The following is a 56,118-nucleotide window of genomic DNA, read 5'->3' on the forward strand; positions in this document are numbered from 1 at the left end:
GAACATCAGCGCGCCGGTGTAGCCGATCAGCTTCCAGCCGGTGACGTGCAGGCCGGTCCAGTACAACCAGGTCAGCGGCTGGTCCAGCAGGGGAAGGTCCATCAGCGTTCTTCCACGGCCGTACGGCGGCTGCGCGTGATCAGCCACGCCACGCCGCGCAGGTCGCGCAGGCCGACCAGCGCCCGCTGCAGGTTGTTGTACTTGGACACCCCGGCGGTACGCGCACGGTGGTTGACCGGCACGCACTGCGTGGTCCAGCCGGCACGCTGCATCAGCGCGGGCAGATAGCGGTGCATGTGGTCGAAGTAAGGCAGGTCCAGGAAGGCCTCGCGCTCGAACAGCTTGATGCCGCAGCCGGTATCGGGCGTGGCGTCGTGCAGCGCGCGCGCGCGGATCGCGTTGGCCCAGCGGCTCGCCCAGCGTTTGCTGCCGCTGTCCTTGCGGTTGACCCTCCAGCCTGCGAACAGCTTGACCTGGGCATCGGCCGTCGCGCGGGCGTCGAGCAGCTTCGGAATATCGGCAGGATCATTCTGGCCGTCGCCGTCCAGCGTGGCGATCCACGCGCCGCGGGCCTGCTTGACGCCGGTCCGCACCGCCGTGCTCTGCCCGCTCTGGGTGAGGTGGTGCAGCACGCGCAGCTCCGGCGTGGTGGCCTTCAGGGCCTGCAGCACCGCCAGCGTGTCGTCCTGCGAATGGTCATCCACGTAGACGATCTCGAACGCCACGCGGCCGCGCAGCGCTGCGGTGATTTCAGCGACCAGCGGGGCGACGTTGTCGCGTTCGTTGAATACCGGGACGACGACGGAAAGCTCGGGATGACTCATCGGGAACTCGGCCAAGGGGAAGTAAAACAGCGCGCATTCTCCGCTTCCGAGGTTATCCGAAGATGAACCCGGCTGCCCAGCATGGCCGCCTTCAGCCGCGTTCGCCGAAATAATCCCGGCACCACGCCACCACAGGCGGCAGCCCCTGTTCGATCGGCAGGGACGGCGAATAGCCGAACGCCTCATGGGCACGTCGGGTATCGGCCATCGTGCGCACCATGTCGCCGGCCTGCATCGGCTTGTAGACCTTGCGTGCAGGGCGCGCGGCGGCTTGCTCGATTACCTCGATGAACCGCTCCAGTTCCACCGGGGTGTGGTTGCCCAGGTTGAACACGCGGTGCGGCACCGGCTCGGTGCTGGAATGCGCGAGCGCGCCAAGGATGCCCGCCACGATGTCGGAAACATGTGTGAAATCGCGCTGCATCCGGCCTTCGTTGAACACCTCGATCGGCCGCCCGGCCAGCACCGCGCGGGCGAACAGCAGCGGCGCCATGTCCGGCCGCCCCCAAGGGCCGTATACGGTGAAGAAGCGCAGTCCGGTGGCGCGCAGGCCGTACAGGTGCGCATAGCTGTAGGCCATCAATTCGTTGGCGACCTTGGTGGCCGCGTACAGCGAGCGCGGCTGGTCCACGCGCTGGTCTTCGGAGAACGGCGGCGTTGCCGAATCGCCATACACCGAACTGCTGCTGGCATACACCAGATGCTGCACGCGGTGGTGGCGGCAGGCCTCCAGGATGTTGACGAAGCCACTGAGGTTGCTGTCGACGTAGGCCTGCGGATTTTCCAGCGAATAACGCACACCGGCCTGCGCGGCCAGGTGGATCACCGCCTGCGGCCTGACCTCTTCGAACAACGCGGCCAGGCCGTTGCGGTCGGTCAGATCCAGCGTGCGCAGGTCCAGCTGCGGGCACAGCGCCGCTACGCGGTCGCGCTTCAGCTGGGGATCGTAGTACTCATTGAAGTTGTCCAGCCCGACCACCGCTTGGCCGGCCTGCAGCAGGGCCTGCGCGGTGTAGGCCCCGATGAATCCCGCAGCGCCGGTAAGCAGGATCGTCATGCTGTCGCGCAGCCGCGCTGGGCCCGCAACCGTTCAAGCACGCCATCCAGCGTGTCCAGATCGGTGTAGTGGATGACCAGCTTGCCCTTGCCGCCGCGCCCGTGGTTGATCGCCACCTTGGCACCGAGCGATTCGCTCAGCTCGGTTTCCAGCGAGGCGATATCCGCCTGTGGCGCGCTGCGCGGCGCCGGCTGCGGGCGGTTGCCCGGCACTTTGCCGGCGGCGAACGCCTGCGCACGGCGCTCCACTTCACGTACCGACCAGCCTTCATCGGCTGCTTCCTGGGCCAGCTTGCCGGCCAGTTCCGGGGCCAGCGTCAGCAACGCGCGGGCGTGTCCCATTTCCAGCCGGCGTGATTCCAGCAGCACGCGGATCGCGATCGGCAGTTCCAGCAGGCGCAGCAGGTTGGACACCGACGCACGCGAACGGCCGACGGCCTCGGCCGCTTCGGCGTGGGTCAGGGTGAACTCGCTGATCAGCCGATGCAGGGCTTCGGCTTCTTCCAGCGGGTTGAGGTCTTCGCGCTGGATGTTCTCGATCAGCGCCATCGCGATGACGGTGCGGTCTTCCAGCTCGCGCACCACCACCGGCACTTCGTCCAGCCCGGCCAGCTGCGAGGCACGCCAGCGGCGTTCGCCGGCGACGATTTCGTAGTTGCCGCCCGGCAGCTGGCGCGCCAGGATCGGCTGGATCACGCCCTGAGAACGGATGGAATCAGCCAGTTCGGCGAGCTTGGCCTGGTCCATCTCGCGCCGCGGCTGGTACTTGCCCGGCTGCAGCTGGCCGATCGGCAGCCTGCGCAGCACTTCACCAGGCAGCGGTTCGATCACCGCCGTGGCCTGCACCTGGCTCACCGAAGCCTTCGGTCCCAGCAGGGCATCCAGGCCGCGGCCGAGGCCACGCTTCTTGCCTGCGGCGGGCTTGGTGGTCATCAGGCAGTCTCCACGGCCTTGGCGGCCTTGTTGCGATCGTTGTTGCGACGGATGATCTCCCCGGCCAGGCCGAGGTAGGCCACGCCACCGCGCGAGCCACGGTCGTAGCCGACGATGCTCTGGCCATGGCTGGGCGCTTCGGCCAGGCGCACGTTGCGCGGCACGATGGTGCGGAACACCAGGTCGCCGAAGTGTTCGGTGAGCTCGCCGGACACCGCGTTGGCCAGGTTGTTGCGCACATCAAACATGGTGCGCAGCACGCCTTCGATTTCCAGGGCCGGATTGAGGTTGCCGCGCAGCGCTTCGATGGTTTCCACCAGCGCGCTCAGGCCCTCCAGGGCGTAGTACTCGCACTGCATCGGCACCAGCACCGAATCGGCGGCGGCCAGGGCATTCAAGGTCAGCAGCGAAAGCGCCGGCGGACAGTCGATCAGGATGTAATCGTACTCATCGCGGATCGGTGCCAGCGCGCGCTTCAGGCGCTGTTCGCGCTCGCCCTGGCCCATCAGCTGGATCTCGGCGGCGGTCAGGTCGATGTTGCCGGGCAGCAGGTCATAGCCTTCGGCCGACTTCACCCGCACTTCCGCCGCGGTGCTTTCGCCCAGCAGCAGGTCATAGGTGGACGAGGCCAGCTCGCGCTTTTCCACGCCGCTGCCCATCGTCGCGTTGCCCTGCGAATCCAGGTCCACCAGCAGGACGCGCTTGGGGGCGTGGGCCAGGGCGGCGGACAGGTTGACGGCGGTCGTGGTCTTGCCGACGCCACCCTTCTGGTTGGCGATGGCGATGATGCGGGCCATGCGGGTGAGCCTCGTCGACGGTTGCTGGGGCTGGTCATTATGCGTACAACCGGCCCCGGGCGGAAATCGGGATGCGCCAGGACCTTGGCGGACAAGGACCGGCGCAGCCACTCAAGGACCGGTAATGGTCACCAGGTGGCGCTCTCCGGACAGGCCCGGAACCTGCAGCGGCACTACCTCGCGCACGCTCCAGCCCTTCGGCAGTGCGGCGATTTCATCGTGCGGGTGGATGCCTTTCATTGCCAGCAGCACCCCGCCCGGGCGCAGCAGGTGGCCACCCACGCGCACGATACCTTCCAGCGTATCCATCGCACGCGCGGTGATCTGGTCGTACTGGCCGGGCTCGTCCAGCGCTTCGGCACGCGACTCGGCGACCCGCGCATTGCCCAGCTGCAGTTGGCGCATGGCTTCGCGCATGAAGCGCGCCTTCTTGCCGTTGCTTTCCACCAGAGTGACCTGCAGGCCCGGGCAGGCGATGGCCAGCGGAATGCCGGGCAGCCCCGGACCGGTGCCGAGGTCGGCCAGGGTGCCTTCGGTGACGTGCGGCTGCATCGCCAGCGAATCCAGCAGGTGGCGGGTGACCATCTCCTGCGGATCGCGCACGGCGGTGAGGTTGTAGGTCTGGTTCCAGCGATGCAGCAGGGCCAGGTAACGCAGCAGCGGCGGTGCCAGCTCGGCAGCCAGGCCCATGTCGGCCAGGCCACGCTGCAGCGTGTCGGCGACGGCAGGCGGAAGATTGTGTTCGCTCATGCCGTGATTATCGCCGGTTTATTGCCGTTGAGTTGATCGGGCCGGCCTTGGTAGCGCCGAGCCATGCTCGGCGGACACTGTCCGACGCCGCGCTTCGCGCTCGCCGAGCATGGCTCGGCGCTACCTTCAGACGGCATGCCAGGCCAGCGCGGCGCGGAAATCGGCGCGCGCCTGCCACTCATGCAGGTGCCAGCGCGCGGCCGGGCCGAGCGCCGCATCGCACCAGTGCAGCTGCAGGCTGCCGTCGCGGGCGGGGGCGAACTGCAGGCGGTGCAGGCCGAAGGAGATGCCTTGCCCGTCCGCCTTCAGCATGGCCTCCTTGGCACACCAGACACGGAAGAACCAGTGTTCGCGATCAGCCTCGGACAGGCTTTCCAGCCATTCGATTTCCGCCGGGTGGAAAAAGCGGCGAACGATTTCCAGCAGGCGCGGCCGTGGACGCAGCAGTTCCAGGTCCACCCCCAGCCGTACGCCTTCGCCCAGCGCCACCAGCAGCAGCTCGCCGCTGTGGCTCCAGCCAGTGCCGTAGCCGGACAACGCAGCAGACAGCTCCGGGCGGCCACGCGGGTCACGGACCAGGGGCAGCGCCAGCGGATCGCCTCCCAACGCCTCGGCCAGCACCTGGCGCGCCTGCGGTTCGCCGCGGTGTCCCGGCACGTGGGGGCGGCGCCAGACCGTCACCGGCCCGAACTGCCACGGGCCATCAAAGGGCGACTGCAGGCTCACGTCGCGTGCCTGTCAGCACGGCTGCACAAGCGGTTCACGGCCGGGCGCGTCAACTGAAGGCCCTTGGGACGTGGAGGTGTGGCGATGGGCATCATCATCTGGTTGATCGTAGGCGGCATCGTGGGCTGGCTGGCCAGCATCATCATGAGGCGCGATGGCCAGCAGGGCATCATCCTCAACGTGGTGGTCGGCATCGTCGGCGCGCTCATTGCCGGCTTTCTGTTCGGTGGTGGGATCAACGACGCGATCACGCTGCGCACCTTCCTGTTCTCGCTGATCGGCGCGGTGATCCTGTTGGCGATCGTCAACCTGTTCACCCGCAAGAGCATACGCTGACGCCGCCGTGGTGCCGGCCGCTGGCCGGCGGATGCATCAGCACGGGGCCCGGCAAAATGCCGGGCCTCGTTGTTTCAGGCCAGCTGCACCCAGGCCGGTGCGTGGTCGCTGGGGCGCTCCCAGGTCCGCGGCTCGCGATCGATGCCCGATGCCACCGCTGACGCCTTCAGCGCCTCCGATACGAGGGTGAGGTCGATGCGCAGGCCCAGGTTGCGGCGGAAACCGGCGGCGCGGTAATCCCACCAGCTGAACACTCCGGCCTCGTCACTGTGCAGGCGGAACGCATCGTGCAGTCCCAGCTGCAGCAGTTTGTTCAGCGCGCCGCGTTCGGCGGTGGAGGTCAGGATGTGGTTTTCGTTCCAGACCAGCGGGTCGTTGACGTCACGCTCGTCGGGGGCGATGTTGAAATCCCCCATCACGATCAGCTTCGGGTAGCGCTGCAGCTCATCGGCGATCCAGGCATGCACTGCTTCCAGCCAGCGCAGTTTGTAGGCGTATTTGTCGGTGCCCACGTCCTGGCCGTTGACCACGTACAGGTTGATCACCCGCAGCTCGCCGAAGGTGCCGGCGATGACGCGCTTCTGCTCGTCCTCGAAGCCGGGGATGCCGATCTGCACGTCCTGCGCCGGCTCGCGCGACAGCAGTGCCACGCCGTTGTAGGTCTTCTGACCAGCGAACACGCTGCGGTAACCGGCGGCGATCAGCGCCGAATCCGGGAACTTGTGGTCTTCCAGCTTGGTTTCCTGGATGCCGACGATGTCCGGGCCGAAGTCCTTGAGCCACTGCTCCAGGTGCGGCAGGCGGACGTTGAGGGAATTGACGTTCCACGAGGCGATTTTCATGGCGGGGATTGTAGCCCGCCCAGGCCCGGGGCCCGGTAGCGCCGAGCCGTGGTGGGTGAGGACCGTTGGTCGTCACGCTGTTCGCTTGGTGGGTGAGGACCGTTGGTCGTCACGCTGTTCGCTTGGTGGGTGAGGACCGTTGGTCGTCACGCTGTTCGCTTGGTGGGTGACGACCGTTGGTCGTCACGCTGTTCGCTTGGTGGGTGAGGACCGTTGGTCGTCACGCTTCTGGATCCCGCCGAACATGGCTCGGCGCTACCGGCTCAGGCCGGCGCGACGTCCCAGCCGAACAGATCCAGCGCCTTCTGGAATGCGGCGTCGACCGGTGCGCGCACGTCCACCGTGCCGCCGTCCGGATGCGGGAAGCGCAGGCGCTCGGCATGCAACAGCATGCGGTGCACGCCCTGCATGCGGAAGATGCGGTTGTGCCGCCCATCGCCGTGGCTGGTGTCACCGATCATGTGGTGCGACAGGTGCTTGAGGTGGCGGCGGATCTGGCGGAAGCGCCCGGTCTGCGGCTGGCAGCGCAGCAGCGCATAGCGCGAGGTGCTGAACTCACCACTCGGCACCGCCAGCTCGCCGGTCGCCAGACGCTGGAAATCCGTCACCGCCGGCTTCTTCACCGGCTTGCCGGGACCGCCGTCGAGGTCATGGTCGACCTGCCAGCTTTGCTCTGCCGGCCACCCACGGCACACGGTCAGGTAATCCTTCTGCACTTCCCCACCCATCAGCGACTTGCCCAGCGCGCTGGCGGTTTCGCGGTCGAAGGCCAGCAGCAGGCAACCGCTGGTGGCACGGTCCAGCCGGTGCACCAGGAAGATCTGCCGGCCCAGCTGCTCGCGCAGCCGATCAGCCAGGAAGTCATCCTCGCCGCGCGCCAGCTTGCTGTCGTGGACCATCAACCCGGCGGGCTTGTTGACCACTGCCAGCCGCTCGTCCTGGTGCAGCAGCTGCAGCGGCGGCAGTGGCGTGACTGCGGCCGCTTCGTCAGGGATCGCCTCGTCGACCACCGACCCGCCCGCGGTCATCGCCACCACGCCCGTGCCAACGCCAATGCACCCAGGGCGCCGGACACCCCGCTCCAGATCGGCATGTCGCCGAAGTACAGGCCCGGCGGCTGCAGCACGTACAGCAGCGCGGCGATCGCCAGCAGGCCGACACCGGTGATTGCGCCCACGGCGCGCTTCTGCAGCCGTTGCAGGCTGGCATCCAGTGCGGCCAGGTCGCGCGAGCGCATCGACAGCTCGTGCCGTCCTTCCACCTGCTGGCTCAGCCAGGCATGTACCAGCCGCGGCATGTCCGGCGCATGGGTCATGATTTCCGGCACCCGTTTGCCGATCTCGCGCAGCACCCGGCGCGGGCTGTAGCGCGCGCGCAGGATCTTCGCCAGCACCGGCTTGGCCACCGCCCAGATATCGATCTGCGGATCCAGCTGGCGGCCCACCCCTTCGATGTTGAGCAGGGTCTTCTGCAGCAGGATCAGCTGCGGCTGCAGGGTCAGCTGGTAACGCTGCGCCACGCGGAACAGCTTCATCAGCACTTCGGCCAGCGAGATCTGCGACAGCGGACGGGTGAAGTACGGTTCGCAGACCGAACGCACCGCCGATTCCAGCTCGTCGATGCGCACGTGGTCGGGCATCCACCGGGCCTGCACGTGCAGTTCGGCGATGCGCCGGTAATCGCGGTTGAAGATGGCCATGAAGTTCTCGGCGAGGTAGTACTGGTCCTCCTGCGAGAGCTGGCCCATGATGCCGAAATCCAACGCGATGAAGCGCGGGTTGGCGCGGCGCTGCGGGTCGATATCGACCCAGATGTTGCCGGCATGCGCATCGGCGTGGAAAAAGTTGTCACGGAACACCTGGGTGTAGAACACCCGCACGCCCTTGGCCGCCAGCGCGACGCGGTCGATGCCGGCGCGGTCCAGCGCTTCGATGTCGTCCGAGGGAATGCCCCAGACGCGCTCCAGGGTCAGTGCGCGTTCGGCCGTGTGGCTCCAGATCACCTCGGGCACGTACAGGTCGTCGGAGTTCTCCCAGAACCGGCGCAGCACGCTCGCATTGGCGCCTTCGCGCTGCAGGTCCAGTTCGGCCGAGAGCGTGTTTTCGATCTCGGCCACCACCTCGCGCGGGCGGATCTTGTCGGCGCGCGGATGGGTGCGCTCGACCAGCGTCGCCAGCGAATTGAGCAGGGCGATGTCGGCGACGATCTGCTTCTCGATGTCCGGGCGCAGCACCTTGACCACCACTTGGCGCCCATCGCCGAGCGTGGCGGCGTGCACCTGCGCGATCGATGCCGAGGCCAGCGGCTCGGTATCGAAACTGGCGAATGCCGCAGTGACCGGCATGCCCAGCGCCTGTTCGACGATGCGCCGTGCAGTATCGCCGTCGAACGGCTTGACCCGATCCTGCAGCAGGGTCAGTTCGACGGCTACATCCGGCGGCACCAGGTCGCGGCGGGTGGAAAGGATCTGTCCGAACTTGACGAAGATCGGGCCGAGGTCCTGCAGCGCCAGGCGCAGCCGCGCACCGCGGGACTGCGCGGCGATGTCCGCCGATGCACGTGGCACGAAGGGTTTGGCCAGCCGCAGCCAGCGCTCGGCCGGGGTGCCCTGCAGCAGGTCGTCCAGCCGGTAGCGCAGGATGATGCGGCCGATGCGGCTGGCCCGCAGCAGCGCCTTCATGCGGCCCCCCGCAGGCGCTGCACGCGCGCGGCGAGGCGCTCCAGGTCGTCACGCAGCACGTCCACGTCGTCATGGAAGGCATCCAGTTCGCCGCGCGGCACCACGTCGCGCGATTCCTCGGTAACGAACTCCGCGGCCGTATGCGCGAGGTCGGACGCGCCGCGGCGCGCGTGCTGCAGGGCGCTGCGCAGGGTGTTGGCCACCTGTACGCCCAGCACCTCGCCGAACACGCGCACGAAGGGCAGTTGCCAGTCCGGATCGAATCCCTTCGCCAGTTGCTGCAGGCGGCGCGCCAGTTCGGCATCGCCGGCCACCCGCACGCGCCCGGCCGTGTTGGCCTGGGCGCTGCGTGATTTCGCCAGCAGCGGCAGCTGTGCCAACACCCCGGACAGGCTGCTGCGCACCGCCAGGTCGGCTTCGCGATGGTCCACCGGACCCACTTCCAGTGCCTCGCCGTGCACGCTGATGCGCATCGCCAGGGCGGGCGCTTCCAGGGTCAGGTCGATATGGCGGCCATCCAGTGCGGTCAGCGCCTGGCGGGTATCAGGGTCCAGCGCAAGCGCGCGGTTGAGCGCGGCTTGCAGGGCGCGGCCGGCAACCGGCTTGAGCGACTTGAGCAGGGAAAGAGGCATGGCGGGCATTCTACCTGCCTGATGCGGCAGTGACCGCCACCGGCCCGGTAGTGACGGCCGCTGGCGGTCTGCCGCGGCCGTGGTGGGTGACCACCGTGGGTGGTCACGCTGTTGCCGCTGCGCTCGCCGAGCATGGCGCGGCGCTACCACCATTGCGGCCGCGGGGGGCCCGCAGAAACAACAAAGCCGGGCGATGCCCGGCTTTGTCTTTCAAGCAACCCGACCGAAGGTCAGGTTCGCTTGCGGAACATCGAGATGATGGCCAGCACCAGGAAGACCACGAACAGGATCCAGGCGATGTTGCTGGCGGCACCGGCGATACCGGAGAACCCAAGCACGGCGGCAATCAGGGCGATGACGAAAAAGATGACGGCGTAATGCAGCATGGCGATCCTCGCGGTTAACGTGCCGGGGTGGCGTTGGGGACCATACTCACGTGCCAGCGGTGTTCATCTGGTGACGGAAATCTCGCCGATTGATGAAGCTTTCAGCCGCGTGAGCCCTTCGTCAATGCTCACCACGGGCACATAACCGAAGTCGCGGCGCGCCGGTTCCATGCTGTACCAGTGCGCGGTGCACAGCTGTTCGGCAAGGAAACGGGTGAGCGGCGGCTCACCCGGCAGGCGCAGCAGCGGCCACAGTTTTTCGGCCACCGCACCGATGCGATACGCGGTCTTGAAGCTCACCGACTTCGTCACCGGGGGCGCGCCTACCGCAGCCAGCAGCTTGTTGAGCAGCTCGCGCATCGGCAGCGGTTCGCCGTTGGAAATGAAGTACGCCTTGCCCGCACACGCCGCACCGGGAGCCAGTGCATCCAGCGCCAGGAAATGCGCCAGTGCGGCGTTGTCGATGAAGGTGGTATCGACCAGGTTGCTGCCATCGCCGACCAGGCGCAGGCGTCCAGCGCGCGAACGCTGCGCCAGCCGCGGCACCAGCTGCAGATCGCCCGGCCCCCAGATCAACCGGGGGCGCAGCGCCACGGTGGCCAGCGCGGCATCGTTGGCCGCCAGCACGCGTTGTTCGGCAATCGCCTTGGTCGCGGCATACGGCGCCTGGAAGTCTTCGCCATACGGCACCTGGTCCGCACCCAGCCCTTCCACCGGATGCGTAGCGCGATGGGTCACGCTGGGGGTAGAGGTGTAGACCAGCTTCGACACCCCCTGCGCACGGCATGCGGCGATCACGTTGTCGGTGCCGACGACATTGGCCCGGTGGTAGCTGTCATAGCTGCCCCAGGCCCCTGCCTTGGCCGCGTTGTGCAGCACCGCGTCCATGCCCGTCACCGCGTGCAGCACCGCCTGCGCATCAGCCAGATCACCCTGGATCTGGCCCACGCCCATGGCCTGCAGCGCCGGGTAATGACCCCGATTGAAGCTGAGTACCTGGTGCCCGCGTTCGGCAAGCCCAGCGCACAGCGCCTGGCCGAGGAATCCACCGCCACCGGTGACAAGGATCTTCATGCGTGTTTTTCCCGTTGCGAAGCGGCCCAGATCGCCAGCTTCTCGCGGCCGATCTTGGCGTTGTGGCGGATGTCCACCGGGAACCCCGGATGGACCAGGAACTCCTGCAGGCGTGCCTCGGGCAGGCGCACGGCCGCCTTGGTGCGCAGCGCTTCATGCAGGGCCGCGGAATCGGAATGCCCGCGCAGCAGCTCCACGCACAGCACCGGCACCTGCGCACCCGGCGCACCCACGCCGACCAGCGCGGTGCGCGCCACGCCGGCCACGGTGTTGAACACCGGCTCGACCTGTTCGGTGTACAGCGGCCCGTGCGCGGTTTCCACGCGCTGGGTCTTGCGCCCACAGAACCACAGCTGGCCCTGTGCATCGAAGTAGCCGACATCGCCCATGCGGTGCACCACGCGGGTGCTCCCATCGGCCAGCGTCTCGCTGATCTTGGCCGCCGCAGTTGCCTGCGGACGGTTGAAATAGCTGTCAGTTGAGGTAGGCCCGGCGACGGTGATCTCGCCCACTTCGCCCACCGCCAGCTCACGCACCTGCGACCAGTCCGGCAGCGGGGCGTCGTCGATGGCGATGATGCGCACCTGGTTCGGTGCCACCACCCCGCCCACGCAGGTGCCGGCACCGCCTTCGGTGGCGGCGCGGGTGTTTTCCAGCGCGCGCCCCTCGATCACCGCGACCGGCAGGCATTCGGTGGCGCCATATGGCGTCCAGAACTGGGCATCGGGCGGCAACAGCCGGCGGATCCTGGCGACCACGTCCGGCGGCACCGGCGCCCCCGCCGAGGTCACCCGCTTGACCCCCGGCAGCGGCTGGCCATGGTCGGCCAGCACCCGCATCAATGCCGGCGAGCCGAACAACTGGGTGACGCCGTGGCGCTTGATCGCATCGTGCAGGCGGCGCGGATCGGCCTTGGCCGGGCGCGTGGGATCCATGTCCGGTATCACCGAGGTCAGTCCCAGTGCCGGGTCGAACAGGGCGAACGGCGGGAAGGTCGGCAGGTCCACCCCGCCCGGTTCCATGCCGAAGGCCGCGCGCAGCAGCTCGACCTGGCCGACGAAATGGCGGTGGCGGTAGACAACGCCCTTGGGCACGCCGGTGGAGCCGCTGGTGAACAGGATCGCCGCGGTGTCTTCGCCATCGGTGGCGGCCAGCATCGGCGGCGTACCGGCGCCGGCCCGCTCCAGCGCGGCCAGCGTGGTGCCACCCCAGCCCAGCCGGCGGCCCACGGTCACCAGCAGCGTGGCCGACGGCGCCCAGCGCAGCGCCAGCCGGGCCACGTGGGCCAGCGGAATGCCGATGAAGGCCTGCGGCTGCGCCTCGTCCAGGCACTGCTTCAACGCGCGCTTGTCGATGCCCGGATCCACCAGCACCGGCACCGCGCCCAGCTTGAACAGCGCGAACATCAGCAGGAAGAACTCCGGCGAAGGACGCACCATCACCACCGCCCGTACGCCGCGGCCGATGCCGTAGGCGGACAGACCGGCGGCCATCGCATCGCTGCGCGCATCCAGTTGACGGTAGTCCAGGGTCACATCATAGGCCGCCATGCCATTGCCCGGCCCGCGCCGTCCGGGACAGCGGATGGCGATCTGGTCGGGTCGTTCGCGCGCCAGTTCGGGCAACCGCGCGGCAATATTGCTGTATCGGTTCATCCGTTCATTGTCGCCGGATACGGAATTTCTTGCGCGCTGGCCCGCATCGTGGAAAATCCGCACTCTCTTTTCATCTCGCCAATGGCCGCCCGAGGCGCCCTGCCCATGCAACACCCCTGCATGACCTGCGGCGCCTGCTGCACCCAGTACCGCGTGGCGTTCCACTGGATGGAATCGGACGAAGTCACCCCCGGCGGCGTGCCGCACCGACTTACCGAAGTGCTGGACCCGCATCGCCTGTGCATGCAGGGCACCCATTCGGCGCCGGTGCGTTGCGTGGCGCTCGACGCCCAGATCGGCGTGTATTCGCGGTGCACGATCCATCCAAACCGGCCCAGCGTGTGCCGCGAGGTGGACGCTTCATGGGAATACGGCAAGCCGAGCGCGCAGTGCGAGAAAGCCCGCCTCGCCTACGGCCTGGACCCGCTGACCCCGGCCGACTGGCGCTGGCGCGACGCGGCCGGCAACGATGACGACCACCCGGACGACAACGGCTCGCCGCAGGCCCCGATCGCGGCCTGAGCGGGAGGGGGTTGGCGGGGGCGTTAAAGCCGCATCGATGCGACCCGCGAATCCCCTCCCGCCCTGCCCTGACAGTCCGGGCGCTTCACGCGCGTGACGACCACGGTCGCCACTCACAGAAGCTGTGCTTACAGGGGGTTGCGCTCCAGGAACGCGCGGATCTGCGGCACCAGTACCTCGTGCTTGTCTTCCAGCACGTAGTGGCCGGCATCCTCGAACGCGTGCACTTCCGCCTGCGGCAGCGCCGCCTGGAAGCCCTCCAGGAAGTGATGGTCGAAGACGAAGTCGCGCAGGCCCCAGCCGATGAAGGCGGGCCGGTCGGCGAAGGACGGCAGCACCTGGCCGGAGCGCTCCAGCAGCGGCCACGCCTTGTCGGCCGGCGACAGCGGGATGTCCTGCATGAAGCGGATCGTGCTGATGCGGTTGGCATAGCTGTCGTACGGCGACACGTAGGCGCGGCGCACCTCGGCCGGCATCTTCCGCTCCACACCCAGCCACGACGCACCGGAGGAGAACGCATTGAAGGTGCGGATGATCCACTCGCCGATCTTCCAGTGCCGCCCCAGTGCGATCTGCCACGGCATTTTCTTCGCCGCCGGCATCGGGAACGCCGCGGTATTCAGCACCACCAGCCGCTTGACATGGGCGTGGTGGGACAGCGCCCAGCCGAAGCCGATCATGCCGCCCCAATCGTGCACGGCCAGGGTCACCGGACCGGTGATGCCCAGGTGCGCCAGCAGCGCGTCCAGGTCATCCACGCGCGACTGCAGGGTGTATTCGTAGCGGTCATCGGCCGGCTTGTCCGACAGGCCCATGCCGATGTGGTCCGGCACGATGCAGCGGTAGCGGTCGGACAGGCCGGCCACCAGCGTGCGCCAGTAGTAGCTCCACGACGGATTGCCGTGGACCATCACCACCACCTCGCCATCGCGCGGGCCTTCGTCGAGGTAGTTCATCGACAGGCCCGGACGGACCTCGAACCGATGGGGAGTGGACGGGTAGCCGGGAAGATCGCGCATGCGGTGCACCTGTAAAAAGGGCCGGTAGTACCGGCCCTTGGGGAGACATTACCGGGCCTGGGTCACCAGACCACTTCAGCCATCGAGCAGTTCAGCCCCGAGCCGATGCCGAGCAGTGCGATGCGATCGCCCTTTTTCAGCTTGCCCAGCTGCTTGAGCTTGCTCAGCACGATCGGCACCGAGGCCGGGCCGATGTTGCCGTGCTCGCCGAAGATGGTCATCACCTTCTTCGGATCGATGCCGAAGTTCTTGATGAACGCGGCGGTGTGCGGCTGGCTGACCTGGTGGATGACGAACTGGTCCAGTTCCTCCACCGCCCAGCCCAGCGCGATCTTCGCCGCGGCGAAGGTCTTCTGGGCCAGCTTGATGCCTTCGATCAGCAGCAGGCGGGTATCGGTGACCATGCGGTCCAGGTTGCCCAGGCACAGCTGGTTCCATTCGGTGGCCGACCGGGTGACGCCGCCCTTGTAGCGCGGGGCATCGGGTACCAGTTCCGAACGGGCCATCACCATCGCCGCCGCGCCCGACCCGGTGGTCAGCGCCGCCAGCTCGTTGCGGAAATCTTCGGCGGTAACGCCCGGGGCAGTCATCCGCTCCAGGGTCTTCTCGTACACCAGGTTCGCCGTCTCGCCATCGACGACCAGCGCGTAGTTCAGCTCGCCACGCTCGATCATCCGCGCGGCGATGTCCATGCCATTGATGAAGGCAAGGCAGGCGTTGGCCACGTCGAAGGTCACGCATTCCTCGCCCACGCCCAGGTTGCCGGACACGATGCTGGCGGTGGACGGCTCCAGGTAGTCGCGGCTGACCGAGGTGTTGATCACCAGGCCGACGTCGGCCGGGCCGATGTTGGCGTCTTCCAGCGCCTTGCGGGCGGCCATGGTGGCCGCATCCGAGGCCAGCGTGCCTTCATCCCACAGGCGGCGCGCATGGATCCCGGCAACGTCACCCAGCACGTCGGTACGGATACCGAGGCGGTCCAGGGTGGGCTGCAGGCGTTCGTTGATTTCCTTGGTCGTTAGCGTGTGGGGCGCGTCGACATGCGCCAGGCCGGCGATCGAGACATTCTTGAAGAGCATCGAGTTAGCGCCAAGGCTCAGGCAAAGGGGGCGTCATTCTATAACCCTCTTGGCCTGACCGCACCTTTACCGATTCAGCCTTGGCCGTATGGTGCGTTTCAGCGCGGCGGGCACTGGAAGGCGGCAAAGCGCTGGCTGCCATCGGCGGGCGGTGCGGCGGCCTGCACGGCGTTGGCGCCGGCGCTGGGCGCCTCGTTGCGGGCCAGGGTTTCCAGCTCTTCCTGCACGCGCAGCGGGTTGCGGTTGTAGAAGCCGACCTTGCTCTTCACGGTCACCACCACCTCGCCCTTGGCCTGGCAACCGGCCGGCACCGCGCCAGGGGCCAGCACGCGCACGGTCTTGCCGGACGACTCGATCGGCACCCACGTGCAGGCGGTGGTGGCGAGCAGCAGGGTGGAGATCAGCAGGATGCGCATGGCGGAGTACCGGATGAGGTTTCCGCGATTGTGCCTGAACAGGCTGAACGGGAGGTAGCGCGGTCAGGCATCCGTCACCGATTCTGAAGCGTCCTCGCTCCCTGTGAGAGCGCCCTTGGGCGTCTGTCGGTCCACTGCGCTGCGCGTGGCGCGCAGCAGGATGCCGCTGCATTGATAGGCTGGCATTTCTCCACCGCCACAGTCATCGACCACGTTGCCATACCAGCGTTCCAGATCTTCCACCACGCTGCTGTGGCGGGCGGGCAGCTTCAACGGAGTTGTCCAAGCCAATGCGACGGGGACCGAGATCGCAACACAGTCCGCCAACAAGGCAGCTGCGGCGAGGTGCCACAAGGTAGAACCACGTGCTGCGCGCTTCATCAGATCCTTGCTCCGTCATACCGACGACGCGCCGGCATCAGGATTCCAGCATCCACTGCGCCAGCAGAGTGAGCGCGTGATCATGGATGCCGCCCGCAACGTGGAAATCCGACATGAGGCAGGGAGACCTCCTCGCCCACCAGCGCCGGCCTGGTAACGACGCGCCATGCTCGCCGAGCGCAGCGGCGCGGCAGCGGCGTGAGGACCGCCGATTGCGACCCAGCAACGGCCGAAGACTGACGGCCAGCACCCGTCACTACCGGGCTTGAACGCGAAAGGGCCGCGGATTTCGCCGCGGCCCCGATTCACTTCGTGTCGATCCCGGTTACTTGGTGATGTCCACGTTCTTGGTATCGCGCAGGAACAGGCCACCGATGACCACCGTCATCACTGCGATGGCGATCGGGTACCACAGGCCGTAGTAGAGGTTGCCGGTGCCGGCCACCAGCGCGAAGGAGATCGCCGGCAGGAAGCCACCGAACCAGCCGTTGCCGATGTGGTACGGCAGCGACATCGAGGTGTAGCGGATGCGGGTCGGGAACAGTTCCACAAGGTAGGCGGCGATCGGGCCGTAGACCATGGTCACGTACAGCACCAGGATCCACAGCATGAAGATCGTGCCGGGGATGTTGATGCGCGCGTTGTCCGCCTTGGCCGGATAGCCTGCGTCCACCAGCGCGGCCTTCAGCTCGGTACCGAAGGCATCGGCCTTGGCCTTGCCGTCGTCCTTGGTCAAGCCAGCCGCTTCATACGAAGCCACCTTGGACGCGCCGACATTCACCACCGCCAGCGAACCGGCCGGTGCCGGCTGCACGTCATACGGCACACCAGCCTTGGTCAGCGCGGCGGTCGCCACGTCGCAGGAGCTGGTGAACTTGCGCAGGCCCACCGGATCGAACTGGAACGAACAGGTGTTCGGATCGGCCACGACCAGTGCCGGCGAATTGGTGCGTGCTTCTTCGATGGCCGGGTTGGCGAAGTGGGTCAGGCCCTTGAACACCGGGATGTAGGTGACCGCGGCCAGCAGGCAGCCGGCCAGGATGATCCACTTGCGACCGATACGATCGGACAGCCAGCCGAAGAAGATGAAGAACGGCACGCCCAGCGCCAGCGCCGCGGCGATCAGCAGGTAGGAAGTGGTGGCATCGACCTTCAGCATGCTGCTGAGGAAGAACAGCGCGTAGAACTGGCCGCCGTACCACACCACCGCCTGGCCGGCCGCTGCACCCAGCAGGACCAGCAGCATCAACTTCAGGTTGCCGTCCTTCAGGCTGTCACGGAACGGGGTCTTGGAGCCCTTGCCTTCGGCCTTCATCTGCTGGAACAGCGGGGATTCGCTCAGCTGCAGGCGGATCCACACCGAGATGCCCAGCAGCACGATCGACACCAGGAACGGGATGCGCCAGCCCCACGCTTCGAAGGCTTCGTTGCCCAGGAAGTAGCGGCAGGCCAGGATGATCAGCAGCGACATGAACAGACCCAGCGTGGCCGTGCACTGGATGAAGCTGGTGTACAGGCCGCGCTTGTTGGCCGGTGCATGCTCGGCCACGTAGGTGGCCGCGCCGCCGTACTCACCGCCCATCGCCAGGCCCTGGGCCAGGCGCAGGATGATCAGGATCACCGGTGCGGCAACGCCGATCGAGGCGTAGTTGGGCAGCACGCCGACCAGGAAGGTCGAGATGCCCATGATCAGGATCGTGACCAGGAAGGTGTACTTGCGGCCGATGCGGTCGCCGAGGCTGCCGAAGAAAGCCGCGCCGAACGGACGCACGAAGAAGCCGGCCGCGAACGCCAGCAGGGCGAAGATCATGCCCGTGGTTTCATTGACCCCGCTGAAGAACTGCTTGGCGATGATGGCGGCGAGTGAGCCGTACAGGAAGAAGTCGTACCACTCGAACACCGTGCCAAGGCTCGATGCGAAAATGACTTTCTTGTGGCCGTGCGTCAGTGACGCAGGTGCGGGTGCAGGTGTTGTTGACATGGGAAGCTTCCCCTCCGAAGCATGGTGACGGTGGGTGCCGACCTGGGTCGGCACTCAGTTAAAAGCTGTACTTGGTGGTGAACTGCACGCGGTTGATGTCGCCCTTGCGACCGTCTTCGATTTCGCGCACGCCGTACATGTATTCCGCACCGATATCGACCTTCGGCATCGGCGTATAGAACACGTTGCCACGGATGCTCTGCACGCTCTTGGTGACCAGCGGGCCCAGCGTTCCGTCGTTGTCGTAGTCACTGCGCGCGTAGATCAGGTTGGTGCGCAGCTTCGGGGTGAACGCATGCCGCCAGCCCACGTAACCGGCCAGCACGCCGGTGGTCGCCAGCTCATCGCGCGCGATGTCATAGGCGGTATCGGCGGTGATGCCCAGGCCGATGTAGCGCGAAATGCCTTCGCCTCCGGTGAGCTGGTAGTGCAGCGTGTCCGAGTCGGCCATCACCCATTTGCCGCCCAGCGTCAGGCCGCCGGCGATCTTGTCCGCGTCCGCGCCGGTGGTCTGGTTGTCGACCTTCAGCTGGCGGACCAGGCCGGCCACGCCGAAGGTGCCCCAGTCGCCCTTCCAGCCATAACGCACGGTCAGGTCGGGCAGGCTGCCGCGATCGGAGTTGGCGCTGGCATTAGTCCACGCACCGGTCACCGGATTGCGCACGCCGGTCAGCGTGGTGGTTTCCGGGTTTTCCAGCGCAACGCTCAGGCCGCCGGTGGTGTAGCGGATCTGTGCCTGGCGCACGAACACCACGCCATCGGTGGGACCGACGAAGTCGGCGGCTTCGGGAATGGAGGCCGCGTCCATGAAGTTGGTCCAGGTCTGGCCGGCCGTCCACTTGTTCCAGTACATGTAAGCGTGCCGCAGGGTCACGCCGTAGGTATTGGTGGCGGTCTGGTTGCCGAGCGAATTGCCGAAGAAATCCATCTCGAAGAACGCACCGGCCTTGTTGCCGTTCTCGCTGACGTTGTCGATGCCCAGGTTGAAGCGCGAGAACTTGGCGTGGGCGTTGAAGTCCACGTCCGAACGCTCACCGCTGCCGCCCGCGCCGGCCACCGGGGTCTGGCCCGGCAGGTACAGCGCGCGGCCGGTGGCGTCGTCGGCCAGCTGGCCATCGCCAGTCTGGGTGGCCAGGAAATCAGCCTTGATGAAGCCGCCGATCTTGACCGTGGTGCCCGGCGCGGCGCCGGGGGTGATGGTGGTGACCTGGATCGGCTGCTTGCCTGCCGGTACGGCCGGCTTCTGCTCGGCCTGCACCGTCCTCACTTCGGTGACCGCCTGCTGGGTCTGGCTGATCTGGCTCTGCTGCTGTTGCTGCGAAGAAAGCAGCAGCTGAACCTGACGCTCCAGCTCGCCCACGCGTGCTTCCAGGGCCTTCTCTCTCGCGGTTTCGGCCAAGGCCATGCCCGGTGCCGCCAGTGCGACCAGCATGCAGGCAGCCAACGGCTTGCGCAGCATCTTCAACGTACGGTGATTCATGTTGCCCTCTCTCCCAAGTGGCAAATCGAAAGACGCGCGTGGGGCACGGTCGAAGCCGAGGGTGCGACCGGTTGACGCACGGCGGCTATTGGCCATTAGTCGTACCTGCTGCAGCGGGCGGGGCCGTATTCACCGCGCGCAGCCTCTGCGCCTGTCGGCTTGCGACCATGGTCTAAGCACGGCGGTGTCGCGGGCGGGGGCGGATCGGGCAAACTGGGTGGCAACGGTTGCGCCGCATGCTGCAACCGCACATCAAAGTCCACGTGCAAGTGAGGGCGCCATGGCTGATCTCTATCCCGTCGACCCGCAGTTCGCCAAGAACGCGCGGATCGACAAAACCACCTACCAGCAGCAGTACCAGGCCTCGATCGCCGATCCCGATGCGTTCTGGGGCGAAGCGGCGCAGCGGCTGCAGTGGTTCAAGCAACCCAGCATCATCAAGAACGTCAGCTACGACCTGGCCGACTTCCACATCAAGTGGTTTGAAGACGGTGAGCTCAATGCCAGCGTGAACTGCCTGGACCGCCAGCTGGAAACGCGTGGCGACAAGACCGCCCTGCTGTTCGAACCGGACAGCCCGGACGCGCCGGCCCAGCACGTCACCTATCGCGCGCTGTACGAGCGCACCTGCCGGCTCGGCAATGCGCTGCGCAGCCTCGGCGTGCAGAAGGGCGACCGCGTCACCATCTATCTGCCGATGATTGTCGATGCGGCCGTGGCCATGCTGGCCTGTGCGCGCATTGGTGCGATCCACTCGGTGGTGTTCGGCGGGTTCGCGCCGAACTCGATTGCCGATCGCGTCAGCGACTGCGCCAGCAAACTGATCATCACCGCCGATGAAGGCCTGCGCGGTGGCAAGAAGATCCCGTTGAAGGCCAATGTCGATGCCGCACTCAAGCTGCCCGGCACCAACACGGTGGAAACCGTACTGGTGGTCCGCCATACCGGCGGCGCGGTGGACATGCAGGCCCCGCGCGACCGCTGGTTCCACGATGTGGTGGACAGCCAGCCGGCCGAGTGCGAGCCGGAACGCATGAACGCCGAGGATCCGCTGTTCATCCTCTACACCTCCGGTTCCACCGGCAAGCCGAAGGGCGTGCTGCATACCACCGGTGGTTATCTGTTGTATGCGGCCTACACCCATGAAGCGGTGTTCGACCTGCGCGAAGACGATATCTACTGGTGCACCGCCGATGTCGGCTGGGTCACCGGCCACAGTTACATCGTCTACGGACCACTCGCCAATGGCGCCACCTCGCTGATGTTCGAAGGCGTGCCGAACTTCCCCACCACCTCGCGCTTCTGGGAAGTGATCGACAAACACAAAGTCAGCCTCTTCTACACCGCGCCGACTGCCATCCGCGCGTTGATGCGCGAAGGCGAAGATCCGGTCAAGCGCACCTCGCGCGCGTCATTGCGCCTGCTCGGCAGCGTCGGCGAGCCGATCAATCCGGAGGCCTGGCGCTGGTACTACGAGGTGGTCGGCGACAGCCGCTGCCCGATCGTCGATACCTGGTGGCAGACCGAAACCGGCGGCATCCTGATCTCCCCGCTTCCCGGTGCGGTGGACCTGAAGCCGGGCTCGGCCAGCCTGCCCTTCTTCGGCGTGCAGCCGGCCCTGGTCAATGCCGATGGCGAGATCAAGGACGGCGCCACGGAAGGCAACCTGATCATCCGCGATTCGTGGCCGGGCCAGATGCGCACCGTGTATGGCGACGACCAGCGCTTCATCGATACCTACTTCCGCACCTATCCGGGCGCCTACTTCACCGGCGATGGCTGCCGTCGCGACGAGGACGGCTATTACTGGATCACCGGCCGCGTCGACGATGTCATCAACGTGTCCGGCCACCGCATCGGCACCGCTGAAGTGGAAAGCGCGCTGGTATCGCATCCGAAGGTGGCCGAAGCCGCCGTCGTCGGCTTCCCGCACGAGGTGAAGGGCCAGGGCATCTACGCCTATGTCACGCTGATCGCCGACGAGGCGCCCAGCGACGAACTGCACAAGGAACTGGTGGCATGGGTGCGCAAGGAAATCGGCCCGATCGCCACGCCGGACCACCTGCAGTGGGCCCCCGGCCTGCCGAAGACACGTTCGGGCAAGATCATGCGCCGCATCCTGCGCAAGATCGCCGAGAACGCGCCGGACCAGCTGGGCGACACCTCGACCCTGGCCGATCCGTCGGTGGTGGCCTCGCTGGTGGACGAACGCAAGGTCAAGTAATGCGCCACGCCGCGGACCGGGAGGAGGGCCCGGTCCGCCCATTGGATGCAGCAGCCTTCGCGTGGCGAAGAGCGCTGTGTCCGTCCCCTGCCCCTCCTGTTTTGCGTAAGCTGATCCCATGCCCACCCTCCTGATTGCCGACGACCATCCGCTGTTCCGCGAGGCCTTGCGAGGCGCCGTGAAGCGCGTCATCCCCGGCGTGCAGCTGTTCGAAGCCGACAGCGTGGAAGCGCTGTACGCGCTGGCCGACCAGCACAACGATGCCGACCTGGTCCTGATGGATCTCAACATGCCCGGTGCCCAGGGATTCAATGCACTGGTGCACATGCGATCGCTGCACCCGCACCTGCCGGTGGTGGTGGTGTCCGCGCGCGAGGAACCCAAGGTGATGCGCCGTGCGCTTGATCATGGCGCGTTCGGCTTCATCCCCAAATCGGCTGATTCGGACACCATCGGCCATGCGCTGGGAATGATCCTGGACGGCGAAACGTGGGCACCGCCGGAGGCGCACAACGAGCCACCCACCGGCCGCGAAGAGCGCGAGGTCGGCCAACGCCTGCGCGAGCTCACCCCGCAGCAGTTCCGCGTACTGCAGATGCTGGGCGCGGGGCGCTTGAACAAGCAGATCGCCTACGACCTGAATGTGTCCGAGGCCACCATCAAGGCGCACGTCACCGCCATCCTGCGAAAGCTGGGCGTGACCAACCGCACCCAGGCCGTGCTGATGGCCGGCAAGCTGGCCATCGACGACGAGCAGATCGTGTTGCCGCCGGAAGAGGATTGAGCCGTCTCCGGTAGCGCCGAGTCATGTCCCGGCGGCGCTGCACGACGCGCGTTATAGCCACAGCTATGAAAACCAGCTTCACCTGCGCAATCGCAGGGTGACGCCACAGACCGGGACCCCGGTGCTAAGCTTCGCGTCCCCTTGGGGAGTAGCCGGTTTCCTGCTGCAGGAAACGCCCGTATCAACATGCTCGGCCAGTGCGCCGTGGTGCGGGCAACCATCTTGGTTGGCGAGACCAGCGGTCCGCGTGCGCAACGACAGGTTGGGCGCGAACGCGGGCCGTGCGTCCGTCTTCGCCCGACCTGTCGTGAACTTCATGTCCCCTCTTTCGATCCTCCTGATCGGCTTTGCCATGTCCACCGATGCCTTCGCCGCGGCAATCGGCAAGGGCGCCGCGATGCGCAGGCCGGTGTTCCGCGATGCGCTGCGTGCCGGCCTCATCTTTGGCGCCATCGAAGCGGTCACCCCGGTGATCGGCTGGATGCTCGGGCGCGCGGCACTGGAGTACGTGGAGGCCTTCGACCACTGGATCGCCTTCGGCCTGCTGATCGCCCTGGGGCTGCACATGATCGTCAACGGCCTGCGTCCGCAGCACGATGATGCCGACGAAGACCCGCAACGCCACCACGGCTTCTGGCAGCTGGCGGTCACCGGTTTGGCCACCAGCATCGATGCCATGGCCGTGGGCGTCGGACTGGCTTTCATGGAGGTACACATCGGCGTGGTGGCGGCGGTCATCGGCCTGTGCACCCTGACCATGGTCACCGCCGGCATCATGCTCGGCCGCGTGCTCGGCAACATGGTTGGCAAGCGCGCGGAGATCATCGGTGGCGTGATCCTGATGATCATCGGCGCCACCATCCTGTACGAGCACCTCAGCGGCGCCGCGTGACCGGCACCCCGCGGCTCACCCTTCCCACCAGCGGCCTGGCCGGCGTGGGGTGCCCACCAAGGGGAGGTTGCGGGTACGCCGGTGACGGATGGTCACCACCGATTCCACGGTGGGCCGGCAGCCGTCCGCCAGCGGGCGGATATCGCGCTCGGCGACAGGCAATTCCCGCTGCGCGGGCCTGCGATCCGACCTGGGCCCGGTCACGGAAACGGACATTACTGCGATGCAGCCATGCACGTATCTTCGGGAACTCGTTCAGCACCCTCCAGCGCTGCTGGTGGACCGTGTCATCAGGATGGCGATCGCGCGGGGGGAGACTCAGTTGTCCGAACGTGCGTAAGCGGCGAGGAACGCACGCAGCGAAGCCGGCTTGATCGGCTTGGTCAGCACACGATAGCCGCGGTCGCGTGCCATCCGCTTGAGCTCATCACGGCCATCAGCCGTGAGCAGGGCACCGGGCAGGTCGCTGCCAGCCGCCTCGCGCAGCGCGACCAGCGTGTCCAGGCCGTCCAGACGATCATGCAGGTGGTAATCGACCAGCATCACATCGGGGTGCGCGGTGATTTTCTCCAGCGCCTGGTCCACGGTGCTGGCGGTGATCACCTGTACCTGCCAGCGCCCGAGCAAGGCGCGCATGCCATCCAGGATCTCCTCATCGTTGTCCACGCACAGCACGCGCATGCCGGCCAGTGAATCCGGACGCGAAGCCGGCGCCGCTGCGGCCATCAGTTCCTGCTCGCTGGCGCCCGGGGTCGCCGCTACCCGTGGCAGGGTGATGGAGAACATCGACCCGCTACCGACCCGGCTGCGCGCATTCAATCGATGGTCGAGCAGGCGTGAGATGCGCTGGCAGATGGACAGGCCCAGCCCCAGCCCCTGTTCACCCCAGTCGAAGGGCTGCTGGTAGCGATGGAACTCATCGAATATCTGCTGCATGTGGTGTTCGGGAATGCCAGGGCCGGTATCCCACACCTGCAGTTCCACTTCGTCGCCACGCAGGCGCACGGCCAGCACGATGCGGCCCTGCCGGGTGTAACGCAGCGCATTGGCCAGGAAGTTCTGCATCACCCGCCGCAACAACCGGCGGTCACTGCGGACCCAGGCTTGGCGCGCGAACAGGTCCAGGCGCAATCCGCGGCCCGCGGCAACCGGCGAGTACTGGGCCGCCAACTCGCGCATCAGGGCACTGGCATCGAACTCGCCGATCACCGGATTCAGGCCGCCGGCGTCCAGTCGCGAAACGTCCAGCAGGCCATCGAGCAGTTCCTCTGCGGCACGCAGCGAGGCGTCCACGCGCTCGGCCAGATGGCGCTGCTCTTCGTTGTTGTGGTGGCTTTCGCGCAGCGCCGAGGCGAACAGCCGCGCCGCATTCAGTGGCTGCAGCACGTCGTGGCTGATCGCCGCCAGGAAGCGGGTCTTGGACTGTTGCGCCGCCTCGGCAGCATTGGAGCGCTCGGCCACCCGCTGCTCCAGTGTCTCGTTGGCTTCAAGCAGCGCTTTTTCAGCGTGTTTGTAGTCGGTGATGTCGTTGTAGCTGGTGACGTAGCCGCCGCCGGGCAACGCCTGTCCCCGCATCTCGATCACCTTGCCATCGCTGCGCGTACGTTCGAACACGTGCGGCGAGCCGGCACGCATGTAGCGGATGCGGCGGCTGATCTGGCGTTCGATATCGCCCTCGCCCAGCTCACCGCGTTCGGCGTTGTAGCGGATCAGGTCGGCCACCGGGCGGCCCACGTACAGCATGCCGTCCGGATAGCCGAACATGTCCTGGTAGCGCCGGTTCCATGCGGTCAGGCGCATGTCCGGGTCGACCACGCTGACGCCGGCACTGATGTTTTCCAGCGTGGTGGACAGGATCTCCCGATTGAAGCGCAGCTCCTGGCCGGCTTCGTCCAGTACCGCCACCACCTCGCCCAGGTCCATGCCCGAACCGCGCAGCAGGCTGGTCAGCAGCAGGCGGGCCGACGCGGCGCCGATGGAGGCGGCAAGCAGGCGTTCGGTGAACTGCACCCAGGGCCGATCCGCCGGCACCTGGGTCTGCAGTTCGCGCCCCAGCGACTGCGCCTGTTCGAAGAACGAACGGCGCGCATGGCGCTCGCCCACCACCCGCGATGCCAGCGCCAGCAGGTCGCCTACGTGCACGTGGCCCGGCCAGCCACTGGCCACCGAGGGCCGCTGCGCATACGGATCCAGGAACGGTGCCGCGCGCAGGCGCTCGTCCACGCTGGGCCGCCAGCGTGCCGACACCAGCATCATCGTCGCCGCGTTCACCAGCAGCGACCAGAACGTGCCGTGGGTCAACGGATCCCACCCGTTCATGCCGAACAACTGCTGCGGCCGCAGCCATGCCACGCCGAACGGCCCTTCGCTCAACCACGCAGCATCCACCAGGCCGGACTGGGTCAGCGCGGGCAACAGCAGGGTGTAGATCCAGGTGGCGAAGCCCAGCACGATACCGGTTTCCACGCCGCGGCGGCTGGCCCCGCGCCAGTACAACCCCCCGATCAGCCCGGGCGCGAACTGCGCCACCGCCGCGAACGCCATCAGGCCATAGGACGCCAGCGAGTTGTCGTTGCCGCTGCTGCGGTAGTACGTGTAGGCGATCAGCGCCAGGAACAGGATCGCCAGGCGGCGGATCCACAACACCCGCGATGCCACGTCCGCCGCCTCGCCGGTGCCCCCGCTGCGTCGCAGCAGCACCGGCATGACCAGGTCGTTGCTGATCATCGTGGCCAGGGCGATCGACGATACGATGACCATGCCGGTCGCCGCCGAGAACCCCCCGACATAGGCCACCAGCGCCAGCGCGTTGCGGCCCTCGTGCAGGGGCAGGGCCAGTACCATCGCATCGTCGGCCACCGTGCCGCCGGTGCCGAACAGGCTGACACCGGCCGTGGCGATGGGGATCACCATCGCCGAAATCACCACCAGGTAGCCGCCGAACATCCAGCGCGCGCGGTGCACGTCACGCACATCGCCACACTCCACCACCGCCACGTGGAACTGCCGCGGCAGGCATACGATGGCCAGGAAGCTGAGCAGGGTCTGCGATATGAACCCCACCGGGGGCAGCGAAGTGAACAGCGTATGCGCCGACTGCACCACCGCATCGGTGCGCTCGCTCAGCCACAGGTAGGCGAACACGCCCACGGCCACCATCGCCAGCAGCTTGATCACCGATTCCAGCGCGATGGCCAGCATCATGCCGTGGTGGTGCTCGGTGGCATCCACCTGGCGGGTACCGAACAAGGTGGCGAACAAGGCCATCAGCAGCGCCACGTACAACGCAGGATCACTGAAGTAGCCGGTCGGCCCGCTGTCGCCGGTCAGTACCTGCAGGCTCATCGCAACGGCTTTGTACTGCAGCGCCAGGTAGGGCACCACGCCGATCAGCGCGATGATCGCCACCAGCGCCGCCAGCCGCCGCGAGCGACCGAAGCGCGATGAGATGAAGTCGGCGATGGAGACCACATTCTGGCTGCGCGCCACCAGCGCCAGGCGTTCGATGATGCGCCAGCCGAACAGCATCATCAGCAGTGGGCCGATGTAGATCGACAGATAGCCCACCCCGCTGCGCACCGCCGTCCCGACCGCACCGTAGAAGGTCCACGAGGAGCAGTACACCGCCAGCGCCAGGCTGTAGACCACCGGGCGCAGCCAGGGCCGGTCCGGATACAGCGGGCGTCGGTCACCCCACCACGCCACGCCGAACAGCAGCGCAGCATAGGCGACGGACACCAGCAGCAGGATCCAGCTGGAAACCAAAGGCGGTCTTCCGGGGCGGCAGTGCCGACAGTGTAGTGGGTTGGGTGGCGGTCAGCCTGTGCGCAGGCGAGCGCTCGATGAAGGCCGTCGCCGTGGCAGGAGTGCACGCTATCGGGCTGCAGCGCCTGCCGTTGTGCCTTGATGCCCGGATCGCCATGAATTCGACCGCCCCTGTCCAGTCAACCTTTCCCGTGCTTGTTTCCACGCACCGCGGCACCGATCCCGATCATTCGGCGATCCGCGACGTCGCGGGCCCGCCGGCGACCCCCGGCCGGGTAGCGAATGCGCCGCTGCAGCACACGACCGCGACACCGGCAGCGGAGGTGCGCCTGCTCGTCGAGCGCGCGCTGGCAGCGGCCACGTGGGAATGGGTGCAGGAGCGCACGGCTGATGAAACTACCCGGCTGGTGGACACGATCAGCGCCGATCTGGCCCGGGACAGCGCCAGGCAGGGCATCGTGCTGTCATCGGTGCGCATCGTGGAAGGCTGGGACCAGGGCGTGCACGGACTGTTCGTGTGTGCGTGGAGCGCCACGACCGCCCCGCCTGTGTTCCAACCGCAGCCAGGCAGCAACGCCATCGGCTGGGATCCGAACAACCCGCTGGATATCCCGCAATACCGTCAGCCCACCTTCGATGCCATGGATGCACCGGTGCGCCGCCTGCTGCTGACGTTCATCGCGCGCTGAGGGGGGGCCACCCTTCTCCCGCCGGCCCCGCTCATTGTTCCGCCGGCACACCCATTTCCTGCAGCAGTGCAGGGGCCGGATAGACCTTGGCCAGCAGCCAGCGCAGGTAACGCATGTCCACGTGGACGGCGCGCTTGAAGCGCGGATCGAACCACCAGCTGGCGCTGACCGACTCCCAGTTGCTGTCGAAGTTGAGGCCGATCAGTTCGCCCTTGGCATTGAGCACGGGGGAGCCTGAGTTGCCGCCGGTGGTATCCAGGTTGGTCAGGAAGTTGACCGTCTGGGTCTTCAGCGCCGGATCGGCGGTGCTGCCGAAGTCGCCCTTGGCGATGGCGTCCAGCAGCGGGCGCGGTGCATCGAACGGATACGCATTGGTGTTTTTCTCCACGATGCCGGCCACGGTGGTCACCGGATCGAAGTGCACGCCATCGCGCGGGCTCAGCGCTTCCACCTTGCCGAAGCTGATGCGCAGGCTGCGGTTGGCGTCGGGGTAGACCGCCCGGCCCTGCTGGGCACGCCAAGCGAACAATGCCTGCATGTAGGCCGGCCGCAGGCGCAGGCCCTCGCCCTCGCGGGTCTTGCGCTCGCCTTCCACGCGCAGCTGCGCCTGTACCAGCGGGCCGGCCAGGGCCAGCAGGGGATCCGGCGCCAGCGCCTTGCCCTCACGCGCTGCGGCAAAGCGCGACAGCCGCTGTGCTTCATCGCCGAGCGTGGTGCGTGCATACAGGCTATCGAGCGCGCTGCCCAGCGACTGCGGCGTGCGCCCGAAGGCGGCATCGAACTCCGCCAGGCGCTGCGCATCCGGCAACTGCTGGTAGCGGCCCAGCAGCGCACCCAGCAAGGCTTTTTCGACGCCCGGTGCATAACGCCGCTGGGCCTGCTTCAACACCCCTTCGATCAGTGCCTGGTCGCGCTGCTGGAAGCCGCTTTCACGCTGGGCATCCGGCTTGGCCGATTCCAGCCGCAGGCGCTCCAGCAGCAGTGCCGAGCGCAGCAGCTGGGTCTGGCTGGCGATCTGGTCCAGCAGCAGGTCGCGCTCACCTAGCGAGGCGCCCTGTGACAGCGTGGCCAGCAGGGCCTGGATATCATCGCGATAGCGGGTATCGGCATTGGCCAGCATCGCCTGCTCGTCACTGGCACGCTGGGCCTTCGCGTCGCTGCGCAGCAGCCCCTCCAGTTCACCGGCGGCGCGCTTGCGGTTGTTCTTCAGCGACTGCAGCTGCGAGGCATAGCGGGTGCGTGCCTGCGCATCGCCCTGGGTCGCCGCCTCGATGGTGTCGATCATCTGCTGGAAAAGCGCGACGCGGCGCGGCAGCACGCTGTCGATCTGGCTGGCGAACTCGTTGGCAGTGCGATGCCGATAGGTGATTCCCGGGTAACCGGCCAGCATCGCGAAGTCGCCCGCCTTCGGGCCCTCCAACGACATCTGCAGGTGCGCCGGCGCCTGGTAGGGCACGTTGTCGGGGCTGTACGCGGCAGGCTTGCCATCCTTGCCGACGTAGGCGCGCAACAGGGTGAAATCACCGGTGTGGCGCGGCCACATGAAATTGTCGATCTCGTCGCCATAGTTGCCGATCGCCCGCGGCGGTGCGTAGACCAGCCGCACGTCGCTGAGTTCCAGCTGGGAAATACGGTAGAAATCGGTGCCGTAGTACATGTCGGCCACCGAGCAGCGCACGCTGCCGTCGCGTTCGCAGTCGGCCACGATCTGCTTGCTGGCGCTGTCCACGGCATCGAAATAGGCACGCCCGGTCTTGCCCTTGGCCTGCGCCAGCACCTGATCGGTGACCTTGTCGAATCCCACCGTGACCAGTACGCGGAAATCCGGATTGGACGGCCGCTCATCGCCCCGGCCCTTGGCAATGAAGCCCTCGTCGATCAGGTTGTGCTCGGGGGTGCTGTTGTACTGGATCACGCCCATGGCCACGTGATGGTTGGTCAGCAGCAGCCCTTTGGGAGAGACGAACGAGGCGGTGCCGCCCCCTGCGCGCACAACGGCGCTGAGCGGCGGCGCGGTGACATTGGCGAGATCACGCGGATCGCCCTTGAAACCGGCCGCTTTCAGCGGCTTGGCCAGCGCTGGCAGCTGGGTGGGCATCCACATGCCTTCGTCGGCATGTGCGCCTGCCGCCATGGACAGGCCCAGGGCCAGGGAGACGGAAAGGGTTGTGCGGGAGAACATGCGGGCATCCGGCGGATCAGGTCAGCCCGTGACCTTAGCCTCTGCGTGCCCCACACGACAACCGCCGGACCTTGGGCAGGTCCTGGCCGGCAGCCGGGCCAGCGTGCGCAGGCCGCTGACCTCGATGACACCAGCGTCCTCGGGACGCTCCGCGACGCTATTTTTCGCGGCGCCAGTTCAACGAGCCCCGGTTCTCCACCGTGCTCGATTCCACCTCGATATCGAAGCCGCGACTGAGCAGGTATTTCAGTGTCAGCACCGACCCGCTGCCCACCAGTGAAACGCCGTAACCAACATACAACTTCGGCGAAATGAACTTGCCCACGCCCAGCACCGATCCCCCGAGCGCGCGCGACTGGCTGACGCCCGCGTCATCCAGCCCCAGTTTCGCGCCCAGCTGCGAGGCAAGCAGCCCGCTGCCGGCCGACAGAGCCGCCGATGCGGCGTTGACCTGCTGGGTCTGGTCGCTGGTGGCCCCGGTCAGGCTGCGGCCGAGCACCAGGTAACCGAGCGCCTCGGATTGGGACATGGACGGATCCGACCACACCTGCGCACGCGGCTGCATCGCACGACCGGTGACGTCGATGCCGGCGGTCACATCGCCGATGCGACGTTCCGCGCGCAGGTTGATGCGTGGATCGGACACCGGGTTGTAGTTCCAGCTCAGCTGGCCGCGCGTGATGGTCAGGTCCTGGCCGTAGGCCTTGTAGCGGCCACTCACTTCCAGCCCGCCGTTGGCGGTCATTTCGCGACCCGGCTTGGCCCATACCTGCATCTTGCCGGTCAACGCGCCCTTCAGGCCGAAACCAGCCATCTTGACGTTGTCGCCAAGGCTGACCGTCAGGTCCATGTCCAGCGGCGAGCTGGCCGTTTCTTCCGGATCCACCGGATCAAGCACCACCACGTCCGAGGATACCGAGGTACCGCGGTCGAGGCGTTCCAGGTCGATGTCGGCCTCCGGCACCAGCACCTCGCCCTTCAGCTGCATGGTGGTGCCGGCCAGGGTGAAATCCAGGTCCGGATTGGCCACCACGCGCAGTTCGCTTGTGTTGGACAACAGGACGTTCTCACCGTGGATATGCAGCTGCAGCGGCTGTGCATCGCCGAACCATGACAGGCCACCGTCCACATACAGCGTGCCCTTGCCGGAATTGGCCTGCGCGGTGATCTTCGCCGAGCCATCCGGTTGGGCGGTGAAGTCACCCTTGCCCTGTTCGAAGGTCAGGCCCAGGGCCGGGAATTCGCCCTTGAAGTCGCTCAGCGTGGCCTCGCCGCCCAGCAGCGGCTGGCTGCGGGTTCCACGCAGGCTCACGTGGCCTTCGATCAGGCCGGTCGGCCGCACGATATCCGGTGAGAACAGTTCCAGCCAGTACAGCCGCGCCATGTTGAGGTACAGCTCACCATTCAACGGAGCGCTGGCATCCCAGCCGGTCTGCACCTTGGCGTTGACGAAGCCGTTGCCCTGGAAGCCCATGCCGAGGAAGCCGTCGATACGTGCAGGCGTCATGTCCAGCGTGATCGAGAACTGGTCGTACTTCAGCAGTTCGCCGCGGGCGTTGTCGCCCAGGCGCACGCCACCTTCGGCCGAACGCACCTCCACGTTGCCTTCCCAGGCATTGCCGCGCGGTCGGATCTGCGCGTCCATCGTCACCTCCCCGCGCAGGAAGATGCGACGCCCGGAGGTCGGCGGCAGCCACGGCTGCACCAGGGTCAGCGGCAGCGCGTCGCCGCGCACCACCAGCCCTTCGCGCGGCCAGTTGGCATGCACGCACAGCGCACCCCCGGTGGCCGGGGCCAGGCAGGTTTCGGTCAGGCTGTAGTTGCTGCCGTTGATCGCGAAATCCGACGCGCTGCGCAGCACCCAGGGATCACCCTTCTGCGGTTCAAGCCGCAGCGATTCAAGCTTGCCGCGCCACTGCTGGCCCTGCTGGCGGACACTGCCCTGCAGGTCCACCGCGCCCATGTCGTTGCGGCCCTGCGCGGTCAACCGCAGGTTGCTGACGCTGCCCTGCGCGTCCACCTTCAGGCTTTCCAGCAGCATCCCGGCGTTGACGTTGCGGCCCTGCAGCGCCAGCGTGCCACTGTCGCCGCTCCATGGCAGGCGACCCTTCAGGCTGATCGCTTCGGCCGCGTAATCGTCCCAGCGCAGGTTGCTGCCCACAAGGTCGGCGGTGATGTCCGGCGCGTCGCGCCGCCCCTTGACCTGCACCGTGCCCTGCAGGCCGCCATCGGCACCCGGCAGCAGGTCACTGAGCTGCAGCGGTTCAAAGCGCGCATCGATGTCCAGCCGGTCGCCGACCTTGCCCGAGGCGGTGACACGACTCGCACCGACGGCCAACTTCAGCTGGCCTTCGCCCTGCTCGCCCTGCATCGCGAACTTGCCCTGCGCATCCACCGCGCGCTGCCGCAATCTGCCCTTCAGGGAGGGCAGATCGACCGTCGCTTCGATGACGCCGGCGGTCCCCGGCGGTGCATTGGCCGGCACCGGCAGCTGGCGGCCGGTGCTGGCAAGATTGCCGGACAAGCGCCCGTCCCAGCCCGGCATGAAGTAGCCCGGATCGAACGCGTCGAGTGTCGCCTTGGCATCCCATTGCAGCTGCGGCGCCCAGGCCACGTTGCCTTCCACCTCGAGCGTGCCGCCGGGTGTGCGAGCCTGCAGCTGCTCGATGCGTGCTGCGTTTTCGTTGCCACGCACATCGAACTGCAGCGCCGCCTTCTGGCCGTCGCGCTCGATGTCGGCCGTGCCGATCGCTGCCCACGCCTGCAGCGTACCGGCCAGCCCCAAGCGGGCTTCGCGCAACGTCACCGGCACCGCCGCACCGCCGGCGGTGTTGGGATCAGCAGCCGGGGTATACGTCAGGTCATTGGCGACGATGGAAAAATCGAGTTTCTGGTTGTCCTGCTCGCGGAAGTCGGCACTGCCCTTCAACCGCACCTGTCCGCCGAACGCCTTGACCACCAGCGGCGATACCTTCAGCACCTGGTCTTCCAGCTGCACCTTGGACGGGGCAAGCTCGACCTTCTGTTCGCCAAGCTGGGCGGTACCCTGCAGGTCGGCACTGCCGCCCTTGCCGGACGCGGTGAAGTCCAGCGTCAGCGGCTCCAGCGTGGAGGCGCTCAGCGCCGGGGTCAGCAAGCGCACGTCCAGCGCATCGGTGCGTGCGCTGGCCTTCCAGGTGGGATCGGTGTGGCCGTCGAACACCAGCATCGCGCGCAGCGGCTCGGGTGCACGACCGGCCACGGCCACTTCCATATGGCCCAGGTTGCCGCGTGCCACCAGGCCCACGCTGGCTGGCGTACGGCCACGCGGCGCCGGCAGGATGGCGGTGGCGCTCAGGTCGGTGTCGTAGTCATCGGAGGGAATGTAATGGCCGTTGATGCGGACGTTGCCCATGTCGCTGTCCACCAGCAACTGGTTGGCCTTGAACTCGCCGTTGGCGATTTCCAGTCCACCGCCGATGCGCGCGATGTCGATGGTCGGCTCGCCGCCGGTGGTGACGCGCAGCCCGTTGACCTGGATGACGTCGGCCTGGATGGCCAAGGGCATCTCGATCTGTGGCAGTGAGTCCGGCCATGACGGCAGCTCGAAGGGCGCTTCGCTCTTGGCCAGGTTCAGTGTCGCATTGTCCAGTTCCAGCCGGTCCAGCAGCAGCCTGCGGCCCAGCAGTGGACGCAGGTCCGGCTCCAGGTGTGCGCGATCGGCGTGGAAGTGGATGTCGTTGTAACGGAAATCGACGTTGTGCAGGGTGAGCGGTCCGGCCACCGGGCCTTCGGCCTTGTCCCAGGTGAAACTGGCGCCTGCCGGCAGCCGCGCGATCACCTGCGCCAGCAGTACATCGCGGCCGGCGACGGTCTGCAGCAACCAGTACACCGCCAGCAGGCCAACCAGCACCAGGCCAAGCACGCCCACGCCGGACCATGCCCAGAAACGACGACGCCGGTAGAAGCGCCGGCGTGGCACGGGGGCCTGCGCGTTGGGTGCGTTCGGCGGGGTCGGGGTCGGCGTGCTCACAGGTCAGCTCCGATGTTCAGGTAGATCTGGAACTGTGAGTCCGGATCGTTCAGGCCATGGGCGATGTCCACGCGTACCGGGCCGACCGGCGACTTCCAGCGCACGCCGAAACCGACGCCGGTGTGCAGGTCGATGGTGTTGTCGAAGGCGCTGCCGGTATCGACGAACACCGCCGCGCCCCACGGCCCATCATTGAAGTAATGCTCGTACTCGGCCGAGCCCACCACCAGGTGCTTGGCACCAAGGGCGAACTTGTCCGGTTCAGGCGTCCGCGGGCCCACTTCACGCCAGGCGTAGCCGCGGATGCTGCGATCGCCGCCGGCGAAGTAGCGCAGGCTGGGCGGCATCGCGACCAGGTCACTGGTCCAGGTGGTGCCGCCCTCACCGCGCAGGATCAGGCGATTGGTCTGGCCCAGCGGCACGTACCAGCGCAGCACCATGTTGGCCTGCACGAAGCTGGTGTCCGAGCCGGCGCCTTCCACGCCACCGCGCATCGTCGCGCTGCCGCTGATGCCGCTGCGCGGGAACAAGCGGTCATCGACGTTGACGTAGTCCGCCGCGATCTGCGGATAGACCAGGGTGGAATACTGGTAGACCGCATCGGTGAACTCGGTTCCCGACGCATAGCCCCATCGCTCACGGAGCGCGTTGAGCGATGCGGTGGCGGTCCAGAATTCGTTGATCTGCCCGCTGCGGCTGGCGATCAGTTTCAGGTTGCGCAGATCGATGTAGTCGGTCTGCTCGTCGTAGGCGCTGGCGGCGAACGTATACCAGCCATCGAGCCAGCGGAAGGCCGGGATCCGATAGCTTGTAGTGAGACTTTTACGCTTCTGGGCATAGTCCAGCTGCGTGTTCATCTTGTGCCCACGGCTGTTGAGCCACCGGCGCTCCAGGCCGCCACGCACACCGGCGCCGCTCTCGCTGCCATAGCTCAGGCCGGTGGTGTAGATGCTGCGCTTTGCACGCGTCAGGTTGACGTCCACCGGCACATTGCCGTTTTCGTCGGCTTGTTCCGGCTTGGGCTGGATGTCGATGGTGCTGAAGTAATCCAGCTTGGTCAGCGATTCACGCAGCCGGTCCAGCTTGCCCTCGTGGAAATAGCTGCCCTCTTCCCAATACACCAGCGGATCGAACAGCTTGTCGACGAAGTAATTCTGCTTGAAGGTGATCGGGCCCATGTTGTAACGGCGCCCGCTGTCCCAAGCCAGATCGATATCCGCCGCGTTTTCCGCGCGGGTGACCTGCACCTGGTGCTGGGTGTAATCGGCATCGAAATAGCCGCGCTCGGCCAGTCGCCGGGTCACGGTGATCTTGCTGGCTTCGTACAACGTATGTTCGAAAGCGTCACCCTTGCGCGGCCTGAACGCCTCCAGGTCATCTTGCAGGTAACGGTCGTACATGGCCGGGCCGGTGATCTCGATGTGGTCCTCGCGGACCCGTACCGGCTCGCCCTTTTTCACATCGATCACCACGCGCAGGGTGTCGCCCGTACGCGGCGCCTCGACCGTGATGGTCGGGTTGTAGAAACCGAACGGCTCCAGCGCCTGCCGGGTCTGGCGCTCGGCCTGTGACAGCAGATACTCCAGCCGGGATTCGCCCTGCACTTTGCCGATCGTGTCGAAAAGCGTCAGCGAGACCTGGATGTTTTCGATGATCTCGGCATCGCCGCCCTTGTCCAGGCCGCGGATATCCACCTTTTCGATAGTGCCGCGCGCGTGGGCCTGGGGGCTGGCCAGCACGGCAAGGCAGAACAGGGGAAGGGCGATTTTCGGTAGCTGCATCAGCACAGCATAGCCGGGGCCGATGACATCGGGAATGAAGGCGGCCACGCTGCCCCTCCCAGGAACAGGCCGGCCGGACGCTCAGATGTCGATGCTGAGCGATGGGTTACCGGTTTGCTCTTCTTCGCCGAACATCAGCGTTTCCCGGAACATCTGCGCAGCCCAGTCCTCGATGAATCCCTCGATAGGGCTGACCGGCTCGGGCAGCGGGACCAGATTGTCCTCGACGGAAGGTGCGGCGGGGTCGATGGTGGCACCCTTTCCGCGCTGGGCCAGGACGCGGTCGGCCAGGCCGATCCCGTCGTCCGATAGATTCCCTCGTGCCACCGTCGATTGTGCGAGCGGATTGATGGAGTTCATTGTGCTTCCTTCTGTTTGATGCGGAGCAGGGAGAAACCACGCGCCTGCGCGGCGGCGTCCAGCGACTCCTGCAGATTCGCGCTGTAACGGCTGGCGAGCGTGTTGAGCCGGTCCTGCACACCAGGCAGGGCCTCGCCCAGCGCCAGTTCGACGTCGTCCAACAGGCTGCCATGCAGGTCCAGCTCCCATGCCAGTGCGCCCAACTCCAGCAGCGGCAGCCGACGATTGGCCGGCCGCACGTCAAGCGCCCGCAGCAGCGGTTCATCGTGCAGCGCCTGCAGCAACGCTGTCTGGTCCCGCGGGATGTGCAGCACGGCCTGGGTGCCGGCATCGGACTGCGCCATGCGATGGGCGAAGGCCTTGCAGATCGGTTCCACTACGACATCCGGCGCAGTGTTCATCGCCTCCAGGGTGGCTTGCACCTGGTCGCGTACGGCGGTGGCCAGCGCCACCTGTTCACGCTGCAGGCCTTCGATGACCTCCTGCAGCGCGCCCAAGGCGTGCAGCATGCCGTCTCGATAGCCTTCGAATGCCGCCGCGGCGTGTAGCTCACGCACCTCCAGCCGCGCCTGTTCGCGCTCGCGGGTGATCGCGCGACGGGCGAACGCCTGTACGCGGGCAAGGTTGACGCCCTGCTGGACGCTGGACGCATGGATGACGTCGTCAACGGCGCGTTCCAGCAGGCTTTCAGGATAGGTCTGCAGCATGGTTCCAGGCACTCAGGAAACAAGTCATGTCAAAGGGGTCGGTAGAGGCTGTGGCAGATGCCGGAAGGTCTGGCAGGCCCACGAACCACAGCGCCATCCGCGCATGCAGCCAGTCCGGCAGCTGCCCATGCAGCCCTCGCTGCAGGTGTTTTCCGCCCCAGGCCAGCAGCAGGTCCGGTGTAGGTGCCTGTGGCCAATCTACGCCGGCTTCGGGAAATCCCAAGCGCAGAAAAGCGTGCAGGGCCGGTGGCTGGCTGGGCATCCAGCGCGTGCCCAGCACATGCCGCCGGTGCCCGGCGCAGGCCACGAACCAGGCAGCGGCAGGCACCCGCCACCAACCTCGGATCAACCTGTCCGCCAGCGGGTCCGAACGGCCCAGGTCGACGGCCGCGGGCGGCAGCGCATGGGCCTGGCGTATCCACCGGTTCAGTGCACTGCGCTGTGAGCCGGCAAGCCGTGGCTCCACAGCCGACCACGGCCGGTAGTAAGCCAGAGGATCGTGCAGGATGCGCACCCGCTCATGCATGGGAGGACGCCCCCTCAGGCGGCCTGCGCCTGCGACGAAGACGCTCACGCACGCGCACGGCGCGCGGGTCGCCCCGCTGCAGCAGCCACCAGCCGCAGGCAGCCAGCGCGGCCAGCAGGCCAAGCGGTATCACCAGCAGGGCCCATAGTGACGTCGGCTCATCGGCCGGCGTCACTGCCAGGCTGCGCGGCTCCGCGGCAGGGGTCAGCACCACCGATACATTGTCGTAGGCCACATCGACGAAGGCGTTGCGCAGGAACCGCTTGGCGGTGGCCAGCAGCACCGCCTGGTCCATGTCGCGCGAATGCGCGAGCACTGCCGCCACATGCATCGAAGGCGCACGGCGCTGCTGCAGGCTGCCTTCGGTCGGGCCCGCGTCGTAGCTCACGTGCACGCGCGCGCGCTTCACCCCGGCCAGGGTGGTCAACGATTCTTCCAGGCGCTGTTCGATCGCCGAGAGAAGGCGCGCGCGCTCGGCCAGCGGTGTGCTCACCATGGCATCGGCAGGGAACTGCGCGGCGATCTGCGTTCGCGGCGCGGAAGGAAGACCTTTCAGCTGTACCAGGTCGATCGCCTCGGCCAGATCGGCCGCCGCAACCCGTACCATGAAACCGGCCTTGCCCTGCAGGCGCTTCTCGGCCGGAATGTTGTGGTGGAGCAGCGCGGCCACCACTTCGTTGGCCTGGCGTTCGTCCAGTGCCTGCAGCAGTTCGGAACGCGCGCATCCCGCCAGCAGCAGGCACAGCAGCAGACTCACTACGCTACGCGTGGGGGAACGGATCATGGCTCAGCTCTTCACCAGGGTTTCGATGCCCTTGGTCAGATGGCTGACCACGGCTGAGCTGAAGGCCACCGCCAGGGTGTACTCCTGATGGCGCGTCTGGAACGCGGCCAGCTGGTCTGGGTCGCCGGCCACGGCCGGGTCGTTGGACGCCGCCAGCAGCGCGGTACGTTCTTGTCCGCTCCATATGAAGCCTTCGGCTGCGGCCTGGTTGAAGCGGCTTGAAAGCGGAACCGGCAGGCCGCCTTCGGATGTGATGTCGAGCAGGTCAGCGGAAATCGGCGGGAGTGTGATCATGGGGGTTCCTTGCGGCGGAGGGCGGCCCGCGCAGTACGCGGGCCGGGAAACTCAGGCCAGGTTGCGGATGACCGCCTTGCTCTGGTCACTCAGGCTCTTGGTGGAGTTGGACTGCAGCATCCGGTACATGTTGTATTCGGACAGCGCGCTCTGGTAATCGGCAAGCTTGGTGGGATCGCTGGGACTCTTGCTCAATGCCTCGAATGCCTTCGCAAGCGCGTCCTTCAGATCATTCACGCCTTTATCGAAGTACTTGGAGTGGTTGGATATCCAGCCGTCCCATTGGCTGCCGTCACCGCCCGGATCGGGCAGGTCGCCCCATCCATAGGTGGGTTGGACAGGTGCGTTCATTTCGCTCATGTTTCTTCTCCGTGGTTTCAGGGTGGACTCAAGGTGCCTGCTGGCGCGTCGCATCACGCGCGTAATCCCAGCGCCCGCCGCCGGCGGAAAGCAGCTGACCGGGGGAATAGCGATAGGAACGTCCCTGCAGCAGGTCATCCCATAGCTGTGGGGCCAGGCTGATGCGACGCGTGCCCCAGCGCTGGTGGAAGGCACGCGCGGCCCCGGCCATTGCGTTCAGGCCTGCATCGTCGAGGAATACGTCATTGACGATGCTGACCCGCTGCCCGCGCGGTTCGGTGCGGGTGCTTATGCCCAGCACCCGCAACTCCTGCCGCGCCAGCGCAATGAGCTGCTGGTCACTGATGGCCGACACCCGCGCCTGTTTCAGGTAGGGCGCCTGCGCGGCAAGTACGGTGCCGGCGTGGGCGCGGCGTGCGTCTGTCAGCTGGCCGCTCAGCACGACCTCCGGCTTGCCCGGATCCTGCAACCGCACGATGACCACATCCAGCCCCGCCGCGACGAGCGCTCGTTCAAGCCGCGCCGCTTCCTCACGGCGCGACAGGTGCACGTCGTTGCGGCGCTGTGCCCGCCGGCTTGCGCGCTCGCCCCAGGTGCGCGCCGAAGCGCTGTCGCTGAAGGCATACAGACGTCCGTCATCGCCTGCGGCAATCACATAGTCCGCCGGCGCGTTGGCCAGCACGGTGGCAAGGCCACGCACACGCGCTTCAGGTTGATGCTGCCAGTAGAACCAGGCCGCCCCGACGGCGACGGCAAGCATCGCAACGATACCCAGCAAAAGCGCCGGGCGGTAATGAGGGTTGCGCGATCCGGCCCGGTTTGCTCGATGCGGGGGATACTCAACCGGCAATGCAGGAGGCACGAAGGCAAGAATCTCCGGCGACCATGCCGCCTGCTTTCCACGCACGGCAAAGTGGATGCCTGCCGCCTGCACGGGCCGCTGCAGCGCCAAGGGTCGCCATGCCCAGGGGGCCTGCTCTACCGCGCGCTCGCCAAGCTGCAGCGTACCGTCGTCAGCGCTTACCCTCACGGCAAAGGCCGCTACCGGCAAATCGGCTGGAATGAAGTAGGCATTGTCCGCGGCCGCCAACAGGCGCGCGGCGCGTCCATTGGCCAGGTCTTCCTGCGGACCCACATGGAACACCGTTTCATGGCCGGACACGGAGTATTCGACGCCGTTCAACGTACCGGCAAGGATTTTCAGCACATACGACATGGGGCGGTTCAACAGAGTATGACGTGCCGTGGTTGGCGCTGATCATTCTCTGCGGGGTTTCCGGATACCGATATCAGCAGAGTTGTAAATGATCAGCCTGTGGCCCTGCCAATCACTGCGCGTAGCGCTGTTTCACAGCCTGCACATAGGCCTGCGTCTCGGCGAACGGGGGCACCCGATTGCCATGCCGGTGCACGCTGCCTTCCCCTGCGTTGTAGGCCGCCAAGGCAAGGTCGAGATCATGGTTGAAATGGGTCAGCAGCCAGGCCAGGTAGGCCGCACCGCCGCGCAGGTTCTGCGCCGGATCAAACCGATCGCGGACGCCGAAGCGCCGCGCCGTGGCGGGCATCAGCTGCATCAGGCCGACTGCACCGGCGGGCGATACGGCCCGCGGATTGAATGCGGACTCCTGCTGCACCACCGCGTGCAGCAGGGCGCGGTCCACCCCGCTCTCTGCCGCCGCACGCTCCAGCAGGCTGTCCAGCGGCTCGGTGCGCGCGCGTGGGCCGCGGTCCGCGGGATGGGACATCCGCCTGGCGTAGGGATCGAAGGCAATCAATCCGGTGGCGGGCTGATCGGATACGATCAGCTCACCCCGTGCATTCAAGCCCGCATGAAAGCCGGCCGCATGCAGTGTCCCGCTGGCACCGAGCAACATACCCAATGCCAGCGGACGGCCCATTGCTACGCGCATGCTGCACGCCGGACGACGGATTCCAGCTCGGCCACGGTGCGGATGTCCGCCAGCATCGATGCGGTGATCACCGCACCGTACTCATCTTCCACGCAGCTCAGCAGGTCGGCCATTTCCAGGGAGTCCATGCCGAGATCTTCATGCAGCCGGTCGCCGGGCCGGATGTCTTCGGCGCCGATGGTGCCAGTGACCATGGCAATCAGCTGGGTGATCACCGAGGCTCCTCCCTGGCCAGGATTTTCGTGAGGGCGGCATGGAATTCCTCACCGAAGCGGTTGCGTACCACGCCACCGCTCCGTGAAGGTGCGGCCAGTTTCACCAGTTCCGCCTTACGCTCACCGTCTGCGCCGACGACCTCGTTCTGCTGGGCTTCGGCGCCGTCATTCCCGTCTTTGGATACGTTGTTGCGGAGGTTTTCAGCGCCGAATCTGAAGCGCGAGCGCGCGTTCGCACCGGGCGGGATCGCCCCCATCATGTACGGGTTGGGCCTGTCCATGTAGTAGCTGCGGCCAGCATCGGGGGCCATGATGAGTTCACTGTGCGCAGCGCTGCTTCCTGCCCTGCCCTGGTCCCCAGCGCCCTGGTCGTCTCCAACCGTACTGGCGGTCGGCTTCCGGACCTGGTTCAGCTCCTGCGTCACGCGCTTCAAGTTCGCTGTTGCGCTCCCATCTGCCTGAACCTTCTTGAGTTGTTCGATTACTTGGGCGAGTTTTTTCCTGTGTATCTGCTCGTCTGTTTCTTCCTTCGCCGGCTGCGCCGTCGATTGCTTTTCGGCGTCTTCGATCGGGATCGGCTGCAGCGTAGTGTTGCCGATATCCAGGGTATCGGCCTCCTCGGCAAAGACCTGCAGCGCCTGCTCGGCCTGGCTGCGCTGGGTGGGCGCTGGCACACGCGCTACCGGCTCCTCGATCGACGCCAAACGTACGACATCGTCCCGTGACCGGTTGCGTCCGTAGTTCAAGCGCTCGACGTGGTTTCCATTGTTGTTGCCGTTGTTGTTACCGATATTGCTGACGTTGTTGATGATCGGCGGGAAGACTCCCTTGAACATGCCGACAATCCGCTCCAACTGATCCAATGGGTCGGCAGGGGTCGCAGGTCGGGAGACCGGTTTTTGAGCCGGCGGCTGACGGTCGGGCTGCTTGATCGGATCGAGAAACTGCAGGGACTCTTCAATCATGTGCAGCAGCTGTGTGCCACTGCAGTTTTCCAGCTTGGAAAGAAGGGCGGAGAATGCCTGTGGGTTCATCATCTCCGGCAGCATCTGCGCCAGCTGGCTGGCACACAGGCCCGGATACTTGCGCGAAGCCACGTCCAGCATGGCGGGTGCCATGTCGATCAACAGCCGCTGCTCCACCCGGTCCCGTCCTATGGCGGCGATGCTGCTTTCCACGCACGCGGCCAGCTTCTGCAGTTGCGGGTACGCATCTGCACCGAACGCTTTGTAGACTCCGGTGTAATCGCCATCGGCTTTTTTGATGTACGTGGCGAGCGCGGCCCTCAACGCTTCGGTTGGACCTCTGGTCCGGGTGTCATGGGCCTCTGGCATGGCGAGCAACCGGCACGCATCGATGATCGCGCGGCCGCCTGCGCTTCTACGGTTGCTGTCCACGGACTGTATCGCCGCGGGCGCTACCCCCATTTCGCCCAGCACGGTCCTGGCGCAGGCGGCACGTTTGTTCCCTGCTTCCTTTACCTGCTCTGCGGTGTAGAGATCCGGACTTACGTTCAGCGGTCCCGTTCCCTTCTTGGCGCTGGCCGCGGAGACCCGCGCCTCCAGCTCGTTGATCAACGGCGCAAGCGTGGTCCTGACCGACTGCACATGCGCCCCACTGACGTTGGCAGCGCCCCGGTGGATGTCAGAGGGATCAATACGATCAAGCGGTGCACGGTGGTGCGCGCGGGCGAAGCCGGTGTCGTCGTCAATCACGGATTGGAGCTGAAGGCTTCCCATCTCACTGGCAAGCGAGGTGAGGCTGGACCAGCGCCCCATGCCCTCTTCATTGCGCAGGTTCTCGAGTGGAAAACCTGCTTGCTTGATCGGGTTCGGCTGGGGCTGGGTGAGGGGGTTCGGCGCGGAGATCCGCTCGACGAATGACATGGTATGTATGTTCCTTATCAGCCGACCAAGGCCTGGATGAAGGCTCGATCTGCTTCGGTGATCGAATCGATGCTGCTGCTGAGGATCTTCGTCAACTGGTCCCACATCTGCAGCTGTCGCTGGTATTTTTCCGGCACAGTGCGATTGAGATGGTTGAAGCGCTCCAACAGCGTGTCCTTGGCGGACATCAGCTGCTGAAGTTGCGCGGCACTCAGCTTCGTGCCGTTCATCCCACGGAACAGGTCCTTCAGCGTACGAACCAGGTAGGGATCGACGCCTATCTGGAACTTCCCGTTGGGGAGGACGACCAGTTTCATGTCGGGAAGGCCCAGTTCATCAAGGAATGCCTGTGCCGCTTCATGGGTGTCGAACTCGGGGCCGAATCCGGCGGCCTCCAGCTCAAGCGCGATCTTTTCCAGCTCATCGTAGAGTTTGCCGAAGTCGACGGTGACGTTCCCATCCTTGTCCGGCGCGCCCAGGCCCTGACTCAACAGATTCATGGCCTCACCGATCTTGGCGAACAACGCCACGTAGTCGGCCATGAAACCGCTGTATTTCTTGATCCACTCCGAATCCAGGCGCGCGAGCAGTTCGGCGATCCGGGCGAAGAACGCCTGGTGCGACTCGTCGATTGCCGCATCATCAGCGTCCTCCGGCACTGACAGAAGCGCCGACAACAACTGGCGATCCGTTCGCGGCAGGGCGTCAAGCAGCTCCCGCTGCTGCTTTTCCCACTGCAGCTGATCCTTGAGCACAGCCTGCGCATACAGCGCCTTCTGGTCCTCCGCCGTGTACGAGGCGCTGGTCAGTTCGCGTTGCCGCAGGTGTTCCAGGACGGCGGATGTGCTTGTCCAGGAACGCAGCACGGGCGTTTCCTCAGCCTCAAGCAGTACCGGGACCGGTGGAGCCGCGCTGTTGTGCACTGGCGGCCGGAGTGCGGAGGTGCGTGCCGTGATCGGCATTTCATTGTTCATGGGGTTTTCCGTGCAGGCGCGCGCCACGCTGGGTGGCGCGCCGTGATCAGGAGAGAGGGCTTCAGCGCTTCATGTTGCCGATGATGTGGTCGGCTGCCTGCTTCTTGTCCTGGCCGCGGTTGGCATAGAGCGTGAACATCGCGCGTTCCTCCTCACTGGTCTTGCTCACCTGCTGCTTGATCTGGCCGCTGACATCGAGTTCGACATCCTTGTTGAGGCGGTCCTTTTCTGCATCCACCGAGTGCCCGGCTGCTTCCAGGTCGAACGGCGAGCCGGCCACCGCGCCTGCGCCGTTGCTGGTCTGGACCACGGCATGGCTGGCGCTGGTCAACACGCCCAGCTTGGTGGTGTCGATGGCGTGTGCGGTGCTGTTGGTGGTCGCGATCTCCTGCACGATCTGCGATTCCGATCTCAGCGTCGCGACCTGGGGCGGCGTCGCCGCTGCGCCAGGGTGAGCGGTATTCATGCCCACTGCGTTGGCATGATTGAGTTGGTTACCCTCGATGGATGCGGTTTCAGCGCCTGCCTTGTTGGCTCGCAGGCTGCTCACGCCCTTGGTCATCGCAACAGCGCCCAGTGTCAGGCCCGCCCCGGCCGTGGCCACCCCCACCGACAGCGTGACGATCTTGGCCACTTGGGCGGCCTTGGCACTGCTCACCGTGCTTTCGGCCATTGCCTGCACCGACTGGGCGGCCAGGTTGACCATCGCTGCGGCCTGCTCGCGCTGCCCGGCATTCATCCGCATCAACACCGCAACCAGCATCAGGATGTAGGCCAGACGGTCGTCGGCCTGCATCCGGATCGGCAGCTCCTCCGCGCGGTTGGCACTCGCTTCTTCCAGCACTTCGCGCATGCCGGGCGTGTCGCCCAGCAGCTCGTCGGCGAAGCGCAACGCGTCGGGCACGTTTCCGTCCAGGCCCGCCAGCGCCCGCAGCTGGGTCGCAGTGGGATAGGCCAGCTGTCCATCTGGACTGATCAGACCGATCAGCGTCTGCGCCTGGGCCATGACCTGCCGCATGTCGGCCTCGCCGGCTGCTTCGCCAGCCGTCGCCTGCGCTGCCAGCCGGTGCAGTGCAACGAACGCTTCGGCAGTGGCGCCAGGAACCATGGCGGGGCGCTGGCCAGCCATCTGGGGCAGCAATGCACGCAGCTGCGTCATGCCCAGCGGCGCCGCCGTCGGGGCGGGAAGGTCAGGTGCCTGGCGCGACCGCCTGGCGAGCAGGGCGTGGCCCGCTTGTTGGCTGGCCCTGTCGGCGGCACGCTGCGCCTGCGCGTCGTCGGCTTCAGCTGGCATGCTGGAGTTCGGCAACGCCTGCAGGGTGAGGCGCTGCATGCTCTGCGGGGTGATGCTCGAGGAAATGATGTTCATGTAGTGATTCCTGTAGACGGACGTGCGGCCAAGGGACTCAGGCGCGGTTGCGGATATGGGAAATGATGTGGCGGCCGGTTTCGGCACGGTCGTCGTTGACCTGGCTCATCTGCACCATCAGGTCCATTGAACTGCGGTACCAGAGGGCCATTGCCTCGCCCATGCTGCGCATGATGCCCATCAGTATTTCGTTGCCTGACATGCTTTCCAGCACTGCCGCAAACAGCTTGGCGGCCTCCAGCATCATGCCGGCCATTACCAGCTGCCCTGCGTTCTGCACGATCTGCCCGATGGCGCCTGTGGCCTGCGCGACAAACTGCAGTACCCGGCTGCCCTGTTCGATGACGCGCGCCGCAGTGAGGGTCGAGTCGACCGCGGCCTTCGCGGTACCGACCCCACCGGCCACGCTGCGGCCCGCTGCGGCGATGTTGCCGGTCACCATCATCACCGCCACGATGGCGACGATCACCGCGACGGTGGCCATGATCGCGCCCACCTGTTTGGCCGTATCTTCGGGTACGCCGAAGGCGATCAACGCATTGGCGATTACCTTGCCCAACCCCTCGATGGCCTTGCCGACGACAGAGAATCCGGTGGTCATGCCGACGATGCTGTCGATGGTGAGCATCATGCCCATCACCCCGCCGGCAATCAGCGCGACATTGCCGTGCAGCGCACCCACCACGATGGCGGCGACGCTGGCCACCACGCCCACCGCCGCACCGATCCAGCCAAGTATTTTTCCCGCGCAGCCGGTCTTCTTCTCCGCGTCGCGTGCGCGCTGGATTTGTTCATCGCGCTGTCGGATCTGCTCGCGCTCCTGCGCGTGCCTGGCCTCGATGGTCTTTTGGATGTAGGCGGTATCCAGCTCGTGTTTACTGATGATCCCGTCGTTTATCAGTTTGAAAAGCATCCCCATCATCGCCACCAGCGTACTTTGGGCATCCCATGCTTTCGCCGATGAAGGGTCTACGCCCAGCGGCTGCCCGGCATTGAAGGCTTCTGCCCTGGCGCGCTCGGCATCCAGCTCGCCCAGCCGCCCGTCCAGTGTCTGCGCGGCTTCGAACAGCGCCTTTGCCGCTGCCTCATGGCGGCCCTGTGCCTGCTGCTGCGCTGCCTGTGCGGCAGTCAGTTCAGCCTGCTTTGCTGCATATCCCGGGTCATCCGGCTGCATGGTGTCCAGTTCTGCCTGCAGGCGCTCCACCTCCTGGCGCGCCGCTTCAAGCGCCCCTTCCTGCGCGCCGAGCTCTGCCATGGCGGCATCGGCGGCGTCCTGCGCGGCCATGGCCGCCTCCAGTGCCGCCTGCACGCTGGCCGCCAGAGCACCGGCCTGGGCTGCACGCGCGTCCCGTTGAGCCCGAAGCACGTCCCATCGCTGGCGTAGTGAATCGAGGCTGCTGTCGCTTACTTTGGACCACAGCCTGGCCATCAGCAGGGTCTTCAGCGCGTCGTTGGTCAACCGCTGTGCATCTTCGCCTGCGGCTTGGCGGATCCTGTCCATGTCCGGCTGGCGCAGGCCTACCGGGTCCTGTTGGCCTCCCGGACTCCCCCCTGCGTGCGGCCGGGCAGAGGCGTACGCGGCAAACATATCCGCCTGGACCTGGTCCAGCTGCGCGGAGGTGACCCGCGCACCAAATCCTTCCGCCGCGCGGATGGCGTTCTCTTTGCCGGTGGTACGCAGCACCAGGGGGCTGCGGTACGCCGGCATGGTGAGCAGAAGCTCGCTCATTGCAGGTTCCTCGTTCGGTAGTGCCCTGCCGGGCGGTAGCGACCGGCAGCGCATGGGGCGCGGCCTGGTCGGGGGGTGTCAGCAGGGTCAGTATCGCGAGGGCGCGCAACGCCAACTTTCAGTTTCCGCCCTTGCGTGGCAAGCCCTCCGGAGCGTTGCGCGATGGATGGTCGGCGGCGGCGGTCAGCGTCCGGCCCCGCCATCCCCGGCGGTTTCCGCGTCCCGGTCGCGCTGCTGCTTTACCGCCTGCAGATAAGCCTCCGCGCGCATGCCGAGTTCGCTCCCCGCCGCCCGCCCTGCTACCGCCTCGAAGCATTCGCGCGCTTTGCCCAACCGCCCCAGCGCAAGATGGCATTGGCCGACATGGAACATCGGACGGTCATCGGTCAGGTTCAGCGCCTGCGCCACCGCGTACATGCCAATGGCCTTTTCATGTTCGCGCTTCAGGTGAAGCACCGCGCCCATGCCCAGCGCGTAGTCTGCGTTGTAGAAGTCGTACAGGCACAGGAAGCGGAAGAACGCCTCGGCTTCATCCAGCTGGCCGTTCTCGTAGTAACCATGCGCGATCGCGTAGACCCCTTCCAGAGTGTCACGGCTCACTCCTTTCAGGTCGGCTACGGTGGCTCCTTCGCGCAGTCCCTCCAGGATCATGCGGGTGATTTCTGCGTCATCGGCAGGCGAGGGCGGAGAACCGGTGGGATCGTGGTCAATGGGCATGTGATGCTCCTGGGGATGGGTCGGTAGGTGGCTTGTTCGGGTGGCCGTCCGGCGTTTGGCCTTCGTCGTCGGGCGGCTTGCCGGCGCGTTCAACATCGCGCAGCCAGCGCACGATCTGCATCACCGGATCGATGCTGCGGTCGTGCACGAAGCGGTAGCGGCGGGTGCTGGAATAGATGGCGCGCGCCAGGGCGACATCGCGCACGACCGGCACGCCGTTGGCTTCGGCCAGCGCGATCACCTTGCGGGCACGCGCGCCGCGCTCACGCACCGAAACGAACGGCATGGGGGTGTCATCGTCCATCAGGAAGATGCCGACGGCGATGTGGGTCGGGTTGGCCAGCACTACCGTGGAACCGCGCGTGTCCGCCTGTACCTGCGCGGACAGTTCGTCGTTGATTTCATTGCGGCGCTGCTTGAGCTCGGGCTTGATCTCGTTGTCCTTGCGCTCGCGCTTGACCTCATGCTTTTCCATCTTCAGTCCGCGGATGAACAGGACGTGGTCCAGCCACGCGGTGAGCAGGTACACCGGCGCAAGCGCCAGCAGCAGGCCCAGCCCGAACATCAGCGCCACGTGCCGCCATGCAGCCGCCATCTGTGCATCGGTGGCGTGCACCTGGCTGACCAGGTCCGTGCCCCAGGTGCCCAGCGCCAGCCAGGCGAACAGCCCACAGGCCACCAGATACAGCACAGTGCGCAGCAGGTCTTTCAGCACGCGCATCGAGAACAGGTTCTTGAAGCCAGTGACCGGGTTCAGCTTGGTCAGATCGAAACGGATGGCCTCGCTGGCGATTCGCCCCTTGCTCATCCACAGAGAGCACAGCACCACGGCGAGCGTGCATGCCAGCAGCACCGGCGCCAGCGCCATCAGCAGCGCCTTCAACGCAGCCAGTGCGGCCGCCGCAGGAGTCATCACGAATCCGCCGCGCACACTGTCCACGTAGAGCTGGGCCAGCGGCATCAGGGATCCCAGCAGCGCCATCGCCGGAATCCCCGCCCACAGCACGGCCGCCGCCAGCAGGTCACGGCTGTTGAAGGACTTGCCCTTTCTTGATTCTTTTTCCAGCCGCTGCGGCGTCGGCTTCTCGGTTTTCTCGCTGGCGCCGGCGCTCATCCCGCCGCTCCCGGCAGGATGCCGCGCAGCGCCGGGTAATGGCGCCATAGCACGGGTACCTGCTCGGTCATGGTCACCATGAGGTAGACCAGCAATGCAGCAAAAGCCAACACGGATTTCACCGCCAACGACACGGAGAACGCGTTGAGCTGCTGGGCGAAGCGGGAGATCACCCCCAGCAGGATCTCCACCAGGAACAGCAGCAGCAGCACCGGCGCGGCCATGCGGAGGGCGGCCGACAAGACGATATCCACGAAGCCGTGGATGCTGGGAAGGTCCGGCAGGAAGTTTCCGCCCATCGGCAGGAGCACATAGCTTCCCTGCACCGCCGCCAGCAGCGGCACCATGCCGCCCGCCACCAGGAACACCACCGCGCTCATCATCTGCAGCAGGTTGGCCATTTCGGTGGCCTCCACGCCGGTGAGCGGGTCGAGCATCGCGCCGACGCCCGCGCCGCGCTGGGTATCGATCAACGAACCCAGGGCGTGGAACACGTGGTAAGGCAGGGCAAGCATCAGCCCGAGCACCGTGCCGGCCATGGCTTCACGCAGCACGGCCAGCCCCAGCGACAGCATGTCTGCCGGACGTTGCACCGATTCAGTCACCGGCCACAGGCCGATCAGCACCACCAGCGCCATGATCACCCGCACCATGCGCGAGGGCACAGCGCCGCTGGACAGGTAGGGCAACCAGGCAAAGCAGGCCAGCAGCCGCGCCAGGCCGAGCGTGGCCGGGACGGCATGTTCACCCAGCGCGTGGACCAGCCCGCTATCCAGCGAGGTCAGCATCATGCCGGTCAGACCCCCAACGCGCGGGCGAACACCAGGTTGCCGAAGTCGATCAGGGTGCGTGACATCCAACCCAGCAGGATCAGCAGGCTCAACACCACGGCCAGCATCTTCGCGCCGAATGGCAGGGTCTGCTCCTGCAGCTGGGTGACAGTCTGGAACAGGCCGATGAGCAGCCCGACCACGGTCGCCACGATCACCGGCCCGGCTGACAACAGCAGCACCGGCATCAGGGTCTTGTTACCGATGTTGATCAGTTCGTTCATGGCCGCCCGCCCCGTGCGCAGGCGGCACGCACATGCAGGCCGCTCATGCCGGCACGTCCATGTACTGCAGCACCAGGCCCTGCGACAACAGGCTCCAGCCGTCCAGCACCACGAACAGGATCAGCTTGATCGGCGCGGAGATGGTGACCGGGCTCATCATCATCATGCCCAGTGCCAGCAGCACGCTGGACACGATGAGATCGACCACGATGAATGGCAGATACAGATAGAAGCCCATCAGGAAAGCATCTTTCAGCTCGCTCAGGGCGTAGGCCGGCAGCAACGCGAACAGCGAACGCTGTTCGGCGGCCAGATCGGCGGCCGGAACGTCGGCGCCGTCGCTGACCTGCGCACGTTCGAAAAAGCGCAGCAGCTCAGGATCGGCGTGGCGAGCCAGGTAGGCGCGGTACTCACCCAGGCTGCCGTCCAGAAAATCCGCGGTCTGCTGTACCGTCGTCAAGGGCTGGTCCAACTCTTGATAGGCGGCCTGCACCGAATTGATGATCGGATGCATTACATAGAAGGCCAGGATCAACGACAGCGCGTTGATGACCATGTTGGACGGAACCTGCTGCAGGCCCAGCGCATTGCGGATCAGCGTGAATACCACGCTGAACTTGATGTAGCAGGTACCGACCGCAACCAGGAACGGCAGCAGCGCAGCAGCGGCGAGGATCCCGATCAACGACACATCGTTGTTGATGTGCATGATGCTCATGCCCGCCCCGGCACCTGCGCCAGCTGGACGCCGAGGCGATCACCCACCTGCACCAGCTCACCGATGGCGAGGCAGCGACCGTTGTGCACCAGTTCCACATGCTGGCTGGCCTGGTCCGGCAATGCCACCACGCTGCCTTCGTGCAGGTCGGCCAGCTCGCACAGGCTGATGTCGAGGCGGCACAACAACACGCCCAGCTCAAGTGGCAGGTCATCCAGGCCAGTCAGGTCAGGTGAGCGGTGATGATCGGCATGCAGGGCGGGAACCGCGCCCTCAGGGGCGGGACGGAAAGGCGAATGGACAGTAGTCACGGTCAGGAAATCCGGATGAAGGTGAAAGTCAAACAGCGGGCAGGCGCCACGCCACGCACGCAGCTCGGGTGCAGGAAGCAGCACGATGTCGCCACCCCGCAGGCGGCGCAGGCGGCGCGACGTCAGGGTGACCTCCCCCATCTGCAGCCGGATGGGAACTGCGAGGTCGGCCGGCCACGATGGGATATGTCGCACCATCGGCAGCGTGGCGGAGCGCGATTCGATCCAGACCTCACCTTCGGCGGCGGCCACCACGGGCAGCGATGCATTCCCCGCCGACGTCCACACCATGGGCAGAGCGTCGGCGCGTTCGTATTCAAGTATGTCGTCGGCGAACTGCAGTGGACGGTCGACGGCGAGAAGGCTGGCCAGCACCACCGGATCCATCGCAGACCAATCCAGACCATTGAGACCGGTCAGGTGCACGGCTGCCCAGGCGTTGGCGTCCACCCGGCAGACCATCCCGCCGTCGTGGCAGCCCAGCTCGAATCGCAGACAGGGCCCTGCCGGTGGCTTCCGGCTGGGCGCATCCACGCCGGCATGGCGCAGCGCCCGCACCAGCGACTGCATGCGCAGCTGCTGGGGATCGATGTCGCGCAGCAGGGTCAGGCGCGCGTTCATTCGTCATCTTCCGGTACGTGGCGGGAGCTGCGGCGTCCCGGTGTGTCATCGTCTGCGCTGTCGGCTGCCAGAACCTGCAGCGAGCCGAAGTCCGGCCGGCCCTCGGCATCCAGCGCGCTGCCCACCGCCCGTTGGGCGGACTCGGTGCTGCCGCGCAGGGTGATCGATGGCAGCGTCTGGCCCGACAGAACAGACGGCATCCAACTGGCGGTCACCTGGTGGCCCGGCCCCCAACTACGGAACGGCACACTGACCGTGCTCGGCCGCGCTGCTGACCCAGCCACCGCGTGCGCGCCCTGGCTGAGGTGGGCGCCGATCAAGGCAGTACCGGTTTCGCGCGGCCCCGCTGCTGGCCCCTCCGCCCGCAGCGGCGTGCGACCCCGGGCGTCCACCTGCCTGCCTGCCGGCTGCAACGGCGGGGGGGCTGCTTCGCCCGCGCGGCGAGCCCGAGGATGCGCCGCAGGCCATGCCGGTGGAGCATCGACGTTGTGCTCCGTTGCTAGCCCGGCGTACGGCGCCCGGGCCGACGGGCCCCCGGCATCACCCTCCCCTTCCGGGATATGCGCTGGCCCTTCGCGCACGAAGCCGGCCATCCTGCTTGATGCGGCGGTGATGGCTGCAGTCTGCGTTTCCGCGGCGTTGGCTGCGGCATCGGCTGTCAGCGAAAGCGAGCCCCGGCTGCCAGGTGCGGACCTGCTTGGGTTGATGGGCAGCAATTGTGGTTGGGGCTGTGCAGCCGATGCCCTCGTGGTCACGCCCGGCACCGGCGGTGATCCCATCCGGGCGGCGCGTCGCAGCGGTGGCGAGGCCGTATGCCCAGCCTCTGCCTGCGTTGTGTGGAGGCGCCCAGCGGCGGTGTCGACCGACGTCTGTCCCTGCGCCGCACCTGCCGGGTGACGGGCCAGGCGCAGACTCATCGGTGCTGCGGTCAGCCTATCGGCAACGGCGAGCGGGTTGCCGTCCAGCGTGGTGGGCAACCCATCGTCCTGATCGTGCATCAGTTCCGTGCTGTCTTCCCTGCGTTCCGGATCATCGGGGAGTCCACGGGGTGGCGCAGCAGATCCGTGTTGGGCGCGGCGTACCAGCGGAATCACCGATGCATCCGCGATGGGGAGATCAGGGGAGCGCGCGGGATTCAGCGCGGGGAGCGGCGACGACATGCGATTTCATCCAACTGTTGGGTGTGGCGGCGACTCTCGAGCAGACGGCGTTCTTCACGATTACGGCTGCGATGCCAGTGTTCGAGCTTCTTCTGTTTGCGGTACTGCAGCGCGGCGCGTTGGCGTTGTCCGGCCTCTTCGGCTTCGCAGCGGATCGCGTCGGCTTCCAGGTCATTGGCGGCGTAGCCGGTCTCCAGCGCATGCGCGCGTGCCACCGCAAGGATGCGCAGACGGTCGAACAGCAGACTGCGGCTGAGGCCGGCTTCGGGTTGCAGGATGGCGCGCTCCAGGGCAAGTTCGGCCGATGCGCGCAACGCTGCAGCTTCTTCGCGGTGGGCGGCTGCGGCCCGCTGCTGCGACTGCGCCGAAAGCAGCGACAGCTGGCGCTGCGCCTGTTTCAGCCTGACCAGCTGCGGACCACGCCTGTCAGCGGGAGAGTGCATGCAGCGCCTCCAGCGTATGTGGCAGCTCACTGCGTTCGTTCTGTGCCTGGCACAGGAACGCCATCAACGCAGCTTCCTTCGCAACCGCCTTGTCGTACACCGCGCTTGCTCCAGGGCTGTATTCGCCGAGATCGCGCATCAGCTGCAGGTCCTCCAGCGTGCCCAGCAAGCCGCGTACGTGGGCCGCCGACTGCTGCTGGGCCGGGTCTGCCAGGGTGGCGAACAGGCGGCTTCCGCTGCGCAGCACATCCAGCGCGGGCAGGTGTCCCCGGCCGGCCAGTCGGCTGCTGAGGTAAAGATGCCCATCCAGCAGCGACTTCACTTCCTCGCCGATCGGGTCGGCATCCTGCTCGTCTTCCAGCAACACCGTATAGAAGGCGGTGATGCTGCCTGTATCGGTCCGTCCGCTGCGTTCGAGCAGGCGCGGCAATGCTTCGAAAACAGATGCCGGGAACCCACGGCGTGCCGGTGGCTCACCGGCGCCCAGGGCGAGCTCCCGCAGCGCACGGGCATAGCGCGTCACCGAATCCATCACCAGCAGTACCCGCTGGCCCTGGTCGCGGAAGTGCTCGGCGATGCTGGTGGCGATCAGCGCCGCCTGGCTGCGTAGTGCCGGCGCGGTATCCGAGGTCGCCTGCACGATCACCGTACGTCCCGCGTGGGCGGAATGCCGCAGGCGCTCCACCAGTGTCGCCACTTCCCGGCCCCGCTCGCCGACCAGCGCAATCACGCTGATATCGATATCGGCATTGTCCAGCAGCATTTCGGCCAGCGTGGTCTTGCCCGCGCCAGCGCCGGCGAAGATGCCGACGCGCTGCCCTTCACCGCAGGTCAGCAGGCTGTCCACCGCACGGATGCCGGTACACAGCGGGGTTTCGATCGCGCGGCGCTGGCGGTAATCCACGCCGCGCCCGTCAATCCGGCGCGCTACCGCGTGCGAATCCGAAGCTGGCGCAAGCCGCTCCACTTCATTGCCCTGGCCATCCAGCACGCTTCCCAGCAGCCGGTCTGAAACACTGATCGTCGGGCCGCGACCGGTCGGCAGGACCAGGCACTGTGATGAAAGGCCGGTGCTGTCACGCAGCAGGCCGATCGAGGCGGTGCCGTGCTCCATCGCAACCACCGTCCCGTAGCCTGCCGATGCATCGTCGTGCACCGCGGCCTGCAACCGGCACACATCGCCGATGGCCACCTGTGGCAATGGCGCCCGCAGCATCGACCCGATGATCGCGGCAGGATGGGCAGCCGGCTGCCAGAGGGAACGGGGCCACATCATCGGATCGCCTGCATCCGTGCCAGGCATTGATGGAAATCCTGCAACGCTTCGGCCAGCAGTGCCGGCTCCTGCACATAGTCGGGGTGCAGCATGCCGCCGACACGTCCATCCTCGCGGACTATCATGGCACCGGCGTCCCAATGACCTACGGGGCGGGTTACCTCGGCCAGCAACGGCTCGGCCAGCACGCTGCGTGCCTGCTCACCAATTTCGTCGATCCTTCCCCACAGCCACACCTGTTCGCCGGCACGCGGATCGAGATAGATATCGCCCACGTCATCGAAGGACATCACGATGGTCGAGTGGTCATCGAACTCGTAATCGCTGGAGTTGGCGCCAAGCTGATCCAGCGCCAGGCAGAGCGTTTCTTTGAGGGTCATAGTGATCTCACGACATCAAGGGATACGGCGTCGGAAATTTCCGAGAAGGAAAGAACCGAAAGACTGGGAAGCCGGGTCTCGATGAAGCGCTTCACGAAACGCCGCACGTCGGGCGCAACCAGCAGCACGGCTTCCGGCCGGCTGGCCAGCAGCGGTTCGAAGACGAGCACGATACGGTCGAGCAGCTGTTCGGACTGGGCAGGGTCAAGGTTGAGGAAGGCCGCCCCCTGGCTCTGGCGGATGCCTGAACGCACCAGCTGTTCGGTGTCCGGGGCCAGCAGGACGGCCGCGATGCGATCGTCGCGGGCGTGCTGGGACGAGATGTAGCGCGCCAGCCCACCGCGTACGTGTTCCACCAGCAGGACCACGTCCTTCTCCCGCTGGCCCCATTGCGCCAGGGTTTCCAGGATGAGCTTCATGTTGCGGATCGACACGCCTTCGCGCTGGAGCCGCTGCAGCACTTCAGACACGCGTTGCACCGGGATATGCCGATGCACCTCCTTCAGCAGTTCGGGGAATCGCTTTTCGGTGTCGTCCAGCAGGTGCTTGGTTTCCTGGATGCCGAACAGCTCACCGATGTTGCGCATCAGCGCGTCCTGCACCAGCTGCTGCAGTTCCTGCTGGTCACTCCGGGTGGCCATGCCCATGGCGCGCAGCTGGTCCTGCATGTCCGCCGGCATCCAGCGCCGCGCAGGCGCGCCATGCGGACCAGGAAGCTGCAGGCCGCTGTCCAGCACCGCCAGCTCATCCTCATCGCCGAGTACACGGACGTGGTCGAGCACGATATCGCTGCTGCCTGCGGCGATTTCATTGATCATCACCACCACCCGGTGCGCACCGGCATCGTGCTCTCGCATCAGCATGTAGGGCAGCTGCATGCCGACGCGCAGATGCAGGTCCTCGCGTAGCTGGCTCTCCAGTCCGGCGCTGTGCCACTTGGCGTAGTGTGCCGGCGGCAGCAGCAGCAGCAGCGGAACCGTCTCGTTGACCTGCCTGCTTTCGCTGCCCAACAGTCCCTGCGCACCGGGCTTGTGGGGCTGGCCGTCATGGCCGAGGGCGCGTCCGGCGCCTTCGCCCGCGTTCCGTGCATCTGCGTTCTCCGACCGCACCCGCCGCGCGGCAAGCGCGAACAGTGCAACGGCCAGAAGCAGGAAGATCGGCATCGGGAAGCCGGGCAGGAAACCCAGCAGCAACAGCAGCGTGCCCGCGATGAACAGAACCTTCTGGCTGCTGAAAAGCTCCTTGATGATGCTCGACCCGAGGTTGCCTTCCTCACCGCCGACACGCGTCACCACGAAGCCGGCGCTGATGC

General features: G+C 66.5%; 52 protein-coding genes and 1 pseudogene (2 of these 53 cut by a window edge). 6 read left to right on the forward strand and 47 right to left on the reverse strand.

The window, feature by feature from the left end:
- From CXG43_RS07755 to CXG43_RS07785, 7 genes are all read right to left on the reverse strand, one after another.
- A protein-coding gene (locus CXG43_RS07755) for a lipid-A-disaccharide synthase N-terminal domain-containing protein (protein WP_101099439.1) crosses the window boundary here: on the reverse strand, positions 1-102 show its 5' end (the start). The gene continues 240 nt to the left of window position 1, outside the view; only the first 102 of its 342 coding nucleotides appear in the window; its start codon is at positions 100-102; its stop codon lies beyond the left edge, outside the window.
- A complete protein-coding gene (locus tag CXG43_RS07760; RefSeq protein WP_101099440.1) occupies positions 102-824 on the reverse strand; it encodes a glycosyltransferase family 2 protein in 723 nt (240 codons plus the stop codon). Before CXG43_RS07760 ends, CXG43_RS07755 begins: the two co-directional genes overlap by 1 nt.
- A gap of 91 nt (positions 825-915) precedes the next feature.
- The gene (locus CXG43_RS07765) at positions 916-1,881 is read right to left on the reverse strand and encodes an NAD-dependent epimerase/dehydratase family protein (RefSeq protein ID WP_101099441.1); all 966 of its coding nucleotides are present in this window, start codon (positions 1,879-1,881) and stop codon (positions 916-918) included.
- Positions 1,878-2,813: a ParB/RepB/Spo0J family partition protein gene (locus CXG43_RS07770; protein WP_101099442.1), complete on the reverse strand. Its 936-nt coding sequence runs from the start codon at positions 2,811-2,813 to the stop codon at positions 1,878-1,880. The genes CXG43_RS07765 and CXG43_RS07770 overlap by 4 nt, the downstream gene beginning before the upstream one ends.
- Positions 2,813-3,610 (reverse strand): ParA family protein, encoded by a 798-nt coding sequence (locus CXG43_RS07775; protein ID WP_101099443.1) that lies wholly within the window; start codon positions 3,608-3,610, stop codon positions 2,813-2,815. Before CXG43_RS07775 ends, CXG43_RS07770 begins: the two co-directional genes overlap by 1 nt.
- A 111-nt stretch (positions 3,611-3,721) precedes the next feature.
- Positions 3,722-4,360: a 16S rRNA (guanine(527)-N(7))-methyltransferase RsmG gene (gene rsmG, locus CXG43_RS07780; protein WP_101099444.1), complete on the reverse strand. Its 639-nt coding sequence runs from the start codon at positions 4,358-4,360 to the stop codon at positions 3,722-3,724.
- 126 nt (positions 4,361-4,486) lie between these two features.
- Complete coding sequence (locus CXG43_RS07785) at positions 4,487-5,086, reverse strand: 4'-phosphopantetheinyl transferase superfamily protein (protein ID WP_101099445.1); 600 nt, start codon at positions 5,084-5,086, stop codon at positions 4,487-4,489.
- Positions 5,087-5,170: 84 nt separating this feature from the next.
- Here CXG43_RS07785 and CXG43_RS07790 point away from each other — a divergent pair, with 84 nt between their 5' ends.
- Positions 5,171-5,422 (forward strand): GlsB/YeaQ/YmgE family stress response membrane protein, encoded by a 252-nt coding sequence (locus tag CXG43_RS07790; RefSeq protein WP_101099446.1) that lies wholly within the window; start codon positions 5,171-5,173, stop codon positions 5,420-5,422.
- A 74-nt stretch (positions 5,423-5,496) separates the two neighbouring features.
- Here the strand turns inward: CXG43_RS07790 and xth are convergent, their stop codons facing one another.
- From xth to oleC, 7 genes are all read right to left on the reverse strand, one after another.
- Positions 5,497-6,264, reverse strand: a complete 768-nt coding sequence (gene xth, locus CXG43_RS07795) for an exodeoxyribonuclease III (protein WP_101099447.1) — start codon at positions 6,262-6,264, stop codon at positions 5,497-5,499.
- Between the two features lie 263 nt (positions 6,265-6,527).
- On the reverse strand, positions 6,528-7,292 hold the full coding sequence (locus CXG43_RS07800; RefSeq protein WP_232767683.1) for a pseudouridine synthase: 765 nt from the start codon (positions 7,290-7,292) through the stop codon (positions 6,528-6,530).
- On the reverse strand, positions 7,289-8,944 hold the full coding sequence (gene ubiB / locus CXG43_RS07805) for a ubiquinone biosynthesis regulatory protein kinase UbiB (RefSeq protein ID WP_101099448.1): 1,656 nt from the start codon (positions 8,942-8,944) through the stop codon (positions 7,289-7,291). Before ubiB ends, CXG43_RS07800 begins: the two co-directional genes overlap by 4 nt.
- Positions 8,941-9,576 carry an SCP2 sterol-binding domain-containing protein gene (locus CXG43_RS07810; protein ID WP_101099502.1) on the reverse strand — a complete coding sequence of 212 codons (636 nt, stop codon included), beginning with the start codon at positions 9,574-9,576 and terminating at the stop codon, positions 8,941-8,943. The genes ubiB and CXG43_RS07810 overlap by 4 nt, the downstream gene beginning before the upstream one ends.
- 230 nt (positions 9,577-9,806) lie before the next feature.
- On the reverse strand, positions 9,807-9,962 hold the full coding sequence (locus tag CXG43_RS07815) for a DUF1328 domain-containing protein (RefSeq protein ID WP_042613899.1): 156 nt from the start codon (positions 9,960-9,962) through the stop codon (positions 9,807-9,809).
- Between the two features lie 63 nt (positions 9,963-10,025).
- Positions 10,026-11,036, reverse strand: a complete 1,011-nt coding sequence (gene oleD / locus CXG43_RS07820) for a 2-alkyl-3-oxoalkanoate reductase (protein WP_101099449.1) — start codon at positions 11,034-11,036, stop codon at positions 10,026-10,028.
- Complete coding sequence (gene oleC / locus CXG43_RS07825; protein WP_101099450.1) at positions 11,033-12,691, reverse strand: olefin beta-lactone synthetase; 1,659 nt, start codon at positions 12,689-12,691, stop codon at positions 11,033-11,035. Before oleC ends, oleD begins: the two co-directional genes overlap by 4 nt.
- 105 nt (positions 12,692-12,796) lie before the next feature.
- Here oleC and CXG43_RS07830 point away from each other — a divergent pair, with 105 nt between their 5' ends.
- The gene (locus CXG43_RS07830) at positions 12,797-13,213 is read left to right on the forward strand and encodes a YkgJ family cysteine cluster protein (RefSeq protein ID WP_101099451.1); all 417 of its coding nucleotides are present in this window, start codon (positions 12,797-12,799) and stop codon (positions 13,211-13,213) included.
- Positions 13,214-13,341: 128 nt separating this feature from the next.
- Here the strand turns inward: CXG43_RS07830 and CXG43_RS07835 are convergent, their stop codons facing one another.
- The 6 genes from CXG43_RS07835 to CXG43_RS07860 all read right to left on the reverse strand — a co-directional run bounded on the left by CXG43_RS07835 (position 13,342) and on the right by CXG43_RS07860 (position 19,569).
- On the reverse strand, positions 13,342-14,232 hold the full coding sequence (locus tag CXG43_RS07835; RefSeq protein ID WP_101099452.1) for an alpha/beta fold hydrolase: 891 nt from the start codon (positions 14,230-14,232) through the stop codon (positions 13,342-13,344).
- 62 nt (positions 14,233-14,294) lie between these two features.
- A complete protein-coding gene (locus tag CXG43_RS07840) occupies positions 14,295-15,311 on the reverse strand; it encodes a 3-oxoacyl-ACP synthase III (protein WP_057507087.1) in 1,017 nt (338 codons plus the stop codon).
- Positions 15,312-15,409: 98 nt separating this feature from the next.
- Positions 15,410-15,727 (reverse strand): DUF4156 domain-containing protein, encoded by a 318-nt coding sequence (locus tag CXG43_RS07845; RefSeq protein ID WP_042611996.1) that lies wholly within the window; start codon positions 15,725-15,727, stop codon positions 15,410-15,412.
- A 63-nt stretch (positions 15,728-15,790) separates the two neighbouring features.
- Entirely contained in the window at positions 15,791-16,000 is a 210-nt protein-coding gene (locus CXG43_RS07850) for a hypothetical protein (RefSeq protein WP_101099453.1), read from the reverse strand.
- A gap of 433 nt (positions 16,001-16,433) precedes the next feature.
- Positions 16,434-18,089 carry an MFS transporter gene (locus tag CXG43_RS07855; protein WP_101099454.1) on the reverse strand — a complete coding sequence of 552 codons (1,656 nt, stop codon included), beginning with the start codon at positions 18,087-18,089 and terminating at the stop codon, positions 16,434-16,436.
- A 58-nt stretch (positions 18,090-18,147) separates the two neighbouring features.
- Positions 18,148-19,569: a DcaP family trimeric outer membrane transporter gene (locus CXG43_RS07860; RefSeq protein WP_101099455.1), complete on the reverse strand. Its 1,422-nt coding sequence runs from the start codon at positions 19,567-19,569 to the stop codon at positions 18,148-18,150.
- Positions 19,570-19,849: 280 nt separating this feature from the next.
- Here CXG43_RS07860 and acs point away from each other — a divergent pair, with 280 nt between their 5' ends.
- From acs to mntP, 3 genes are all read left to right on the forward strand, one after another.
- The gene (gene acs, locus CXG43_RS07865; RefSeq protein WP_101099456.1) at positions 19,850-21,793 is read left to right on the forward strand and encodes an acetate--CoA ligase; all 1,944 of its coding nucleotides are present in this window, start codon (positions 19,850-19,852) and stop codon (positions 21,791-21,793) included.
- A 118-nt stretch (positions 21,794-21,911) separates the two neighbouring features.
- A complete protein-coding gene (locus CXG43_RS07870; RefSeq protein ID WP_042612002.1) occupies positions 21,912-22,577 on the forward strand; it encodes a response regulator transcription factor in 666 nt (221 codons plus the stop codon).
- A gap of 316 nt (positions 22,578-22,893) precedes the next feature.
- On the forward strand, positions 22,894-23,469 hold the full coding sequence (gene mntP / locus CXG43_RS07875; protein WP_101099503.1) for a manganese efflux pump MntP: 576 nt from the start codon (positions 22,894-22,896) through the stop codon (positions 23,467-23,469).
- Positions 23,470-23,787: 318 nt separating this feature from the next.
- On the opposite strand, the gene CXG43_RS07880 is transcribed toward mntP, so the two are convergent.
- Positions 23,788-27,234: a PAS domain-containing hybrid sensor histidine kinase/response regulator gene (locus CXG43_RS07880; protein WP_101099457.1), complete on the reverse strand. Its 3,447-nt coding sequence runs from the start codon at positions 27,232-27,234 to the stop codon at positions 23,788-23,790.
- A gap of 77 nt (positions 27,235-27,311) precedes the next feature.
- Here CXG43_RS07880 and CXG43_RS07885 point away from each other — a divergent pair, with 77 nt between their 5' ends.
- Positions 27,312-27,923: a hypothetical protein gene (locus CXG43_RS07885; protein WP_101115987.1), complete on the forward strand. Its 612-nt coding sequence runs from the start codon at positions 27,312-27,314 to the stop codon at positions 27,921-27,923.
- 31 nt (positions 27,924-27,954) lie between these two features.
- On the opposite strand, the gene CXG43_RS07890 is transcribed toward CXG43_RS07885, so the two are convergent.
- The 26 genes and pseudogenes from CXG43_RS07890 to CXG43_RS08020 all read right to left on the reverse strand — a co-directional run.
- Positions 27,955-30,105: a S46 family peptidase gene (locus CXG43_RS07890; RefSeq protein ID WP_101099459.1), complete on the reverse strand. Its 2,151-nt coding sequence runs from the start codon at positions 30,103-30,105 to the stop codon at positions 27,955-27,957.
- 157 nt (positions 30,106-30,262) lie between these two features.
- Complete coding sequence (locus CXG43_RS07895; RefSeq protein WP_101099460.1) at positions 30,263-34,117, reverse strand: translocation/assembly module TamB domain-containing protein; 3,855 nt, start codon at positions 34,115-34,117, stop codon at positions 30,263-30,265.
- A complete protein-coding gene (locus CXG43_RS07900) occupies positions 34,114-35,898 on the reverse strand; it encodes an autotransporter assembly complex family protein (protein WP_101099504.1) in 1,785 nt (594 codons plus the stop codon). The genes CXG43_RS07895 and CXG43_RS07900 overlap by 4 nt, the downstream gene beginning before the upstream one ends.
- Positions 35,899-35,979: 81 nt before the next feature.
- Positions 35,980-36,258, reverse strand: a complete 279-nt coding sequence (locus CXG43_RS07905) for a hypothetical protein (RefSeq protein ID WP_101099461.1) — start codon at positions 36,256-36,258, stop codon at positions 35,980-35,982.
- Positions 36,255-36,965 carry a hypothetical protein gene (locus CXG43_RS07910; protein WP_101099462.1) on the reverse strand — a complete coding sequence of 237 codons (711 nt, stop codon included), beginning with the start codon at positions 36,963-36,965 and terminating at the stop codon, positions 36,255-36,257. The genes CXG43_RS07905 and CXG43_RS07910 overlap by 4 nt, the downstream gene beginning before the upstream one ends.
- 518 nt (positions 36,966-37,483) lie before the next feature.
- Positions 37,484-38,275, reverse strand: a complete 792-nt coding sequence (sctJ, locus tag CXG43_RS07920; protein ID WP_101099464.1) for a type III secretion inner membrane ring lipoprotein SctJ — start codon at positions 38,273-38,275, stop codon at positions 37,484-37,486.
- Positions 38,276-38,278: 3 nt separating this feature from the next.
- The gene (gene sctI, locus CXG43_RS07925) at positions 38,279-38,569 is read right to left on the reverse strand and encodes a type III secretion system inner rod subunit SctI (RefSeq protein ID WP_101099465.1); all 291 of its coding nucleotides are present in this window, start codon (positions 38,567-38,569) and stop codon (positions 38,279-38,281) included.
- Positions 38,570-38,620: 51 nt separating this feature from the next.
- Complete coding sequence (sctF, locus tag CXG43_RS07930) at positions 38,621-38,929, reverse strand: type III secretion system needle filament subunit SctF (protein ID WP_223181718.1); 309 nt, start codon at positions 38,927-38,929, stop codon at positions 38,621-38,623.
- 28 nt (positions 38,930-38,957) lie between these two features.
- Positions 38,958-40,145, reverse strand: a complete 1,188-nt coding sequence (locus tag CXG43_RS07935; protein WP_101099466.1) for a PrgH/EprH family type III secretion apparatus protein — start codon at positions 40,143-40,145, stop codon at positions 38,958-38,960.
- 112 nt (positions 40,146-40,257) lie between these two features.
- A pseudogene (locus CXG43_RS19405) lies at positions 40,258-40,608 on the reverse strand (lytic transglycosylase domain-containing protein); the annotation flags it as partial.
- Between the two features lie 221 nt (positions 40,609-40,829).
- Positions 40,830-41,054, reverse strand: a complete 225-nt coding sequence (locus CXG43_RS07945) for an acyl carrier protein (RefSeq protein ID WP_101099467.1) — start codon at positions 41,052-41,054, stop codon at positions 40,830-40,832.
- The gene (locus tag CXG43_RS07950) at positions 41,051-42,940 is read right to left on the reverse strand and encodes a hypothetical protein (protein ID WP_101099468.1); all 1,890 of its coding nucleotides are present in this window, start codon (positions 42,938-42,940) and stop codon (positions 41,051-41,053) included. Before CXG43_RS07950 ends, CXG43_RS07945 begins: the two co-directional genes overlap by 4 nt.
- Positions 42,941-42,957: 17 nt before the next feature.
- Positions 42,958-43,914, reverse strand: a complete 957-nt coding sequence (locus CXG43_RS07955; RefSeq protein ID WP_101099469.1) for an IpaD/SipD/SspD family type III secretion system needle tip protein — start codon at positions 43,912-43,914, stop codon at positions 42,958-42,960.
- Positions 43,915-43,975: 61 nt separating this feature from the next.
- Positions 43,976-45,283 carry a hypothetical protein gene (locus CXG43_RS07960; RefSeq protein ID WP_101099470.1) on the reverse strand — a complete coding sequence of 436 codons (1,308 nt, stop codon included), beginning with the start codon at positions 45,281-45,283 and terminating at the stop codon, positions 43,976-43,978.
- Between the two features lie 37 nt (positions 45,284-45,320).
- On the reverse strand, positions 45,321-47,012 hold the full coding sequence (gene sctE, locus CXG43_RS07965; protein ID WP_198551353.1) for a type III secretion system translocon subunit SctE: 1,692 nt from the start codon (positions 47,010-47,012) through the stop codon (positions 45,321-45,323).
- A gap of 183 nt (positions 47,013-47,195) precedes the next feature.
- Complete coding sequence (locus CXG43_RS07970) at positions 47,196-47,729, reverse strand: SycD/LcrH family type III secretion system chaperone (RefSeq protein ID WP_198551352.1); 534 nt, start codon at positions 47,727-47,729, stop codon at positions 47,196-47,198.
- Positions 47,719-48,843 carry an EscU/YscU/HrcU family type III secretion system export apparatus switch protein gene (locus CXG43_RS07975; protein ID WP_157825138.1) on the reverse strand — a complete coding sequence of 375 codons (1,125 nt, stop codon included), beginning with the start codon at positions 48,841-48,843 and terminating at the stop codon, positions 47,719-47,721. The genes CXG43_RS07970 and CXG43_RS07975 overlap by 11 nt, the downstream gene beginning before the upstream one ends.
- Positions 48,840-49,634, reverse strand: a complete 795-nt coding sequence (gene sctT / locus CXG43_RS07980; protein ID WP_101099473.1) for a type III secretion system export apparatus subunit SctT — start codon at positions 49,632-49,634, stop codon at positions 48,840-48,842. Before sctT ends, CXG43_RS07975 begins: the two co-directional genes overlap by 4 nt.
- Positions 49,635-49,639: 5 nt before the next feature.
- Positions 49,640-49,897 (reverse strand): type III secretion system export apparatus subunit SctS, encoded by a 258-nt coding sequence (gene sctS / locus CXG43_RS07985; protein WP_101099474.1) that lies wholly within the window; start codon positions 49,895-49,897, stop codon positions 49,640-49,642.
- A 43-nt stretch (positions 49,898-49,940) separates the two neighbouring features.
- Positions 49,941-50,615, reverse strand: a complete 675-nt coding sequence (locus CXG43_RS07990) for an EscR/YscR/HrcR family type III secretion system export apparatus protein (protein WP_269801217.1) — start codon at positions 50,613-50,615, stop codon at positions 49,941-49,943.
- Entirely contained in the window at positions 50,612-51,547 is a 936-nt protein-coding gene (locus tag CXG43_RS07995) for a FliM/FliN family flagellar motor switch protein (RefSeq protein WP_101099475.1), read from the reverse strand. The genes CXG43_RS07990 and CXG43_RS07995 overlap by 4 nt, the downstream gene beginning before the upstream one ends.
- Entirely contained in the window at positions 51,544-51,747 is a 204-nt protein-coding gene (locus CXG43_RS08000; RefSeq protein WP_101099476.1) for a hypothetical protein, read from the reverse strand. Before CXG43_RS08000 ends, CXG43_RS07995 begins: the two co-directional genes overlap by 4 nt.
- Before the next feature lie 935 nt (positions 51,748-52,682).
- Positions 52,683-53,150, reverse strand: coding sequence for a hypothetical protein (locus CXG43_RS08005; protein WP_101099477.1), 468 nt, complete (start codon positions 53,148-53,150; stop codon positions 52,683-52,685).
- Positions 53,134-54,453 carry a FliI/YscN family ATPase gene (locus CXG43_RS08010; RefSeq protein WP_232767687.1) on the reverse strand — a complete coding sequence of 440 codons (1,320 nt, stop codon included), beginning with the start codon at positions 54,451-54,453 and terminating at the stop codon, positions 53,134-53,136. The genes CXG43_RS08005 and CXG43_RS08010 overlap by 17 nt, the downstream gene beginning before the upstream one ends.
- Positions 54,423-54,806: a hypothetical protein gene (locus tag CXG43_RS08015; protein ID WP_101099478.1), complete on the reverse strand. Its 384-nt coding sequence runs from the start codon at positions 54,804-54,806 to the stop codon at positions 54,423-54,425. Before CXG43_RS08015 ends, CXG43_RS08010 begins: the two co-directional genes overlap by 31 nt.
- Positions 54,803-56,118, reverse strand: partial view of an EscV/YscV/HrcV family type III secretion system export apparatus protein gene (locus CXG43_RS08020; RefSeq protein ID WP_269801216.1) — the 3' portion only. It continues 769 nt past the right edge of the window; 1,316 of the gene's 2,085 nt are visible here — the last part of the coding sequence; its start codon lies off the right edge, out of view; it ends in the stop codon at positions 54,803-54,805. The genes CXG43_RS08015 and CXG43_RS08020 overlap by 4 nt, the downstream gene beginning before the upstream one ends.

The sequence above is a fragment of the Stenotrophomonas sp. Bg11-02 genome, assembly GCF_002836635.1.
GTDB lineage: Bacteria > Pseudomonadota > Gammaproteobacteria > Xanthomonadales > Xanthomonadaceae > Stenotrophomonas > Stenotrophomonas lacuserhaii.

What these genes read in the sequence shown, in the direction of transcription:
- CXG43_RS07800 (WP_232767683.1), bottom strand. Translation starts at nt 7,292, where the DNA reads ATGACCGCGGGCGGGTCGGTGGTCGACGAGGCGATCCCTGACGAAGCG.
- CXG43_RS07760 (WP_101099440.1), bottom strand. Translation starts at nt 824, where the DNA reads ATGAGTCATCCCGAGCTTTCCGTCGTCGTCCCGGTATTCAACGAACGC.
- CXG43_RS08005 (WP_101099477.1), bottom strand. Translation starts at nt 53,150, where the DNA reads ATGCACTCTCCCGCTGACAGGCGTGGTCCGCAGCTGGTCAGGCTGAAA.
- sctI (WP_101099465.1), bottom strand. Translation starts at nt 38,569, where the DNA reads ATGATCACACTCCCGCCGATTTCCGCTGACCTGCTCGACATCACATCC.
- sctJ (WP_101099464.1), bottom strand. Translation starts at nt 38,275, where the DNA reads ATGATCCGTTCCCCCACGCGTAGCGTAGTGAGTCTGCTGCTGTGCCTG.
- CXG43_RS07890 (WP_101099459.1), bottom strand. Translation starts at nt 30,105, where the DNA reads ATGTTCTCCCGCACAACCCTTTCCGTCTCCCTGGCCCTGGGCCTGTCC.
- oleD (WP_101099449.1), bottom strand. Translation starts at nt 11,036, where the DNA reads ATGAAGATCCTTGTCACCGGTGGCGGTGGATTCCTCGGCCAGGCGCTG.
- CXG43_RS07900 (WP_101099504.1), bottom strand. Translation starts at nt 35,898, where the DNA reads ATGCAGCTACCGAAAATCGCCCTTCCCCTGTTCTGCCTTGCCGTGCTG.
- CXG43_RS07835 (WP_101099452.1), bottom strand. Translation starts at nt 14,232, where the DNA reads ATGCGCGATCTTCCCGGCTACCCGTCCACTCCCCATCGGTTCGAGGTC.
- CXG43_RS08010 (WP_232767687.1), bottom strand. Translation starts at nt 54,453, where the DNA reads ATGCCTGGCACGGATGCAGGCGATCCGATGATGTGGCCCCGTTCCCTC.
- CXG43_RS07810 (WP_101099502.1), bottom strand. Translation starts at nt 9,576, where the DNA reads ATGCCTCTTTCCCTGCTCAAGTCGCTCAAGCCGGTTGCCGGCCGCGCC.
- CXG43_RS07840 (WP_057507087.1), bottom strand. Translation starts at nt 15,311, where the DNA reads ATGCTCTTCAAGAATGTCTCGATCGCCGGCCTGGCGCATGTCGACGCG.
- mntP (WP_101099503.1), top strand. Translation starts at nt 22,894, where the DNA reads ATGTCCCCTCTTTCGATCCTCCTGATCGGCTTTGCCATGTCCACCGAT.
- sctS (WP_101099474.1), bottom strand. Translation starts at nt 49,897, where the DNA reads ATGAACGAACTGATCAACATCGGTAACAAGACCCTGATGCCGGTGCTG.
- CXG43_RS07975 (WP_157825138.1), bottom strand. Translation starts at nt 48,843, where the DNA reads ATGAGCGCCGGCGCCAGCGAGAAAACCGAGAAGCCGACGCCGCAGCGG.
- rsmG (WP_101099444.1), bottom strand. Translation starts at nt 4,360, where the DNA reads ATGAGCGAACACAATCTTCCGCCTGCCGTCGCCGACACGCTGCAGCGT.
- CXG43_RS07950 (WP_101099468.1), bottom strand. Translation starts at nt 42,940, where the DNA reads ATGTCATTCGTCGAGCGGATCTCCGCGCCGAACCCCCTCACCCAGCCC.
- CXG43_RS07935 (WP_101099466.1), bottom strand. Translation starts at nt 40,145, where the DNA reads ATGTCGTATGTGCTGAAAATCCTTGCCGGTACGTTGAACGGCGTCGAA.
- CXG43_RS07765 (WP_101099441.1), bottom strand. Translation starts at nt 1,881, where the DNA reads ATGACGATCCTGCTTACCGGCGCTGCGGGATTCATCGGGGCCTACACC.
- CXG43_RS07995 (WP_101099475.1), bottom strand. Translation starts at nt 51,547, where the DNA reads ATGAACGCGCGCCTGACCCTGCTGCGCGACATCGATCCCCAGCAGCTG.
- CXG43_RS07955 (WP_101099469.1), bottom strand. Translation starts at nt 43,914, where the DNA reads ATGAACAATGAAATGCCGATCACGGCACGCACCTCCGCACTCCGGCCG.
- CXG43_RS07885 (WP_101115987.1), top strand. Translation starts at nt 27,312, where the DNA reads ATGAAGGCCGTCGCCGTGGCAGGAGTGCACGCTATCGGGCTGCAGCGC.
- sctE (WP_198551353.1), bottom strand. Translation starts at nt 47,012, where the DNA reads ATGAGCGAGCTTCTGCTCACCATGCCGGCGTACCGCAGCCCCCTGGTG.
- CXG43_RS07830 (WP_101099451.1), top strand. Translation starts at nt 12,797, where the DNA reads ATGCAACACCCCTGCATGACCTGCGGCGCCTGCTGCACCCAGTACCGC.
- ubiB (WP_101099448.1), bottom strand. Translation starts at nt 8,944, where the DNA reads ATGAAGGCGCTGCTGCGGGCCAGCCGCATCGGCCGCATCATCCTGCGC.
- CXG43_RS07910 (WP_101099462.1), bottom strand. Translation starts at nt 36,965, where the DNA reads ATGCTGCAGACCTATCCTGAAAGCCTGCTGGAACGCGCCGTTGACGAC.
- CXG43_RS08015 (WP_101099478.1), bottom strand. Translation starts at nt 54,806, where the DNA reads ATGACCCTCAAAGAAACGCTCTGCCTGGCGCTGGATCAGCTTGGCGCC.
- xth (WP_101099447.1), bottom strand. Translation starts at nt 6,264, where the DNA reads ATGAAAATCGCCTCGTGGAACGTCAATTCCCTCAACGTCCGCCTGCCG.
- oleC (WP_101099450.1), bottom strand. Translation starts at nt 12,691, where the DNA reads ATGAACCGATACAGCAATATTGCCGCGCGGTTGCCCGAACTGGCGCGC.
- acs (WP_101099456.1), top strand. Translation starts at nt 19,850, where the DNA reads ATGGCTGATCTCTATCCCGTCGACCCGCAGTTCGCCAAGAACGCGCGG.
- CXG43_RS07860 (WP_101099455.1), bottom strand. Translation starts at nt 19,569, where the DNA reads ATGAATCACCGTACGTTGAAGATGCTGCGCAAGCCGTTGGCTGCCTGC.
- CXG43_RS07855 (WP_101099454.1), bottom strand. Translation starts at nt 18,089, where the DNA reads ATGTCAACAACACCTGCACCCGCACCTGCGTCACTGACGCACGGCCAC.
- CXG43_RS07790 (WP_101099446.1), top strand. Translation starts at nt 5,171, where the DNA reads ATGGGCATCATCATCTGGTTGATCGTAGGCGGCATCGTGGGCTGGCTG.
- CXG43_RS07775 (WP_101099443.1), bottom strand. Translation starts at nt 3,610, where the DNA reads ATGGCCCGCATCATCGCCATCGCCAACCAGAAGGGTGGCGTCGGCAAG.
- CXG43_RS07990 (WP_269801217.1), bottom strand. Translation starts at nt 50,615, where the DNA reads ATGAGCATCATGCACATCAACAACGATGTGTCGTTGATCGGGATCCTC.
- CXG43_RS07970 (WP_198551352.1), bottom strand. Translation starts at nt 47,729, where the DNA reads ATGCCCATTGACCACGATCCCACCGGTTCTCCGCCCTCGCCTGCCGAT.
- CXG43_RS07870 (WP_042612002.1), top strand. Translation starts at nt 21,912, where the DNA reads ATGCCCACCCTCCTGATTGCCGACGACCATCCGCTGTTCCGCGAGGCC.
- CXG43_RS07845 (WP_042611996.1), bottom strand. Translation starts at nt 15,727, where the DNA reads ATGCGCATCCTGCTGATCTCCACCCTGCTGCTCGCCACCACCGCCTGC.
- CXG43_RS07815 (WP_042613899.1), bottom strand. Translation starts at nt 9,962, where the DNA reads ATGCTGCATTACGCCGTCATCTTTTTCGTCATCGCCCTGATTGCCGCC.
- CXG43_RS07960 (WP_101099470.1), bottom strand. Translation starts at nt 45,283, where the DNA reads ATGAACATCATTTCCTCGAGCATCACCCCGCAGAGCATGCAGCGCCTC.
- CXG43_RS08000 (WP_101099476.1), bottom strand. Translation starts at nt 51,747, where the DNA reads ATGCCGTCTGTTCTGTCGGGCCAGACGCTGCCATCGATCACCCTGCGC.
- CXG43_RS07770 (WP_101099442.1), bottom strand. Translation starts at nt 2,813, where the DNA reads ATGACCACCAAGCCCGCCGCAGGCAAGAAGCGTGGCCTCGGCCGCGGC.
- sctF (WP_223181718.1), bottom strand. Translation starts at nt 38,929, where the DNA reads ATGAGCGAAATGAACGCACCTGTCCAACCCACCTATGGATGGGGCGAC.
- CXG43_RS07905 (WP_101099461.1), bottom strand. Translation starts at nt 36,258, where the DNA reads ATGAACTCCATCAATCCGCTCGCACAATCGACGGTGGCACGAGGGAAT.
- sctT (WP_101099473.1), bottom strand. Translation starts at nt 49,634, where the DNA reads ATGATGCTGACCTCGCTGGATAGCGGGCTGGTCCACGCGCTGGGTGAA.